The organism is Amycolatopsis sp. cmx-11-32, from assembly GCF_047608695.1.
Taxonomy (GTDB): Bacteria; Actinomycetota; Actinomycetes; order Mycobacteriales; family Pseudonocardiaceae; genus Amycolatopsis.
The window spans coordinates 224865-282535 of the sequence record NZ_JADNQN010000009.1 but is presented as its reverse complement, the minus strand read 5'-3'; the positions used below and the strand labels follow the sequence as shown (position 1 = coordinate 282535).

Genomic DNA, 57671 nt, shown 5'->3' with positions numbered 1-57671 from the left:
GCAAGACCGGCGGCGGACTGCTGGAGCACGAGGGCACCGTGGAGTTCCGGGCCCACTACCGGCAGGATCGCCGAGCCGACAGCATGCAGGAGAACAGCCACTTCGTCCGCGTCGACGGGCAGTGGATCTACGTGGCACCGGTCAGCTGACGGGGCGGCCGCTTTTGCAGATCGCGAGCCGCCGGACCGGGCGGCTCCGAGCGCCGCGGTGACTCGCCGCGCGACGATTCCGAGTTCGCGCTCCGCTGTCCACCAAAGGCGGTTCGCCCTCGTCGCACGCGCCACCGGGGATCTCCCAGGTCTTCTTGCAGGACGGCTCCACGACCGGGAGGCAACCCGGCTCACCGGCCACCGCTGACGAACCCGGCGCAAGGGTCTGTTCCCCGCGCAACGTGGCGGCTACTATCTTCCCCACATTGTTAGGGAACTTTCTTAACGATTTCCGCCCAGGTTCGCCGCCGTGTGCCCAAGGAGGCGCGCTCGTGAGTTTTCGGCAGAAGAAAACCCGGATCCCGTTACTGGCCTTGACCGTCACCGCGCTGGCCGCCGCGGTTTGCGGGGTGACCACCGCTCCCGCCGCCGTCGGCGCGGAAGTGGCCGTTCCGCTGTCCGTCGGCGCCGCCGCGGGCAACGCCACCCCGATCCCCGGCTTCGTGATCCAGTCCTCGGCGCAGGTCGGCGATGACTCGGCGGTGTCGAAGCCGGGCTTCCCCACCGCCGGCTGGTATCCGGTGTCGTCGCGGTCGACGGTGTACGCCGGATTGCTGCGGAACGGCAAATACGCCGACCCGTTCTACTCCACGAACATGAAGAACGTCCCGGCGGCGCAGTTCTCCGTGCCGTGGTGGTACCGCACCGATCTGAACGTCGAGGACACCTCTTCGCGCACCTATCTCGACTTCAGCGGCGTGCTTTCGAAAGCCGACGTCTGGGTCAACGGCACCAAGATCGCGACGAAGGACCAGGTCAACGGCGCCTACACGCGCCACGACCTGGACATCACCGCGCACGTCCGCGCGGGTGTCAACAGTGTCGCGTTCAAGGTCTACCCGAACGACCCCAACAACGACCTCTCGATGGGCTGGATCGACTGGGCGCAGACCCCGCCGGACCAGAACATGGGCATCGTGCGTGACGTGCTCGTCCGGCGCGGCGGGCCGGTCGCGCTGCGCAGCGCCCACGTGGTCCAGAAGCTGAACTCCTCACTCGACCACGCCGACCTCACGGTGAAGGCCGACGTCCGCAACGACACGGCGAACGCGGTGCAGACCACCGTCGCCGGCACGGTGGCGGGCAAGCCGGTCAGCCAGACCGTCTCGCTGGCGGCCAAGGAGCGCAAGACCGTCACCTTCCCCGTGATCGGTCTCGGCAACCCGAACCTCTGGTGGCCCGCCGGGATGGGCTCGCAGCACCGGTACGACCTCGACCTGACCGCGAGCGTCGGCGGCGCGCCGTCCGACTCCTCGAAATCGAAGTTCGGTGTCCGCGACGTCAAGGCACCGCTGAACTCCAGCGGCGGGCGCCAGTACAGCGTCAACGGCAAACCGCTGCTGATCAGGGGTGGCGGCTACACGCCGGACCTGTTCCTGCGCTGGGACAAGACCGCGGCGGCCGACAAGCTCAAGTACGTGCTGAACCTCGGGCTCAACACGGTCCGGCTGGAAGGTCACATCGAACCGGACGAGTTCTTCGACCTCGCCGACGACCTCGGTGTGCTGACCATGCCCGGCTGGGAATGCTGCGACAAGTGGGAAGGCCACGTCAACGGCGAGGAGAAGGGCGAACCCTGGGTCGAATCGGACTACCCGATCGCCAAGGCTTCGATGTTCTCCGAGGCCGAGCGCCTGCGTGACCACCCGAGCGTCATCTCCTTCCACATCGGCAGCGACTTCGCGCCGGACAAGCGGATCGAGCAGGGTTACCTCGACGCGATGAAGGCCGCCGACTTCCAGCTCCCGGTGATCCCGTCGGCGTCGAAGAGGCCGTCCCCGATCACCGGCGCGTCCGGGATGAAGATGAACGGCCCGTACGACTACGTCCCGCCGGTCTACTGGTACGACAAGTCGCAGAAGGACCGTGGCGGCGCGTGGAACTTCAACTCGGAGACCAGCGCCGGGGTCGACATCCCGACGATGGACACGCTGAAGCGGATGATGTCGCCGAGCGAGCTGGAGACGATGTGGAAGAACCCGTCGGCACCGCAGTACCACCGCTCGTCTTCGGCCACGTTCGCGAATCTGAAGCTGTTCGGTGACGCGCTCACCAAACGGTATGGCGCGGCCGCGAACCTGACCGACTTCGTGCGCAAGGCGCAGCTCGCGCAGTACGAGAACGTCCGGGCGGAGTTCGAGTCGCACTCGCGCAACTACACCGACTCGAGCAACCCGTCGACCGGGTTGATCTATTGGATGCTCAACAGCCCGTGGACCTCGTTGCACTGGCAGCTGTTCGACGCCTACCTGGACCAGAACGGCGCCTACTACGGTGCGAAGAAGGCCAACGAGCCACTGCATATCCAGTACTCGCACGACAATCGCTCGGTCGTGGTGATCAACCAGACGTCGAACGCGGTGAACGGGCTGACGGCGACCACGAAGCTGTACAACCTCGACGGCACGGAGAAGTACAGCGACACCAAGACCGGGATGTCCGTCGGCGCGCTGGGCGCCAAGGCCACCGCGGTCACCGTTCCGGCGGTGAGCGGGCTGTCGACGACCTACCTGGCCAAGCTGGTGCTCACCGACTCCTCCGGCAAGGAGGTCAGCCGGAACGTGTACTGGCTCTCCACCAAGGCGGACACGCTCAACTGGGGCGGCAGCGACTGGTACTACACCCCCCAGTCCGCTTTCGCCGACCTGTCCGGGCTGAACAACCTCGGCCATTCTGCCGTCAGCGCGACGGCGAAATCAGTCGCCGGAGCCGACGGGAACACCACCACGACGGTGACGCTGAAGAACACCTCGGGCGGCAAGCTCCCGGCGTTCTACGTCGACACCAAGGTCGTGGATTCCGACGGCAAGCCGGTGCTCCCGGTCGAGTGGAACGACAACGCGATGAGCCTCTGGCCGGGTGAAACGACCACGCTGACCGCGAAGTACCGCACCTCCGACCTCAAGGGCTCCAAGCCTTCGGTGCGGGTCTCGGGCTGGAACACCGGCACGCAGACCGTTCCGGCCGACGGCTCGGGCCCCGGCCCTGGCAATCCGGTCGACTACCAAGCCGAGGACGCCACGGTCGTCAAGGGCGCGGTGGAGGCCAACCACGCCGGGTTCACCGGCACCGGGTTCGTCAACTACGACAACGTGGCCGGAAGCTCGGTCGAGTGGACGGTCACCGCGCCGGCGGCGGGCACTTACGACGTCGTCGTCCGGTACGCCAACGCGACGACGGCGAACCGCCCGCTGGACTTCTCCGTCAACGGCACGGTCAGCGCGTCAGGTGTCGGCTTCGGCGGCACCGGGGCCTGGCCGAACTGGACGACGAAGACCGTGAAGATGACCTTGTCCGCGGGAGTGAACAAGATCAGGGCCGTCGCCACCACGGCGAACGGCGGCCCCAACGTCGACAAGATCACCCTCTAGCTCACGGAGTCGCTCAAGGCCCCCTTCGCCGCCCGGCGAAGGGGGCCTTTCCCGTCTCAGCGTGGGTTACGCTTTCCGGGTGACCGGACAGCGGGACCCAGGCCCGCGCCTGCGCGACCTCGCCATGCTGCGACGCGTCCGCGACCGGATCGACCGTGACTACGCGCAGCCGCTGGACGTCGAGGCGCTGGCGCGCGGCGTCCACGTCTCGGCCGGGCACCTGAGCCGCGAGTTCCGGGCCGCGTACGGCGAATCGCCCTACAGCTACCTGATGACCCGCCGGATCGAGCGGGCCATGATGCTGCTGCGGCGCGGGGGCATGTCGGTCACCGAGGTCTGTTTCGAGGTCGGCTGCTCGTCACTGGGCACGTTCAGCACCCGCTTCTCCGAACTGGTCGGGATGTCTCCGAGCGCCTACCGCGAGCAGGCGGTGGAAGAGGGCCGCGGGATGCCCGGCTGCGTCGTCAAACAGGTCATGCGGCCGGTCAGGAATAGAGAAGCGGCTTCACCGCGCCCAGACCTACCTTGACCGCATGACCCTCTCGATCCACGCGTCCTTCCTCCCCGCCGACGATCTCGAAGCCTCACTTTCCTTCTATCGCGACATCTTGGGCTTCGAAGTGCGCGAGGAAGGCCCGCACCGGGTCACCGTCGGCCCGCCAGGGCAGCCGCGGACGTCGATCGTGCTCCATCCCCCGGCCGCCGATCCGGAGATCACCGACGAGGAACGCGCCACGATCCTCGAACTGATGACCAAAGGCACCTACGGGGCCATCCTGCTGTCCGCCCCGGACCTGACGGAGACCTTCGACCGGGTCCAGGCGACCGGCGCCGACGTCGTCCAGGAGCCGCTCGACCAGCCCTACGGCGTTCGTGACTGCGCTTTCCGCGACCCGGCGGGCAACCTGGTGCGGATCGAACAGCGGTAGCCGGGTCTCGGTGCGCGCGCACCGAGGCTTTCGGGTGATGATGAGCGGCGTGGAGATCGCGGTAGAACTAGTGGCACTGGTGGTGGCCGTCCTCCTGGTCACCACCGCGGCGCGGAAACTCGACTGGTCGGCGCCGCTGTGCCTGATCGCGGTCGGGGTCGTCGCCTCGTACATCCCCGGCGTACCGGAGTACGAACTGGACCCGGAGGTCGTGCTGCTGGGGCTGCTGCCCCCGCTGCTGTACGCGACCGCGATCCGGACCTCGCTGATCGACTTCCGCCGCAACCGCGGGCCGATCCTGCTGTTGTCGGTGGGGCTCGTCATCTTCACCACGGCAGCGGTCGGCGTCGTGGCGTGGCTGGTGATCCCCGGTCTGCCGCTCGCCGCCGGGCTCGCGATCGGCGCGGTGGTCGCCCCGCCCGACGCGGTCGCGGCCACCGCCGTCGCCCGCAAGGTCGGGATGCCGCGCAAACTGACCCGGCTGCTGGAGGGCGAAAGCCTCTTCAACGACGCGGCCGCGCTGGTCGCGCTGCGGACCGCCATCGCGGCCATCGCCGGTTCGGTCAGCCTGCTGCAGGTGGGCGGGGACTTCCTGCTCGCCGCCGGCGGTGGGCTCGTGATCGGGTTCGCCGTCGGCGCGCTCGCCGCGACGATCCGCACCCGGCTCCAGGACCCGGTCAGCGACACCGCGCTTTCGCTGGTGGTCCCGTTCGTCGCCTATCTGGCTGCCGAGGCGATCCACGGTTCCGGGGTGATCGCCGTGGTCGTCGCGGGCCTGATCCTCGGGCACAAGTCGCCCAGCATGCTTTCGGGCCGCTCCCGCCTGGCGAGCAGGCTGAACTGGCAGACCATTCAGTTCCTGCTGGAGAACATCGTCTTCCTGCTGATCGGGCTGCAGGTCCGCCGGATCATGACCGAGGTCGGCGAAAGCGGGCTGAGCGCGCTGGAGCTCGCCCTGATCTGCGCCGCCACGCTCGCCGCGACGATCGCCGCCCGGATCGTCTGGATGATCGGGATCGGGCTCACGCGGCGGGTGTTCCGCCGCCACGCCTGGCCGTGGCGGTACTCGACGGTGATCGCCTGGGCCGGGATGCGCGGGGTCGTCACGCTCGCGGCGGCGTTCGTGCTGCCCGCGGACACCCCGCAGCGGGCCGTGCTGGTACTGGTCGCGTTCGTCATCGTGGCGGGAACGCTGCTGCTGCACGGAACGACGCTGCCGGTGCTGGTGCGCCGCCTGAAACTGCCCCCGCCCGATCCCGCCGAGGACGCGCTGCAGGAGGCGGCCGTCATCAACGACATGACGCGGGCCGCGCTCCAGGAGCTGGAGAAGATCCGGACCCCCGAGGACCCGGACGACATCGTCGAACGGCTTCGCAGCCGGCTCCAGTACCGGTCCGACTCGGCTTGGGAGGAGCTCGGCAGGCAGAGCGCGCTGACCGAGACGCCGAGCGACGTCTACCGCCGCCTCCGGCTGAAGCTGCTCGAAGTCGAACGGGAGAAGTTCCTGGAGGCGCGCGACTCCGGGATGGCCGATGATGATGTCCTGCGCCGGATCCTCGAACGCCTCGACATCGAGGAATCCATGCTCGACAAGGAGGAAGAGGCCGTGCCGGACTCCGATCGGGAACTACGCACCCCCGCCGCGACAGCGGGATCCTGCAAGCATTTGACCAAGGACTGGCCGCAGGTCGAACCCAGCTCCCCGGACGTGTGCGCCGTCTGCGTCGAGAACGGGACCACCTGGGTCCATCTGCGCGAATGCGTCAAATGCGGGAACGTCGCCTGCTGCGACTCGTCGCCGGGCAAACACGCGACCCAGCACTTCCACGACACCCTGCACCCGGTGATGCGCAGCCACGAGCCAGGGGAGACCTGGCGCTGGTGCTTCGTGGACAAACAGCTGGGCTAGCTCGGTATTGTCCGGGTATGAGCACCCCTGAGCAGGAGATCGAATACCGCCAGCACCGGTTCTCGCCCCCGCCGGGATCGACCGAGATCTTCCTTGTCCGCCACGGAGAATCGGCCCCGGCTAAGGGCAGCTCGCCGTTCGACATGGTCGATGGGCAGGCCGACCCCGACCTCGCGCCGGAGGGCAGGGACCACGCCGAGCGGGTCGGGCGCCGTCTGGCGGACGAGCGGATCTCGGCGCTGTACGTGACCACGCTGCGGCGGACGTCGCAGACCGCGGCGCCGCTGGCGGCGAAACTCGGGTTCACGCCGGAGGTCGAGGCGGACCTGCGGGAGATCCACCTCGGCGACTGGGAGAACGGGCTCTTCCGGCGCTACACCCACGAAGGTCACCCGATCGTCGAGAAGCTGTGGCAGGAGCAGCGCTGGGACGTCATCCCCGGCGCGGAGACGATGGAGAGCTTCGGCGGCCGGATCCGGACGGCCATCGGCAGGCTGGCGGCCGCCAACCCGGACCGGAGGATCGCCGTGTTCACTCACGGCGGCGTCATCGGCGAGGTCTTCGCGCAGGCCAGTGCCGCGAAGAACCGGTTCGCGTTCCTCGGGGCGGACAACGGCTCGATCTCACATCTGGTGGTGTCGGGCGACAATTGGACGGTGCGGCGGTTCAACGACACGTCGCATCTTCAGTCGCCTTTCGGCTGATCAGGACGTGCAGGTCACCGGCGCGCCCGCGGCGGGGGCGGTGCGGTCGTTGACGACCTCGCCGTCGACGAGGATCCGGCACCGCAGCGCACCGCTGCCCGCGCCCTGCGCGGAGATGCTGTAGAACTCATCGCGGCCTTCTTGGCTCGCGCGGTCGAAGGTGGTGCTCCACGGCGCCGTCACGTCGGTCTTCTGCATGAGTTCCGAATCCTGTGCGACGTAGGTGACGTTCTGCGCGCCTTTCGCTCCGGACAGCTCGTAGACGACCGAGTGCGTCACGGTGCGGACGGCGGCCGCGGCCTGCTCTACCTGCGGCGCGGGCGGATTCTGCACCGGCAGGGAGGCCTTCGGCAGCACATAGCTGGTCAGGGTGACGGCGACGGCCATCACCCCCAGCACGACCACGACGGTCCCGAGCGGCTTCAGCCTGCCCGGAGCACCCTGTCCCGGCGCCGATGCCGGAGAGGTCGCGGTGGGAACACCCATGGAGAGGTCTTCTCTCGTCCGAGCGCACTTCCATCGAGTGCGTCTCTTATTTTTCGCTCGGAGGTGACTCCGCGTTAGCCGTTATCGGGAAGAAACCCGATATTCACCCTTTTGGGTGCCCTGACTAGGACGGAGTACCTGGTCATAGGGCGATCGGCGCAACCAGGCTAAGCCGGATAGCTCACTTTGAGTGATATCGACCCTTCAGTCGACGAGACCAGCCTCGGCGAGCAACCCCAGCATCCGCCGCCCCGCCGGCGGGCACAGGTGGGCGTCGGTCGAAGACAGCCAGGTGGACTCCGCGATCTCCCGGCCGGGCGCGGGCCTGCCGCGATGTTCGGCGGTGTAACAGGTCATCCGGACACGGCGACCGTCCGCGTAGCCGTCTGCCTTCTCGTTCAGCACCGTGAAGAAACGGAAGCTCAGCGGGTCGAGTTCGACGCCGAGTTCCTCCCTGATCTCCCGGCACAACCCGGCGACGTCGCCCTCCCCCGGCTCACGCTTGCCTCCCGGCAGGTAGAACCTGGCCTTGCCCTCGGTCCGCACCGTCAGCAGACGGCGGTCGCGGACGTGGATCCAGGCCAGTGAATCGATCTCTGCTTCCGACACGGCCCGATTCTGTCGTAGTGCCGGTGCATCATGGCAACCGTGTATCGGGAGACGACGGCACCCGGCGGTTTGAGCGACGTCGTGCGCTGCCGCTGGGAGGACAGCGGCGAGGCGCCGAAGCGGATCGTGCCCGACGGCTGCGTCGACCTGGTCGAGAGCGGCGGCGAGGTCTTCGTAGCCGGGCCGGACACCACGGCCTGGACCTGGGAAACGCCGCCCGGCGTCCGCGCGCGTGGCGTGCGATTCGCCCCTGGCCGGGCGGGTGAGGTCCTGGGACTGGGCGCCGACGAACTGCGTGATCAGCGCGTCCCCCTCGGCGACCTCTGGGGCCGGGAGGGCGGCCTGCTGGCCGAGCGGGTGCTCTGCGGCGCCGCCTCGCTCGCCGACGTCGTCGCGGAACGCCGGGCCGGGCATGGCGACCGGGAGATCTCGGAACTGATCGCCAGGCTCGACGAGGGCGTCCCCCGGGTTTCCGCCGCGCTGGAGCGGTTCACGACCGGGGAACGGCAGCTGCGGCGGCGGTTCACCCTCGCGGTCGGCTACGGACCGGCGACCTATCTGCGCGTCACACGTTTCCAGCGCGCCATCGGGCTCGCCTGGACGGCGCCGGATCTCGCTTCGCTGGCGGCATCGGCCGGATACGCCGATCAAGCGCACCTGAGCCGGGATTGCCGGGAATTCGCCGGAGTTCAGGCGAGGGCGTTCTTCCGCGCCAAGAAGTGCGCGGTGTCCATTGTGGATCCGTACAGCGCGCGGTAGTGCGGGTAGAACTCGTCGTAGACATCGGCGTCCACGCTCGGGCGGACGATTTCGGCGACCGGGTTCCAGGCTTCGATATCCGGTTCGCGTCCCAGCGCGGTCGACGCGAGAACGGCGTTCCCGAACGCGGCGCCGATGGTTTCCCCGGGGATCTCCTGCTCGATCCGCGCGACGTCGCTGACGATCCGCGTCCACACCCCGCCCTGCGTCCCGCCGCCGACGGCGACGAACCGCCGCGCACCGCCACCGGCTTCCCGCATGGCTTCGAGGTTGTGCCGGACCCCGTACGCCGTGCCCTCCAGCGCCGCGCGATACAGCTCCGCACGGCCGTGGGAAGTGGTGAGCCCGGCGATGACGCCACGCGCGTCCGGATCCGGTATCGGCGTCCGCTCTCCGGCGAAGTACGGCAGCATCAGCAATCCGCGGCTGCCCGCGGGGACATCGCCCGCCGCCGCGGCGAGTTCGCCGAACTCGCCGCCGGTGAGATCGCGCAGCCAGTCGGTGATCGCGCCGGAAGTGGCCATGCCGGCCGCGAGCGAATAAGTGCCGGGGAACGCGCCGCGGGTCGTCCACAATCCCCGGCCGGGGCGGGGATGGGCGAGCACCTGGATCAGGAACATCGTGGTGCCGTACATCAGCATCGTGTCCCCCGGCGAGGTGACGCCGACGCTGGTCGCCTCGGCCCAGGCGTCCACCGTTCCCGCCGTCACCGGAATACCTTGGGGCAGGCCGGTTTCCCCGGCGGCCTCGGCGGTGACCGAGCCGACCACCTCGGTCGGCCAAGCGAGCCTTGGCAACTCGATGCCGGGGGCGATCGCGGCCACCCGGTCCGGCGCCCACCGGGCCTCGCGCAGGTCGTACATCGGGTCGCACTGGCTCGCGGAATGGTGGTCGAGGACGTACTCACCGGTCAGCCGCAGCACGAGGAACGAACTCGCCATCAAGAAGAGCCTCGCGCGTTCGAACACTTCCGGCTCGTTTTTGGCCAGCCAGCGCCACTTCGGGCCGACGGCCTGTGAGCCGAGCGCGCTGCCGCCGCGTTCCACAATGGATTCTTCACCGAATTCCCGGTTCAGTTCCCGGATTTCGTCGTGCGCGCGGGTGTCGACGCCGTAAAGGATAGCCGGGCGCAAGGGTTTCCCGGAGAAATCCGCGGGCAGCAGCACCGGGCCGATCCCGCTGACCGACACTCCGATGATGGGATGATCCCCGGCGCCTGCGGAAAGTTCTCTGGCCAGAGCGAGGAAATCTTGCCACCACACGGTTTCGGCGTCGTGTTCGAACCAGCCGGGACGAGGCCGGGAAGTGTCGTGCCGCCGGGATGCTCTTGCCACCACGGTGCCCCGGGAATCGACGAGGACACCTTTGGAACTCGAGGTGCCGATGTCGATGCCGAGCACCAGGCCCGGGTCGCCCACGACACCTCCGATAGCCGAACGGCGAGTACCGCGATCAGCGGATGGTAACGATTGTCGGTCAAGCTATTCTTCCCGTGCGAAGGTGTCAAGACACCTGCAGAAGGGGAGGTCACGGTGGCCACCATCAACGACGTGGCGGCGAAGGCCGGGGTTTCGACGGCGACCGTGTCGAGGACGCTCAACGGGAAGTCCACTGTGGACCCGGTGCTCGCGGCGCGGGTACAGGCCGCCGCCGCGGAATTGGGATACCACCCGAACGGGCTCGCGAGGAACCTGCGCCGCCAGGAGACGGCGGTGCTCGCGCTCATCATCTCCGACGTGGAGAACCCCTTCTTCACCGCGATCGCCCGCGGCGTGGAGGACATCGCGCAGACCGCGGGCTATTCGGTGGTGCTGTGCAACGCCGACGACAACGAGGAGAAGGAGCGGCGCTACATCGACGTCGCCCTCCAGGAACGGGTCGCCGGCGTGGTGCTCTCCCCCACCGGCCGGGCCACCAACGTCGACAGGCTGACCCAGCGCGGCACGCCCGTGGTCGCCGTCGACCGGCCTCTGCTGGAGAACACCGGCGACCAGGTGCTGGTCGACACCCGGCTCGCCGCCCGCGACGCGACACGCCACCTGCTCGATGGCGGATACCGGCGCGTCGCCTGCGTCAGCGGGCCGCCCGGGGTGCGCACGGCCGAAGACCGGCTGGCAGGCTACACCGACGCCGTCGGCGCGGAGAACGCGCTCACCCGCCGCGCCGAGTTCCGCGCCGAAGGCGGCAGGATCGCCGCGCTCAGCCTGCTCGACGAGCCCGAGCCGCCGGACGCGCTGCTGGTCGGCAACAGCACGATGGCGATCGGTGTCCTGGAAGCGCTGGCCTCGCGCGGGCTGCGGTCGGGACAGGACGTGGGGATCGTGTCGTTCGACGACGCGCCGTGGACGACACTGATCGATCCGCCACTGACAGTGGTCGCCCAGCCCGCGAACGAGGTGGGCAAGGTCGCCGCCGGGTTGCTGCTCGCCCGGATCGGCGACAGCACGCGCCAGGCCACGACGACCACGCTGCAGGCGAAGCTGATCGTGCGCCGTAGTTCACGGCGCGCCTGATACCGCGCGATCCCAAGGCGGACGGATCAAGGTGCACGACGTGCCTGGGCGACCGGTTCGCACCGGCCGCCCAGGAACGCCCCACCCCCTTGTTCCCCCAAGCCGGCCCCACACCAGCCGGGTTCTCCGAAGCGGTGGGAAGAAATCGATTACCCTTCGGAAGGTAAGTTCCCTCTACTGGCCTGTCAAGCCGAGATATCTGGACAAGGTCACCCGATACGGGCACACTATTACGATATTGCCTACTGCGCGTGTTTGATTCCGTGCACTCTGTGTTCATCTCTGGTGAATTCACCCACGAAATCGAGATGAGACCGCACGAACCCGCACAGGCGAGTTACCCTAGGCGCATGTCCATAGCGCTCGAGAACGTCCTCGCCAAGGCGGGCCTGAAGGTCGACGCCAACGAGTTCCTGACCCTCGTGGAGGACGCGGCGCGGAGGCTGTCCCCGCCGAACCCCGATCCGTCGCACTACTTCTCGGCGGATCAGCGCGCCGCGCTCACCGACGTCGGCCTGGACATCTCTCCCCGCAGCGAGGACGAACCGGACTTCCGTGCCCGCACAGTCGCCGCGCACGCCGTACTCGCCGATTCCGCGCTGAGTGTGCTGGAAGCGGCGAAAGCACTGGGTGTGGACGACAGCCGCATCCGCCACCGTCTGAAGGAAGGCAGGCTCACCGGCTGGAAGGACCAGGGCTGGCGGCTGCCGGCCTGGCAGTTCACCGGCTCCGGGGTGCTGCCCGGCCTGGAGGTCGTGCTGCGCGCCGCGCCCGAAGACCAGCCCGCGCTGGTCGTGGCCGCTTTCATGAGCACGCCGCAGGCCGATCTGGTGATCAACGAGCATCCCGCCACCCCGCGCCAATGGCTGCTCTCCGGCGGCGACCCCGAGCACGTCGCCAAGCTGGTGGCCACGCTCGGCTCCCCATTCTGACCAAACAGTGCCCTGTCGACGCGATCGCGGACGCGGGTTCACCACAGACGCTAAGGTGTTTTGCCCGACGACGGAAAATTCCAGTCGGGGGTAGGCCGTAGGCTGACCCCACCGAGCAAGATCACCCGACAAGGACGGACGACTCCCGAGGTATGGCCCGGCTCCCCCTGCCGCCCGCACGCTCTGTCCTGGTCAAGGAGCTGCACCGCACCAACGACGTGGTGGCGGTGCACCCCGGCACCAGGCTGGTCAGGATCTTCACCGCGCACGGCAACCACCCCCAGCAGTGGAATTCGTTCCGCTACAGCGGCCCGCTCCCACACGGCCGCTTCGACCCGCAGACCCCCGGTCGCGGCGGTCGTCCGGTGACCGACCCCGGAAACGGTGTCCTGTACTTCGGACTCACCGTGCGCACCAGCATCGCGGAGGTCTTCCAGACCACATCGACGGTCGACCGCAAGTCCCGCGGCCCGCGCCTGGTCGTCGTCCGGCCGACCCGCACGTTGCGACTGCTCGACCTCGCCGGCCTGTGGCCGACCCGCGTCGGCGCCTCGCAGGAGATTTCCAGCGGCCCGAAGAAGATCACCCAGGCCTGGGCTCGCGCCATCCGCGCGGCCTTCGGCGACCTCGACGGTGTCTGGTACCGATCGTCCATGGACTCCGGCGGCCCCGCGCTCGCACTGTGGGACCCACCCGCCGGGAACTCGCTGCCGATCGCGCCGGACGTGCTGCTCCCCCTGGACCACCCTGGACTCGACGTCCCGCTGGGCCGGGTGTGCGAAGAGCTGAACTACACGTTGCTGAGCTGACCTTCAGCGTTGCCGAACGAGCCTTTCATAACACCCCGTTGCCGGACAGCTCCAGCTAAGCCGTCAGGAGAACGCGACCTTGCCGAAGGGGACTTTCCCCGCGTGACATGAGGGGAAAGTCCCCTTCGCCCCAAGCAGGAACCACCAGCGCCGCAACTCCACCCACACCTCGCGTGAGATGAACAGGACTTTCATGGCGAATTTCGCAGTGAAAGCCCCGTTCATCTCATCTGGTGACCCAGCGATCAGAGGTGGCGCCCCCACCACTCCAGCAAGGCGTCGAACCGCTGCACCCGGTGCCGCGGCTGCCCCGAACGCGTGAGTTCGTGTCCCTCGCCCGGGAACAGCAGGAATTCGGCGGGGACCCCGTTGCGCCGCAGCGCCACGTACATCCGCTGCGCCTGCTCCAGCGGGCATCGCCAGTCCTGCTCGGAGTGCACGACCATGAACGGGATGCCGATCTTTCCCGCGTAGGTCAGCGGGCTGCGCTTGCGCTGTTCTTCGACATCGTCGCCGACGTAGCCGTCGGCGAAGAACCAGCCGATGTCCGAGCTGCCGACGAACGAGTCGTGGGTGTTGAGCGCGCGTTCGCTCCACGCCGCCCGGAACCGGCCGCCGTGGTGCGCGGCGAGCCAGCTGGTCATGAAGCCGCCGTACGAACCGCCCATCACACCGACACGGTCACTGTCCAAATTAGACAGTTCAAGTGCTTCGTCCAGCAGTGTCAGCAGATCCAGCGCGTCCACGGTACCGAAGCCGTGGACGATACTGCGCCCGTGGCTCTCGCCGTAGCCCGCGGAACCGCGCGGGTTTCCCAGGACGACCGCGTAGCCCGCCGCGGCGAGCACCTGCGCCTCGTCGTAGACCTTCCATTCGTACGACGCGAACGGCCCGCCGTGGATCATCAGGACCACGGGATGCGGTCCGTCACCCTCGGGCCGGACGATCCAGCCGTGCACCGGATGACCGTCGGACGCGGTCGTGTCCAGTTCTTCCAGCGGCCGGATCCCGATGTCTCGCAACGTCTTCGAGTAGTCCGTGAGCACACGGGGCTTCTCCTCCGACAGCAGCACGACGTCGCCGGAACTCTCGGGCGTCCCGATCACCGCGGCGATCCGCGCGCCGTCGACGACGAACGCCTTCACCGCGGCGAACTCGCCTGCCAGGTACCGCAACGCCTTCAGCTCGGCCAGGTCGGCGTCGAGCGGAACGGCGCGCAGTTCGGCGGCGCCGCGGGTGCGGACCACGACGAGCACCTCGTCACCGAGGACGACGGGCAGGCCGGCCGCGTTGTCGCAGTCCACCGTTTCGATGTCGGTCAGCCGACGCGCGGGCGAAGGCTCGTCACCGGAAGGCCAAGGCGCGTGCCAGAGCCCGGTGTTGCGGGCGATCTCCTCCGTACCGGGAAATTCGGTGCCGTAAAACAGGATCGAACCGTCCGGAATGGAAACCGGGGTGGCCGCGGTGCCCGAGGTGCGGACCAGCAGCCGGGGTTCGCCGCCGCCGGCGGGCACGGCGTAGACGTCCGATCGGACGGTGTCCTCGACGGCCCAGTCACGGGGCCCGACGATCAGGACGAACTCACCGTCGACCGTCCACGAGGGATGCTCGACGTCGGCGCGTTCGTCGGTCAGCGGCGTGAGGTCGGCGGGCGCGGCCTCGTCCAGCGCCGCGACGGCGTCCACAACGAACAGACGCTGTGGACGGTCGTTGAGGAAACCGATGTCGTCGACCCGGTAGAAGAGGTTCGTGATGTGCCGCGGCGCTTCTTCGGCAGGCTCCGGTATTTCGCCGTCCGCGTTCTCCGTGCCGTAGCGACCAGGCTCGGGCACACGGGCGACGAAGGCGATCCGGCGGGAGTCGGGCGCCCAGACCGGGGCGCCCGCGCCGAGGGGCAGGTCGGTGATCCGCTTCGTGTCACCACCGGCCGCGGCGATCACGTGTATCTGCGGCTTGGCCACCCGCCCGGGGCCGTCCTCCGCCCGCAGGAAGGCGACCCACCGGCCGTCCGGGGAGATGACGGGGGCGGAATCCTGGGTCCCGTGGGTCCAGGGCTCTTCCCCGCCACCGCCCAGATCGACCTTGCGCAGGCCACCCCGGTAGCGGTTCGTCTTCAGATCAGGCCTGCTCACCGCGGTGAGCAGCAGGTCGCCGCGCAGTGCGGGGATGCCGGGGGCCGTCAGGGCTTCGATGTCAACGGGACGCACGGCCCCGACGGTACCCGATCCTTAGCAGCTCTAACTACTGATCGAAGACTCCTGCTCAGCGGCTTCCAGCTTCTTCGCCTTCGCGAGACTGGCCACCGTCGTCACCGTCAAGACCACGACGATGACACTGAGGGAGACCCAGTTGTTGATGTCCAGCCAGTCCGGCACGACGTGGTACTCGTGCAACGCGTGGAGGAACAGCTTGGCACCGATGAAGGCGAGGATCACCGCGAGGCCGTAGGACAGGTACACCAGTTTGGTGACCAGGCCACCGAGCAGGAAGTACAGCTGGCGCAGGCCCATCAGCGCGAACGCGTTGGCGGTGAAGACCAGGAAGGCCTCCTGCGTGATCCCGAAGATCGCCGGGATCGAGTCGACGGCGAACAGCAGGTCCGCGCTGCCGATCGCGACGATCACCAGGAACATCGGGGTGATCCAGCGCTTGCCGTCCTTCTTCACGAACGACTTGTGGCCGTGCCACTCGTTGGTGACCGGGAAGAGCTTGCGCACCCCGCGGGTGAGCGCGTTCTCCTCGTACTCCTCGTCCTCGTCCTTGTTGCGGACCATGCTGACCGCGGTCCAGATGAGAACGGCGCCGAAGAGGAAGAAGACCCAGACGAACTGCGCGATCAGCGCGGCGCCCACGGCGATGAACACACTGCGCATGGCGAGCGCGAGCAGGATGCCGATCAGCAGCACCCGGTGCTGGTGGATCGCGGGCACCTTGAACGACGTCATGATGATCATGAAGATGAACAGGTTGTCGACGCTCAGCGAGTACTCGGTGATGTACCCGGTGAAGAACTCGACGCCGGGGTCGTGTCCCCCGAAGACCCAGACACCGATGCCGAACGCGATGGCCACGGCGACGTAGAAGATGACCCACCGAGCGGCTTCACCGGTGGTGACCTCATGCGGCTTGCGATCGACGATGACCAGGTCGAGAGCGATCAGCGCGAGCAGACCGCCGACCGTGGCGATCCATAGCCACAGGGGAACAGACATGTAACCAACCCTCCGGAAAGTGCACAGCAGCGACTAACCGGAGGTCTCTTCCGCCGGTACTGGACCGGCCGACGGTGCCGGGGGCCTGCGAAGACCACCGTGCTGACGACACCGCCGCGAAGGAATACTCCCCTCACAGCTGGTCCAGTTTGACCTGTCTGTACGCGTGACGCCAGCTAAGGTTGCCCTTGTCACCAAGATGATGGCGTAACTCCCGTCACACTCACCGTCCCACCTTGAGGGATACCCGTTTCGACGGAGCGCCTAACGTCCCGCTTGTGTGGTCTGCGTGAGCTCGGTGAGGCGTTCTCAGCTTCGGGCGAATACGGTCGTTCCGTGCCCCGAATCCCGCTCCCTCGCACGCGAGGCGCGAAGCTCACCGCGCTCGCCGCGGTCGTGGTGGTCCTGGCCGCCGCGGCCGTCGTGTGGACGAACAGTGAACCCGCTCCGTCCGCAGTGAAAACCCAGGAAGCGATCCTCGACCTGCCCGAAACACCGGGCTCGTCGGAGGTCGTCAAGATCGACACGACGCTGTACGTCCCCGAGCGGACCCCGGCACCCGCCGTCCTGCTCGCCCACGGTTTCGGGGGCGACAAGAACGGTGTCGCCACCGAAGCCCGCGAACTCGCCGACAAGGGTTTCGTCGTGCTCGCCTGGTCCGCACGCGGTTTCGGCCGGAGCACCGGGAAGATCGCGCTGAACGACCCCGACCGCGAAGTCGCCGACGCCCGGAGGCTGATCGACGACCTGGCCAAGCGGCCCGAGGTACTCAGCGAGAACGGCGACCCGAAGGTAGCCGTGTCCGGCGCTTCGTACGGCGGGGCGCTTTCCCTGCTGCTCGCGGGGACCGACAAGCGGGTCGACGCGATCGCGCCGGTCATCACCTACAACGACCTCGCGCAGGGCCTCTTCCCGAACGCCGCCTCGGCGACGCCGTCGGCCGCCACCACTCCCGCCGCCGGCGCGTTCACCGCGGACGGCGTGTTCAAGAGGTCGTGGGCGGGCATTTTCTTCTCCGCCGGTTCCGGTGCGGCGCAGGGTGGATCGCCTTCGAACGACGCACCCGAAGCGGGTGACGAGACCAGCGAGTCCGGCGCCTCCCAGGGCGCGGCCGCGGCGGGCGCCGCGGCGCAGTCACTTCCGCTCGGCGGCCCGAACGGTCAGCGGCCGACGCCCGGCCCAGCCGACCCTTGTGGACGGTTCACCGCCGACGTCTGCCAGGCCTACACCGAACTCGCGACCACCGGTAAGGCGAGCCGGCGCACCGTCGACCTGCTCCGCCGCGTCTCCCCCGCGTCCGTGACGGACAAGATCACCGTGCCGACCCTGCTGGTGCAGGGCGAAAGCGACACCCTGTTCGGATTGGACCAGTCCGACGCGACCGCCAGGCAGATCGCCGCGGCGGGCGGCAAGGTCCGCACGATCTGGTACACCGGCGGCCACGACGGCGGGAAGCCCGGTCAGAAGCTGCGGGCGCAGATCGCCGACTTCCTCAAGTTCTCGCTGACCGGACAGGGCACGGATCCCGGCACCGGATTCAGCTACGACATCCAGGGCACGTTACGGGCCAACGGCACCCCCTCGGTCCGGACCGTCACGGCACCCGCGTACCCGGGCGCCACCGGGGACGCCACCGAGCGGCGGTCGTTCGCGCTTGAGGGCCCGGCCCAGCCGGTCGTCCGGCCCGCCGGCGGAAATCCCGCCGCGGTGAGCGGGATCCCCGGACTGAACGGAGCGGTGGCGGGTTCCTCCCGGCTGTCCGGACTGTTCAGTGTGGACCCACCCGGTCAGGCCGCGCAGTTCGCGACGCGGCCGCTCGACGCGCAGACGATCGTGGCCGGTTCGTCCACGGTCCGCCTGCGGGTCTCGGCGGATCCGGCCGCGGCGGCACCGCAGAAGGAAGCGGTGCTGTTCGCGAAGCTCTACGACGTCAACTCGGAAGGCGTCCGGACACTCCCGGCCAACGCCGTCGCGCCGTTCCGCGTTTCCGGTCTGCCCGCGGACGGCAGCGCGGTCGAGGTGACGGTGACCCTGCCGGGCGTCGTGCGGCCGCTGGAAGCCGGGCACACGCTCCGGCTCGTCGTCGGCACCACGGACCAGGCATTCGCGACGCCGGTCGAGCCCGCGGTGTTCCGCATCGGACTGGCCGACGGCGGACAGCTCGGCGTCCCGGTCGTGCCCGGCACTTCGGTCGGCGCGGCGGCGCCCACCGCGCAGCTGCTCGGTATCGCCGGCACGCTGCTCGCCGGGATCGCGATCACGGTGATCGCCGCGTTCCGCCGCCGCCGCGCCCACGACGTCGACGAAAGCCTGGCGAAGACGCCGTTGGTGATCGAAGGACTGCACAAGGCCTACGCGGGCGGGTTCGTCGCGGTGAAGGATCTGTCGTTCCGGGTCGAACCCGGCCAGGTCCTCGGCCTGCTCGGGCCGAACGGCGCGGGCAAGACGACGACGCTGCGCATGCTGATGGGGCTGATCACGCCGACCGCCGGGAACATTCGGGTGTTCGGCCACCTGATCGCACCCGGTGCGCCGGTGCTGTCCAGGATCGGGTCCTTTGTGGAGGGTTCGGGCTTCCTGCCGCACCTGTCCGGCAAGGAGAATCTGGAGCTGTACTGGGCGAGCACGGGCCGCCCGATGGCGAGGGCGCATTTCGCCGAGGCGCTGGAGATCGCCGGGCTCGGCGACGCGGTGAACCGGCGGGTCCGCACCTACAGCCAGGGCATGCGGCAACGGCTCGCGATCGCGCAGGCGATGCTCGGCCTGCCGGAGCTCATGGTGCTCGACGAACCGACCAACGGGCTCGACCCGCCACAGATCCACCAGATGCGCGAGGTGCTCCAGCGCTACGCGGCGACGGGACGCACCGTGGTGGTGTCGAGCCACCTGCTGGCCGAGGTCGAGCAGACCTGTACGCACGTGGTCGTGATGCACCGCGGCATGCTGGTGGCCTCGGGTGAGGTCGGCGAACTGGCCGCGTCCAGCGGCGAGGCGACGTTCCGGGTAGACAAGCCCGCCGAAGCGGCCGAAGCGCTGCGGAAGGTCGGCGGCGTTTCCGGCGTCGACGTCGACGGGGAACTGGTCCACGCGGACCTCGACGGTCTCGCGCGCGCCGAGGCGGTCGCCGCCCTCGTGCGGGCCGGGGTCGCGGTCGAGCAGGCCGGGCCGCGGCGCCGTCTGGAAGACGCGTTCCTGCAGCTGGTCGGAGAGGACTCGAAGGGTGAGTAAGACCAATGGTTCTCCCCCGGTGACCCGGGCGGATCACGGCGTGCACACCGATCCGGCGGCACTGCTGGAGCTGACCGAGGTCGCGTCGCACGAACGGACCGAGGTCGGCCCGGACGGGGCGGTGGCGGGTTACCGCGCCGACCGGACGTTGCGGCTCGGCGTCGAACTGAAACGGCAGCTCAAACGGCGCCGGACCCAGCTCATGCTGGGGTTCGTCGCGCTGCTGCCGTTCATCCTGGTGATCGCGTTCGAGATCGGACAGGCCAGCCCGAACCGCCGCAGCGGCGGATTCGTCGACCTCGCCACCGCGAGCGCGCCGAACTTCGTCGTGCTCGCACTGTTCGTCTCCGGGACGTTCCTGCTGCCGATGATCGTGGCGCTGTTCTACGGCGACACGATCGCGAGCGAGGCTTCGTGGTCGAGCCTGAAGTACCTGCTCGCGATGCCGGTCCCCCGGCATCGCGTGCTGCGGCAGAAGGCGATCGTCTCCGGCATCCTCTCGGCGGTCGCACTGATCCTGTTGCCCTTGGTGTCGCTGGTGGTCGGCGTCATCTGGTACGGCGCGGGCGACGCGATCAGCCCGACCGGGGACGCGGTGACGTTCGGCGACAGTCTCATAGCCATGGGGCTGGCGACGATCTACATCATCCTGCAGCTCGCGTGGGTGGCCGGCCTGGCGATGCTGCTCTCGGTCGCCACCGACGCCCCGCTCGGCGCCGTCGGCGGCGCGGTGATCGTCGCGATCGTTTCGCAGATCCTCGACCAGATCACCGCACTGGAAGGACTGCGGGACTACCTGCCGACGCATTTCGCGTTCTCGTGGATGGATTTGATCTCGACCGACGTCGACTGGACGAACATGGCCAACGGCATGCTGTCGGCGGCGTTGTACGGCACAGTTTTCTTCCTACTGGCCGGTCGCCGGTTCGCGACGAAGGACATCACCAGCTGAGAGCCTTTCCGCACCGGAAGACCGCCGGGGTCCACCGGGGAGACGAAATTGTCTTTCCAGGTGGGCCCCGGTTTTCACGGGCCGTGGCGACCTTCACCCATTAGCGCCGGTAACCGGTGTTTCATGCGCATGAGAACATCAATTTTCCGACCATCGACCCATTGGGTGAAAAGTTCCCCGTTAGCTTCGGTGATCCCTGAGAAATCCTTATCTTCAGGGAAAGGTGCCGACGCGAGAAGAAAGCGGGGACTCACGCGATGACCCAGTCACTGGAGATTCCGGTCCAGGAATTCTCTTTCGCTTGGACCATGAGCGCCGACAAGGGTGGCCGGGTCGGGTTCGCCGCTTCGGGTCAGGTGACGCTTCTCGACAACAAGCGGTTCTACAAGATCGACGGGGTCCTCTACATCTCCGAGGGCAGCGCCTACTGCCGCGACATCGGCAACCCGCATCTGTTCGTCCGCCGCAACGGCGTCGAGGAGAGCGGCAGGCAATGGGGCTGGGAGACCATCTGCAACCGCAAATCCTGCAGCAGGCTGTGCGCGATGGACGCGTACTTCGTCCGCACCGGCTACTGGTCGCCCGCCGATCGGGCCATCCAGCTGAGTATCGGCGCCGAGTCCGGCTGGAACCGCAAGCGGTCCTTCAGCCCGACGATCACCGTGCGCCTCAACGACTAGGTGTACAGCCCGGTCCACTGTTGATCCCCGTCGGCTCGGGTACGGTCGGCCCATGGCCACCTCCTCGATCCGCGTGGACGACGAAGCCGGGATCGCCGTCGTCACCCTGCGGCACGGTAAGGCGAACACCCTCGACACGGAGTTCTGCCAGGAACTGGCGGTCCGGCTCGAAGACGTCCAGCTCGGCGGCTGTCGCGGAGTCGTGCTCACCGGCACCGGTGGCGTCTTCTCGGCAGGCGTCGACCTGCGGCGAGTGCACGACGGTGGCGCGAACTACATCAAGGACTTCCTGCCCGCGCTGTCGGACGCTTTCCTGTCGGTGTTCGGCTTCCCCGGTCCGGTGGTCGCGGCCGTCAACGGTCACGCGATCGCCGGTGGGGCGGTGCTCGCCGCCGCCTGCGACCGCCGCGTCCTCGCCGACGGCCCGAGCCGGATCGGGATCACCGAACTGCTCGTCGGCGTCCCGTTCCCGTTGGCCGCGCTGGAGATCCTGCGCTCCGGGTTCGGCGCCGACATCCTCGCCGAACTCGCGTTCCTCGGCGAAACCCACCCGCCCGAGGACGCGCTCCGGCTCGGGTTGGTGAACGAGGTGACCGCGCCCGAAAACGTCGTCGGGCGGGCGGTGGAGGTGGCCAGGAAACTCGCCGAGATCCCCGCGGCCGCGTACGCGCATACGAAGGCGCAGCTGCATCGGCCGTTCCACGAGCGGATCGCCGAACACCGCACCGGCGACGACGCCCACGTCCTCGAACTGTGGAGTTCCCCCGAAGCGCTCGCGGCCGTCAAGGCCTATGTCGACAGGGTGCTGGGCGAGCAGTCCTGACTTCAGGCTCGACCGGATAGGCGATTGCCCACCGGCGCGGACTCTGTGAGTATCCGACCGCTCAACAGGTCCCGATGGGGAGGGCATGAATGCGGAAGCTCACGGCCGCGTGGTCGGTTCTGGCGATCACGGTCCTCGCACTGGCCGGGCTGACCCCGGCCGCGCAGGCGGCACCCGAAGACATCAAGGACGCGCTCGGCCGGGTCCCCGGCCTGACCGTCTTCTCGGAGAATCCGGCGCCGACCGGATACCGGTTCTTCAAACTCGCCTACACCCAGCCCGTCGACCACCGCAGGCCGTCCGCCGGCACCTTCCAGCAGCGATTCACCTTGCTGCACAAGGAATTCCGCTCGCCGACCGTGGTGTACACGAGCGGGTACAACGTAGGGGAATCACCCAACCGCTCGGAACCGACACAGATCGTCGACGGCAACCAGCTGTCGATGGAGTACCGGTTCTTCACCCCGTCGCGGCCGGACACGCCGGACTGGGGCAAGCAGCTGACGATCTGGCAGGCCGCCGCCGACCAGCACCGCGCGGTCGAGGCGTTCAAGCGGATCTACCCTGGCAAATGGCTCGCGACCGGTGGCAGCAAAGGCGGCATGACGGCGACCTACTTCCGTAGGTTCTTCCCGAACGACGTCGACGCGACGATCCCCTACGTCGCGCCCAACGACGTCATCAACTCGCACGACCGCTACAACCGGTTCCTGGCGAACGTCGGCAACGACCCGGCCTGCCGATCGGCGCTGAAGGCGATCCAGCGCGACGTGCTGACGCGGCGCTCGGAGTTCGCGGCACTCGCCGCCGCCGACGCGGCCAAGAACGGCTATACGTTCTCGATCGTCGGCTCGGCCGACGTGTCGCTGGAGATCTCGGTGATCGACTCGTACTTCGCCTTCTGGCAGTACCAGAAGCAGGCGGACTGCGCGACGGTCCCGAAGGCCGGTGCTCCGGCGGCCGAGGTCTACGCCTGGTTCGAGCGTGTCGAAAGCCTCAACACGTACTCCGACCAGAACCTCGGGAGCTACGTCCCCTACTACTTCCAGGCGGCGTACCAACTCGGTGCTCCGGAGTCCTACGAAAGCTATCTCCGGGACCTGCTGCGCTATCCGGGCCGGAACACCGCCCGGTCGTTCGTGCCGAAGTCCGTCGACATCCCGCGGTTCGACCATCTGGCGATGCCGGACGTCGACTTCTGGGTGAAGACGCAGGGCAAGCGGCTGCTGTTCGTCTACGGCGCGAACGACCCGTGGGGCGCCGAGCCGTTCCAGCTCGGCTTCGGCACGAAGGACTCCTACAGCTACACCGTCGCGGGCGGGAACCACGGCGCCCGGATCACGCAGCTTCCGGCCGCCCAGGCCGCTGAAGCGACGAACACCGTGCGGCGGTGGGCGGGGCTGCCTCCGGTCTCGCCCGGGGTGACCACGCGTTCGGCGCCAGCCGGGTTCCCGGACTTCGACGCGGACCTGACCCTGCTGCACCGCCCGCGCCTCTGACACCCCGCGTTTAGTCCTCTAGTTGCGGTAGTTGCACACGCAAGGATCGCAACTAGAGGACTAAACGCGGCTATTTGATGCCGGCCGCGTCCATGCCGCGCAGCTCCTTCTTCAGGTCCGAGACCTCGTCCCGCAGGCGTGCGGCCAGTTCGAACTGCAGGTCCCGCGCGGCCTGCATCATCTGGTCGGTCATCTGCTGGATGAGGTCGGCCAGCTGGGCACGCGGCATCCCGGAGACGTCCTTGTCGACAAGCATTCCGGAGCTGCGCACCCGGTCACCCTGCTCGGGCTTCTTGCCGCGCGACGCGTTCCGGCCCGAACCGCCGACGGCGACGGTCTCCTCCGAGTCCTCGGCCTCGCTGTAGACGCGGTCCAGGATGTCGGCGATCTTCTTCCGCAGCGGCTGCGGGTCGACGCCACGATCCTTGTTGTAGGCGACCTGCTTCTCGCGGCGGCGATCGGTCTCGTCGATGGCGTGCCGCATCGAGTCGGTGATCTTGTCCGCGTACATGTGCACCTCGCCCGACACGTTTCGCGCCGCGCGGCCGATCGTCTGGATCAGTGAGGTGCCGCTCCGGAGGAAGCCTTCCTTGTCCGCGTCGAGGATCGCGACCAGCGAGACCTCGGGCAGGTCGAGACCCTCACGGAGCAGGTTGATGCCGACCAGCACGTCGTAATCGCCCGCGCGCAGCTGCCGCAGCAGCTCGATCCGGCGCAACGTGTCGACCTCGGAGTGCAGGTACCGCACCCGGATACCCAGCTCGAGCAGGTAGTCGGTGAGGTCCTCGGACATCTTCTTGGTGAGCGTGGTCACCAGGACGCGCTCGTCCTTCTCGGCCCGGTCCCGGATCTCGTGCACCAGGTCGTCGATCTGACCCTCGGTGGGCTTCACGACCACCTTCGGGTCGACCAGGCCGGTGGGCCGGATGACCTGCTCGACGAACTCGCCGCCGGCCTGCCCCATCTCGTACGGCCCCGGCGTCGCCGACAGATATACCGTCTGCCCGATCCGGTCGCTGAACTCCTCCCAGGTCAGCGGCCGGTTGTCGACCGCGCTCGGCAACCGGAAACCGAACTCGACCAGGTTCCGCTTCCGCGACATGTCGCCTTCGTACATGCCGCCGATCTGCGGGACGGTCTGGTGCGACTCGTCGATGACCAGCAGGAAGTCGTCCGGGAAGTAGTCGATCAACGTGGCGGGCGCCGTCCCGGACGCGCGGCCGTCGATATGCCGCGAGTAGTTCTCGATACCGGAGCAGAACCCGACCTGGCGCATCATCTCGATGTCGTACGCGGTGCGCATCCGCAGCCGCTGCGCCTCGAGCAGCTTGCCCTGCTTCTCCAGCTCGGCCAGCCGTTGCTCCAGCTCGGCTTCGATGCCGTGGATGGCCTTCTCCATCCGCTCCGGCCCCGCGACGTAGTGCGTGGCCGGGAAGATGCGGACCTCGTCGACCTCTTTCACGATGTCGCCGGTGAGCGGGTGCAGGTAGTACAGCTTCTCGATCTCGTCGCCGAAGAACTCGACGCGGATCGCCAGCTCCTCGTACGCCGGGATGATCTCGACCGTGTCACCGCGGGCGCGGAAGGTGCCGCGCGCGAAGGCGATGTCGTTGCGGGTGTACTGCACGTCCACCAGCGCGCGGAGGAAGACGTCCCGGTCGAGCTGCTCGCCGACCTTCAGCTTCGAGGACCGGTCCAGGTACGACTGCGGTGTGCCGAGGCCGTAGATGCAAGAGACACTCGCGACCACGATGACGTCGCGCCGGGACAGCAGGTTCATCGTCGCCGAGTGCCGCAGCCGCTCGACGTCGTCGTTGATCGACGAGTCCTTCTCGATGTAGGTGTCCGTCTGCGCGATGTACGCCTCGGGCTGGTAGTAGTCGTAGTAACTGACGAAGTATTCGACCGCGTTGTGCGGGAACAGCTCCCTCAGCTCGTTCGCCAGCTGCGCGGCCAGCGTCTTGTTCGGCGCCATCACCAGCGTCGGCCGCTGGACCCGCTCGATCAGCCAGGCCGTCGTCGCCGACTTACCGGTACCTGTGGCGCCCAGCAGCACGACGTCCCGCTCACCAGAGTTGACCCGGCGTTCGAGTTCGTCGATGGCCGCCGGCTGGTCACCGGCGGGCTTGTAGTCACTGACGACCTCGAACCGGCCGCCGGTCCGGGGGATGTCGGTGACGGGCCGGTGGTCCGACTGGGCGAGTACGGGGTGTTCGGTTGCGAAAGCCACGTCCACCAGAGTAGGCGCAAGGTCCGACAGTTTCTCCGATCGCCTGGTCGGAGAACCCCTAGCAGTCGCAGCAGGAGCATTCGCAGCAGGAACAGTCGGCGCCGGCACAGCCGTCGTGCGCTTTCCCGCTCCACGGGCCCGGGAACGGATCGCGGCAGCAGAACTGGCACGAACAGCACATGTAGGTGGCCACGGCGCAGCCGAAGAAGAAGCCACGAGGCTGGGGCGGCACCCGGAACTTCGGCGTCCAGCAGCCGCCGCCCTGACCGTCGACAGGGCCGTGTCCGCCGTGTTTTCCCTTCTTCGGCGGCTCCTGAGGCGGACCTCCGCCACCGGGCACGCCCTGCGGCGGGACCCCGTAGCCGCCCTGGGGGTACTGCTGGGGCTGGTGGGGATGCTGTTGCGGCTGAGGTCCAGGTCCGATCCACCCCGGCGGTGGCTGCCGGGTCCCGTGCCCGAAGGCGCGCCGCACCGCCTGCCGCAGTTCGTGCACCAGCAGCGCGTGTACCAGCTTGGGCTGATCGAACCTCACCTCGCGAAGGGCGAGTTCGACGCCGAGCACGGCGTCGTCGCACAGCCTTCGTACCTCGGCGAGCCCGGTCCCGGTGGCCGTCAGCGGGTTCCACGCGCCGGCGGCCTCGTCCTCGGCGAGGTCCTCGACGGCGTCGAGCAGATGCGCGGCCCTGCCGAACAGGCGTCCGGCCTCGGCCAACGGGGCGGCGTTGTCCGGGCGGCCCGCCAGCACCGCGGTGTGCGCGAACGCGGCCGACGTCGCCAGCTCGGCGGGTTCGGTGGCCAGAACGGCCGAATCACCGAGACGGACGGCGCGTTCGATCTCGCCCTGCCGGTCGACGGCCTCGGTCAGGACCGTCGTGTCGAATCCGATCCGGGTGCCGGTGAGGCTCCCCTGGTCCGCCCAGCGCGTCGCCACCCGCCTCGCGGCGAGAGCGACGGAGCGCCGCGCGAAGGCACCGTCGCGGTCCTCGACGTGATCGCTGATCTTGGCCGATGCCAGCACCAGGGAGACCGCCGCCGCGAGCTGGGCACCCCCGCCCTTCGCGACCGACGTTCCCTTCATCGCCCGAAGCGGGCAAGGTCCGGCGTCACGCCGTCCCTCCGCGCGCGGCGACTGTGCTTCGACGAGCGCCGAGATGATCAAGCCGTCGTAGTTCGTCACTATTCGGGCGAGATGTCCGTGTTCGTCGCGCAACGTGAGACAGAGGCCGCAGAGATGGGCGAGCCAATCCCCGTGCAGACCTGCGGAAAGCCGGTGCCGGCATGGCCTGATGATCCCGAACATGCGTTGTCTCCCACTCACCCCTATGGCGGAACCAGCGCACCCTATCCGGCCCTGGCGCGCTACTCCGCGGAAACCACGAAACCGTGATCGTCCACCCGGTTGGGCGGTGGCCGCGGGCGCCGGGGCCTTCCAAGATGGGCGCATGACCGCGCTGCACCCACCCAAGGTCGAGTACTTCGACACGGCCGCGAAGACCAACACAGATCCCAAGGGCGTCGTGAGAGACGTCGAGGAGTACCGCGAAGAGTCCTTCGGCCTCTACATGGCGCGGCCGACCCCTGGCCGTGTGCAGTTCCACTACCTTGAGTCCTGGCTGCTACCCGACCTCGGCCTGCGGATCACCGACTTCTGGTTCAACCCCGGCCACGAACGCGATCAGGACTTCTACCTCGACGTCGTCGACATCCGCCGCGAAGACGGCGTGTGGGTCGCCACCGACCTCTACCTCGATCTCGTCCTGCGGGACAAGAAAGCCGTCCAGGTGATCGACATCGACGAACTCCTCGCCGCGGTCACCGCCGGGCTGATCTCCCCCGCCGACGGCGAACGCGCGCTCGGCGTCAGTCACGCGACGGTGGACGGCCTGGCCACCCACGGCCACGACCTGCGCGGCTGGCTGGCCACAAAGGACGTCACGCTCGGCTGGCGACGGCACTGACCGGCCGCCATCCACCGATCGGTCGACCCCCTGGTCGTCCGGACGGCCGACCGGATTCTGACCGGCTGAAGGATTCGCCGCGCGCCGCGTCGCGGGACTCTCGATCACGAGCGAAACAGATCGAGAGGGGGCGGATACCCGTGGTCATCGAGGCCGAGGGACTCCGAGAGCGGTCCGGCGAACGAGATCACGCGGGGGTCGCGCAGTTCGCCAGGACGCCGGTGCTCGCGATCGCCGGGGCGATGGGGGCGGTACTCGCGGCGACGGCCGGTCGCTACGGCTACTTCGGCGACGAACTGTACTTCCTGGCCGCCGGCCGTCATCTGAGCTGGGGTTACGCCGACCAGCCGCCGCTGTTGCCGCTCCTGGCGCGCCTGATGGACGCGTTCGGCGCCGATTCGCCCTTCGTCCTGCGGATCCCGGCGATGCTGGCGATGGCCGCCGGAGTGGTGCTGACCGCGTTGATCGCCAGGGAACTGGGCGGCGGCCGCAAGGCGCAGATGATCGCGGCGGCGACCTTCGCGGTGTCCCTCCAGATGCTCGGTGGCGGGCACTACCTGGCGACCAGCACCCTCGATCCGTTCCTGTGGACGCTGCTGATCTGGCTGCTCGTCCGATGGACACGGACCCGTGCGGACAGCCTCCTGCTCTGGAGCGGAGTGGTGACCGGGTTCGCGCTGAACACGAAGTTCCTCATCGGGGCGTTCTGGGTCGTCGCGCTGGCCGCGGCGGTGATCTTCGGGCCTCGCGACCTCCTCCGCCGTCCGGCGCTCTGGCTCGGCTCGCTGATCGCCGTCGCGATGATCACCCCCACCCTCGTCTGGCAGGCCGCGAACGGGTGGCCGCAACTGACCATGGGCGCGGCGATCTCCCAGGAGGTCGCGGCAGGCTGGGGCGGGCGGGCCACCTTCGTGCCGACGCTGGTGATGAGCGCGGGTGTCCCGGTCGGCATGGTCCTCCTCTGCTACGGGCTCTGGCGGCTGCTGCGGTCCGAACGCCTGCGGCCGTACCGGTTCCTCGGCTGGACCGCGCTCGGCGTGCTCGCCGTGTTCCTGCTCGCGAACGGGCGCTACTACTACGCGGCCGGGATGTTCGCCCCGTTGTTCGCCGCCGCCGCGGTGGAGATCGAAACCGGTCAGGCATCGAAGTACTGGCGCTGGATCGCCACCTGGCCGGTGTACCTCGTGGCCGCGGTGATCGCGATCCCGCAGACCCTTCCGATCCTCCCGCGGTCGGCACTGGCGAGCACCCCGGTCTGGGCGCGGCCGGTCTTCGCCGCCGAGGAGATCGGCTGGCGGGAGATCACGGAATCGGTGGCGCGGGCGTACCGCGCCGTTCCCGATCCGCCCCGCACGGGCGTCATCGCGGCGAAGTACTGGCAGGCCAGTGCGATCGACCACTATGGACCGGAACTGGGGCTTCCTTCGCCGTCGAGCCCGAACCGCGGCTACGTGACGTTGCCGAGGCCGCCGGAATCGGCACGGGACGTCCTGTTCGTCGGGAACGACGCTTCGGTGCTCGTGCCGTACTTCACGCAGGTGCGTGAGGTCGGCGCGCTCGACAACCGGGCCGGGGTCCCGAACGTGAGCCAGGGCATGAAGATCTGGCTGGCCACCGGCCGGAACGGGACCTGGGACACGGTATGGCCGAGACTCACGGACTGGGGCTTCTGAGCCGCACCGAGCTGCGAGAATTCCGGATATGAGCAGCTGGATCCGGTGGCAGGAGTCGCTGTGGCCGTCGCCCGGCGACGGCGATTCGCTGTGGCGGCCGTGGGGTGGCCGGGTCGAGCGGTTCCTGCCGTACGCGCTGCTGGCGCTGAGCACGGTGCTCGTTCTCCTCATCTCCGGCCACGCTCCGGCGGTCACCTTGGGGCTGGCGGGGATCGCTGCCGTCTGGCTGCTGGTCTCGGTCACGCTCGTGCCGCCTCGCTGGGCCGAACACCCGGTCGTCATCGCCGTCTCCTTCATCGGGCTGGTCACGATCGCGGCGGTGTTGGAAGCCCACGACACGGTGTTCCTCGTCTTCATGATCACCGGATTCTTCGAAGCCATGCGGCTACGGCCGGCACCGCTGGCGCTGACCGGGGTCTTCGTCGTTTCCGCGCTGATCAACACGATTCCGAACGGCGGCCCGCTGTCCGCGTTCGCCGATCAGCCCGCGCTGTGGACCGTGGTCACGCTGGTGCAGACGGCCGCCGTCGGCGGGGGCGGGCTCGTCTCGGCGGCGATGGCACGGCAGCACGCGGAACGCAAACGGGTGCTCGACGAACTGGCCGCCGCGCAGGAGGAAAACGCGGGGCTGCAGCGGCAACTGCTGAGTCGGGCGCGGGAAACAGGCGTCCTCGACGAGCGTCAGCGGCTGAGCCAGGAAATCCACGACACGCTCGCTCAGGGCTTCACCGGGATCATCACCCAGCTGGAGGCGGCCGTGGTGGCGAAGGGCGACCCTGCCGAGTGGCGGCGGCACGTCGACACCGCGCAGGCGTTGGCGCGGGAGAACCTGACCGCCGCACGGCGTTCGGTGCGCGCGCTCGGCCCGCAGTCACTGGCCGCCGCGACCCTGCCGGACGCGCTCGACGAGGTCTCCCGGCTGTGGAGCGGGCGGACCGGCGTCGAGGTCCGGTTCACCACCACCGGGACCGCGCGGGCCCTGCATCCCGAGATCGAAGCGACGCTGCTCCGGATCACGCAGGAAGCCCTGACCAACGTCGAGAAGCACGCCGCCGCCACGATCGTGGGGCTCACGTTGTCGTACATGGCCGATCAGGTGACCGTCGACGTCCGGGACAACGGCGGCGGGTTCGACCCTGGCGCTGCTGTTTCCCCAGCTGAAGGCGGGTTCGGCGTCCCCGGGATGCGGGCCCGCGTCGCCCGGTTGGCGGGAACACTGAACCTCGAATCGGAGCCGGGCGGCGGAACCGCCGTGTCGGCCAATCTGCCCGCCATCGCGCTGGAGGCCCGTACATGACGATCACGCTGCTGATCACCGACGACCACCCCATCGTCCGTGACGGGCTGCGCGGCATCTTCACCGCGGACCTTGGGTTCGAGGTGCTCGGAGAGGCGTCCTCCGGTGACGAAGCCGTCGCGCTGACGCGAAAACTCCGTCCCGATGTCGTCCTGATGGACCTGCGGATGCCGGGCTCCGGCGGGGTGGCCGCGATCGCGGAACTCGCGAAACTCGGGCATCCCGCGCGGATTCTCGTGCTGACGACCTACGACACCGACACCGATGTCATCCCGGCGATCGAGGCGGGCGCGACCGGCTATCTGCTCAAGGACGCTCCGCGCGACGAGCTCTTCCGCGCCGTTCGCGCGACGGCGCGCGGGGAGGCGGTGCTCTCCCCCGCCGTCGCGGACGTGATCATGGGCAGAATGCGCGCACCGGCACCCGAACCGCTGAGCCGCCGGGAGCTCGAAGTCCTCACGTTGATCTCCCGCGGTTCGACCAACAAAGAGGCCGCGAAACAGCTGTTCATCAGCGAGGCCACCGTGAAGACACACCTCGTCCACACATACGCCAAGCTCGGGGTGAAGGACCGGGCCGCCGCCGTCGCGACCGCTTTCGAACGAGGACTGCTCAGGAGCTGAGGCCTACGGGGTCCAGCCCGCCGACTCGGCCCACGCGTCGGCGCGGGTGAAGGCGGCGTCGACCCAGACCTGCTTCTCGTCGGTGTACTTCTCGACAGTCCCGTCGCTGGCGTGCTTCGCGGCCATGGCGCTCTTGACCGCCGCGTAGGCGTCGCGCTCGTCCGGGTTCCGCCGCAGCCACTCCGGGAACAGCAGCGCGAGCCGCCAGGCAGGTGTCTCCTGAGCGCGGACGTGCAGGTTGACCGGGCGGCGCGGGTCGCCACCGAAGTGGAACCGCTTCGGCCAGGTGCCGTCTTCGCCGTGCGCGTCGTCGAACCATTCGCCTTCCGCGCGCGGGAACCCGGCGCCGGAGAGTGCGTCGGACAGCTCGTCGGCCTTGCCCAGCGTGGACACCGTCAGCTGGAGATCGAGGATGTCTTTGGCGGGCAGCCCTGGCACGGACGTCGAACCGATGTGATCGACCCGCACGGCGTTGTCTCCCACCACCACGCGGATCCGCGCGAGCGCCCGCTCGGCCTGGGCGGGCCACGTCTGGTCGTACCGGGTGATCTTCGGCGACATCGGCGCACGCGGTTTGCGGAGCCGCACGTTCGCCTCGAACGGGGTCAACCTGTCCGCCCACAACGCGTCGACCTCGGCGAGCACGATGTCGGGCGCTCCGCTGTTGTCGAACCAGACGTCGGCCACCGCCCGGCGCTGATCGGTCGTGGCCTGCGCCTTGTTCCTGGCGCGCGCGTCGGCCTCGGGCATCCCCCGCGCCTCGACCAGACGGCGGACCCTGACCTCTTCCGGCGCGTCGACCACGACGACGAGGTGGTACATCGGCGCGAGGCCGCCTTCGACCAGCAGCGGGATGTCGTGGACGACGATCGCGTCCGGCGCCGCCGCGGCCATCAACTCGGCCGTCCGGGCACCGACCCTCGGGTGGACGATCGAGTTCAGCCGTTCGCGGGATTCCTCCCCGGCGAACGCCTTGGCGGCGAGCGCGGCGCGATCGAGCGAACCGTCGGACGCGAGGATGTCGTCACCGAACGCCTCGACGAGCTCGGCGAGACCGGGAGTCCCCGGTTCGACGACCTCCCTGGCGATCTTGTCGGAGTCGATGAGGACGGCGCCGTGCTCGGAAAGCCGGTTCGCCACCGTCGATTTTCCGGCGCCGATCCCGCCGGTCAGGCCCACACGCAGCATGTCGTTCAGCCTAGGACACGGCCTGGGTGTAGTGACCTGGGGTGACCGCGCAGGGTCACCGAGGTGGCACATCCGGCACAGAAGGGTGTAAAAGGCAAGATCATCGTGACGCGCGACTCAGTCATTTCAAGGGACACGCCGAGCGGTTACGCGGATTTGGGAGCTTGAGTGCGTACCGTGCGCGGCGAAGGTAGCCCACACGGAGGAAAGATGGCCGACGGCAAGCACGTAGGAAGGCACCGGCTCGGTACGCCGGGGCTGGTGCACTGTGTCCTCCACCGTCCCGTGGACGAGGCCCTCGCCGAATATCGGCGCACGTGGCTGAGCGCGCTCCTGATCCCCGCCAAGCACAGCTTCGCCGGACTCCGCCGCAAGGCCCGCGACGCGGCGCTCGAACGCGTCTGGGTACCGGCCGTCCGGCCCGCCACTTCCTGACCCACGCCCCGCCGACACCGCAATTAGTCCTCTACTTGCGGTAGTTGCGCGTGCAAGGACCGCAACCAGAGGACTACTCGCGGAAGAAAGACAGCGGCCCCGGTCCATGAAGGACCGGGGCCGCTGTCTGTCAGCTAGTGGCTGAGCGCCTGGATCACGCGCCGCCCGACAGCTTCTCGCGGAGAGCCGCGAGCTGCTCGTCGCTGGCGAGCGTGCCACCGCTCTTGGCCTCGGCCGGAGCGGAGGTGTAGCTCTGCTCGCCCGAGTCACTGCTGCTGCTACTGCTGCTGCTGGTGACACCGGTCGCGGCGTCGGCGGCGGCTTCGGCGTCGGCCTCGGCTGCCTTGACGACCTGCTTCATGTGAGCCTCGTAGCGGGTGTGAGCCTCGGCGTACTGACGCTCCCACTCCTCACGCTGCTTGTCGAAGCCGTCCTGCCACTCCTGGGTGTCCGGGTCGAAGCCTTCGGGGTAGATGTAGTTGCCCTCGGGGTCGTACTCGGCGGCCATGCCGTACTGAGTGGGGTCGAACTCGGTCTCCGGCGTGACGCCCTCGTTCGCCTGCTTCAGCGACAGCGAGATGCGACGACGCTCGAGGTCGATGTCGATGACCTTGACCATCACGTCGCCGTTGACCTGGACGACCTGCTCCGGGATCTCCACGTGGCGCTCGGCCAGCTCGGAGATGTGCACCAGGCCCTCGATGCCCTCTTCGACGCGCACGAACGCACCGAACGGAACGAGCTTGGTGACCTTGCCCGGCACGATCTGGCCGATCGCGTGGGTGCGGGCGAACTGACGCCACGGGTCTTCCTGGGTCGCCTTCAGCGACAGCGAGACGCGCTCGCGGTCCATGTCGACGTCCAGAACCTCGACCGTGACCTCCTGGCCGACCTCGACGACCTCGGAGGGGTGGTCGATGTGCTTCCAGGACAGCTCGGAGACGTGCACCAGGCCGTCGACGCCACCCAGGTCCACGAAGGCACCGAAGTTGACGATGGACGACACGACGCCCTTGCGGACCTGGCCCTTGGCGAGCGCGTTGAGGAACTCGCTGCGCACCTCGGACTGGGTCTGCTCCAGGTAGGCGCGGCGGGACAGGACCACGTTGTTGCGGTTCTTGTCCAGCTCGATGATCTTCGCCTCGAGCTCGCGGCCCACGTACGGCTGCAGGTCGCGCACACGGCGCATCTCGACCAGCGACGCGGGCAGGAAGCCACGGAGGCCGATGTCCAGGATGAGGCCGCCCTTGACGACCTCGATGACGGTGCCCTTGACGGGCTCGTCCTTCTCCTTGAGCTCCTCGATCGTGCCCCAGGCGCGCTCGTACTGCGCACGCTTCTTGGACAAGATCAGACGGCCTTCCTTGTCCTCCTTCTGGAGAACAAGGGCTTCGACCTCATCGCCGACGGTGACAACCTCAGCCGGGTCGACATCGTGCTTGATGGATAGCTCACGCGAGGGGATGACACCCTCGGTCTTGTAGCCGATGTCGAGCAGGACCTCGTCCCGGTCAACCTTGACGATGGTGCCTTCGACGATGTCGCCATCGTTGAAGTACTTGATCGTCTTGTCGATCGCAGCGAGGAAATCTTCCTCCGACCCGATGTCGTTGATAGCGACCTGCGGGGCCCCAGTGGGGGCGGTCGGGGCGGTGGCGGTGTCGGTCGTCATTAGGCGGGTTGCTCCGGTGGATGGGAAGTAGTGGGTTTGCGGTTAGGGCACCATGGGCTCTTCCGGCATGCGGCGACCACATAAGCAAACGTCCACAGGGAACGACCGCGAGCATCACCGCATCCGGTGCGCGACCCCCTGACCCGGACGCTGAGCGAACCGGGGGAAAGAGCAGCGCGAACCCACTGCGCTAACGGATATCCTACGCGGCCCCCTGTACACGGCACAATCAGGGTCGCCCCCACGATCACGGCGGGCGGATAAACTGGCCCACGAAGCCCTGACCTGGGGAAAGGATATCGGTTTGAGTCATCAGCCCGCCACCGAGCACGCAACGGCGGCCGAACGGCACGCGCAGGCCGAGGAGCGGCTCGGCACCGCGGGGGTCGCCTACCGGGCGGTCTCGGCGCCCGAGGCGACGGCCGCGAACCTGGCGTGGTGGGACGCCGACGCCGACGACTACCAAGCGACCCACGGCGGCTTCCTCGGCGACGCGGACTTCGTCTGGTGCCCGGAGGGCGTCCGCGAGGCCGACGTCGCACTTCTGGGTGAAGTCGGCGGCAAGCGGATCCTGGAGGTCGGCTGCGGGCAGGCGGCCTGCTCGCGCTGGCTCGCCGCGCGAGGCGCCGACGCGGTGGCGACCGATCTGTCCGCGGGCATGCTGAGGCACGCGAGGGAGGGCAACGAGCGGATCGGTCCCGCCGTCCCGCTCGTGCAGGCGACGGCGGAGTCGCTCCCGTTCGCCGACGCGAGCTTCGACGCGGCGTGCTCGGCCTTCGGCGCGGTGCCGTTCGTGGCGTCGGTGGACGTCGTGTTCGCCGAAGTGCGCCGGGTGCTCCGGCCGGGTGCCCGCTGGGTGTTCTCGGTGACCCATCCGATGCGCTGGATCTTCCCCGACGATCCAGGGCCGCAGGGCCTCACCGTCACCCAGCCGTATTTCGATCGCACGCCCTACGTCGAGGTCGATGAGGAGGGCGTCGCGACCTACGTCGAGTATCACCGCACCATCGGCGACTACGTCCGCGCGCTCGCCGACGCCGGCTTCACACTGACGGACCTCATCGAGCCCGCCTGGCCGGAGGGCCACTCCCGCACCTGGGGGCAGTGGAGCCCGTTGCGCGGCAAGCTCTTCCCCGGCACCGCGATCTTCTGCACCCGACGGGGATGACCTCGACGGCGGGACAGCAGCGGGCGCGGTTCGCCGCGCTCGACCCGCTGCTTCCGCCGTCGCCGCCGCTCCCGCCCGGCGAGCCCGTCGAGGCGGGCGGCGCCGCCGGGACGATCGCGCACGTGCGGTTCCCCTCGGGTTCGTGGCAGCGGCTCTGGAGCCCGGCGCACCTCCAGATCCTCTCCGCGGTCCTCCCCCTCGACGCCGGCACGGGGATGAGCGCGCTGCTCTCCTCCTGGCGCGAGCGGATCACGCTCGCCGACACCGAACCCGATTCGTCGTGCACGGTCACCTGGCCGAGCCGCGACGTCGTGGTCGCGCGTGCCCTGCTCGACCACGGGTTCGCGCCACAACTGGCGCTGGCCGTCCGCGCGCCCGCCGAGGGGGCGGCGCACATCGTGCCCGGCGTGACCGTCCGGGAGTCGACGCGCGGTGACCTGGAGGAGATCGTCGACCTCCGCTTCGAAGAACTTCGTTACACCTCGTTCGTCGGCCACGGCGTCGTCCGTCCCGGGGCAAAGGCGCTGCTCGCCGAAGAGGTCCGCCGCGGGCTGCAGTTCGGCGGCCGCGTCTGGATCGCCGAAGAAGAAGGCGTGACGATGGGGATGGTGACCGGCGGAAAACGCTCGCCGATCCCCGGTGACGCGCTCGCCGGACGGCTGCCGCCCGGCGAGTGGGGCTACGTCGGCACGCTCGCCGTCACCGCCGCCGCGCGGGGACGCGGGATCGGGCGCGCGCTGACCGCCGTCGCGCACGACGGACTGTTCTCGCCGTCGTTGCGCGGTACCTTCCTCTCGTACAATCCGACCAATCCGCTTTCCCCGGTTTTCTGGCACCGGCAGGGTTACCGTCCGCTGTGGACGACTTGGGCGGTGAGCCCGGCCACGGCCCTGCGGTAGCGGTGATCGGCGCGGTCGACCCTGGGGGCGGGATGGATATCGAGAAGACGTTGTTCGACGCGCACCGGACGCGGTTCGCGGCGATCGACCGGCTGCTGCCCGAAGCCGCCCCGCCGCCGGTGGCGGGCGAACGCGTGGACGCCGCCACCTCCGCCGGGATCCAGGTCACCGGAGTGGTGCAGCGCCAGCTGCACGGCCCGGACGACGTCCCGCTGCTCTGGTCCGCCGCCGACGTCCGCCAGTTGTTCCCGTTCATCGGGAACACCGGCACCGAGGGCATGGACATGCTGCTGCGCGCGTGGCGGACGTGGATGGACGCCGAATCCCCCGGCGAGGATTCGTCCTGCGTGGTCAATTGGCCGAGCCGGGACGCCGAGGCGATCCGTGCCTTCCTCGACCACGGCCTGGTGCCGATGTCGGCGCTCGCCGTGCGCACCGGCAGCCATCGCGAGGAACCCGCCGACGACGGCGTGGCCGTCCGCCGGGCACGGCCGGACGACTTCGAGGACGTGCTCGCGATGGCCGTGTCGACGCACGACTACATCGGCCAGGTCGCCACCCGGCACCGCTCCAACGCCGGCGCCCTGCTCGCCCCCGGCCTGGAACTCGCCCTCGACAAGGACGTCCCGTTGCTGTGGCTGGCGGAGCGGCGCGGCGAGATCGCGGCGTTCGCGCACGCCGCCTGGATCGCGTCGACGCCGGGGTCCGCCGAGGCCGAACTCCTCCCCCACGGCCGCTGGGGTTACGTCAACAACGTCGTCACCGTGCCCGGCCAGCGCGGAAGCGGCCTCGGGCGCACACTGATGTCCGTGGTGCACAAGGAGTTCGACGCCGACGGCGCGGACGGCACGTATCTCTACTACAACCCGACCAACCCGCTCTCTTCGGTGTTCTGGCACCGGCAGGGTTATCGTCCACTGTGGACGTCCTGGGAGGTCCATCCGGCTTCGGCCCTGCGCTAGCCGAACTGTGCTAGCCAAAGGAAGGCGCTGACCCGTCCGGTTTGCGGCGGTTTCGTCACCCTTGCGTGTGACGTGGGCCCCGTGCGGTTGTGTACCTCCCAGGTCAGGACTAGCTTTTGAACTGACCAGTCAGTTCAAAAGTTTCGTGAGTCACCGACCTGGGAGTTCTTCGTGCGGGTTCAAGCCGACAGGGTGTCCGTCACCGGGCCCCACGGCACGTTGCTGTCACCCACCTCCCTCACCGTTTCGCACGGTGAGCTGGCGATCGTGCACGGCGAGCCGGGAGTCGGCGTGACGGCCTTCGGGCTGGCGCTGGCCGGCAGGCTGAAGCCCGCCACCGGGACGGTGACCGTCGAGGGCGGCGACCCGCGGAAGGTCGTGGCGATCGTCGACTCCCCCGGGGTGAGCGAGCCGGACGACGCGCTGTCGCTGCAGGTGGTCGTCGGGGAGGAACTCGAACTGGCGAAGCGCCCGGCGAACAAGGCCGCCGTCGCGAGCTGGCTGGCCGAGCACGACGCCGCCGCCTTCGCCACCACGCGTTTCGAGAACATCGCGGCGGTGACACGCACCCGGCTGCTCACCGAGCTCGCCGCGGGCCGCGAGGGCGTCGGCGTCCTCGTGCTCGACACCCCGGACAGGCACACCAGCGACGTCGACAGCTGGGCGCGGCTCGCCCGCGAGCATGCCGAGCGCGGCCTCGCCGTCATCGTGCTGACCGCCACCACCCCGGTTTCGGCCCTGCCGGCGAGGCCCGCCCTGTGCGGTGCCCTCGAGCAGCCCGATCCCGTGCGCTGCGCGCCGATCGAGCCGCCCGCCGAGCCGGACGACACCGAAGAGACTGAGAAGACTTCAGGAGACCAGGAATGAACCCCGTCCGGATCGCCGGCAACGAACTGCGCCGGCTGAGCAGCGGCACCCTGCCGAAGCTCGCGTTGGTCGCGCTCGTCCTGGTGCCGCTGCTGTACGCGTCCTTCTACCTCTACGCGAACTACGACCCGTACTCGCGCCTGGACAAGCTCCCCGCGGCGATGTTCACCGTCGACGCCGGCTCGAAGGATTCCGCCGGCGCGGTACGCAACATCGGCCGCGAGGTGACCGACGAACTGGTCAAGTCCGGCACTTTCCAGTGGCACGAGGTCTCCCCCGAAGAAGCCGCCGAAGGCGTCCGCGACGACACCTACTCGTTCGCGATCGGCATCCCGCGCGACTTCTCCGCGGCGCTGCTGTCCTCGGGCAACCTGCAGCCGCAGCAGGCGACCATCACGCTGACCACCAACGACGCCAACAACTACCTCTCCGGCACCATCGCGAAACAGGTGGCCGAACAGGTCCGCAAGACGATCGCGGAGAAGGTCGGCAGCGAGGCCGCGGACAAGTTCCTCATCGGCTTCTCCACCATTTACGGCAAGACCCAAGAAGCCTCGACGGGCGCCGCACAGCTCGCCGACGGCGCGGGCAAGCTCAAATCCGGTCAGCAGCAACTGGCCGACGGCGCGTCCCAGCTCGCCTCCGGCAGCTCGCAGCTGGCCACCGGGCTCGGCACCCTGAAGTCCGGCACCGCTCAACTACCCGCCCAGACGAAGAAACTCGCCGACGGGGCCGGTCAGGTCGCCGACGGGAACCAGAAGGTCGCCGTCGCGGCCTCGCTGGCCGCCACGGCGTCCGGCGACATCCAGGCGAAGCTCGACGGCTACCGCACCCGGCTCGCGCAGGACCTGCGCGAAGCCGGTGTCCCCGAGACCGACGTGCAGGAGATCCTGGGCCGCCTGGACCAGCTCAGGTCGCCGGTGGACGAGGCGAACACGAAGATCCAGGGCGCGAACAGCCAGCTCACCCAGCTCGCCTCCGGTGCCCGCCAGGTGTCCGACGGCGCGCACGAGCTGGCCTCGGCGACACCGCAGCTCACCAGCGGCATCGCGCAGGCCGCCGACGCGTCGGCCAAGATCCGCGACGGCGCCGCGAAGCTGAACGACGGGGAGAAGTCCGCGGTCACCGGGACGAACCAGCTCGCCGATGGCGCGGTGCAGCTTCGCGACGGGCTCGCCGCCGGGCTCAAGGAGATCCCGAACCCGGACGACCCCACCCGCGCGGCCACCGCGAACACCATCGCCGATCCGGTGGCGGTCAACTCCTCCGGTGTCGCTTCGGCCGGAACCTACGGCGCGGGCCTCGCCCCGTTCTTCATCTCCCTCGCCACCTGGATCGGCGCGTTCGTGCTGTTCCTGTTGCTGCGCCCGCTCTCGACCCGCGCGCTGACCGCCGGCGCGTCGCCGTTCAAGGTCGCGCTCGGCGGCTGGCTGCCTTCGGCCCTGCTGGGGATCGCGCAGGTGATCGTGCTGTTCGGCGCGGTGACCTGGCTGGTCGGCATCGACGTCGCGCATCCGCTCGGCGCGATCGGGTTCGCCGTACTGGTGTCGCTCACCTTCACCTCCGTGGTGCACGCGCTCAACGCCTTCTTCGGCGCGGTCGGGAAGTTCCTCGGCCTGGTGCTGCTGGTGTTGCAACTGGTCAGCGGGGGTGGGACGTTCCCGTGGCAGACCATCCCGGACGCGCTCTACCCACTGCATATCGTGCTGCCGATGGGTTATGCGATCGACGGGTTCCGGAACCTGCTCTACAGTGGCGCGTCGATGGAGATCCTCGGTGACATCGGTGTCCTGCTCGCCTACCTCGTCGGCGGCATCCTGGTCTCGACGCTGGCCGCGTGGAAACGGCGCACCTGGACGGTTTCGGCGCTGAAACCCGAGCTGGCGTTGTGACCACCCGGGGTGCGGCGACGAAGCAGAAACTGTTCGAGGCGACCTTGCGGCTGTCGGCCAGCCGCGGCCTCGTCGGGCTGACGGTCGACGACATCGCGGCCGAGGCGAAGGTCGCGAAAGGCACCGTCTACTACAACTTCGGCAGCAAAGACGGTCTTGTCGACGCACTGCTCCGGTACGGGGTCGGTGTGCTCGCGGACCGGCTGCGCGCGGCCACCGGCGACGGCGACCCGATGGACGTCATCGAGTCCCAAGTGGACGGTGCGCTGGAGTTCATCGCCGAATACCCCGGTTTCTCACAGATCCTGGTCAGCGAGATGTGGCGCACACCCGGCACGTGGCACGAGACGCTGACCTTGCTGCGCGAGGAGATCATTTCGATCGTGCGCGAACAACTCCACCGGCTGGACGCCGCCGGGCGGCTGCCCGACGGCGTCCAGATCCAGACGGCCGCGGCCGGGTTGTTCGGCACGATGCTGGTGGTCGCGCTGGACTGGCAGGTGTTCCAACCGAAGCGGACCCGCGCCGACGTCCGGGAATCGGTGCTGGTCCTGATCCGGGGTCTCGGCAAGAGCTGAAGGACGCTTTCCCCGCATCACATGCGGGGAAAGCGACCCTCACCGCGTCTTATGCGGGGAAGGGCCCCTTCAGCTCCCCGGGTCCCGGACCCACTTCAGCTTGACCTCGAAGTTCCCCTCCAGCCCCGTTTTCGCGATCACCGCACCCGCCTGCGCGGTCAGCTTGACGCCGAACTTGAGCTCGACCTCGTCCGGTCCTTTGGCCATCGACCGGAAGGTGTCCAGCGCCGCCGCGGCCGCGTCCTTCACGTTCGCCAGCGCCGCCTCGAAGGAGCCCTTGACGTCCTCGACCAGGTCGTCGCGCCGGGAGACCCGGGAGGTGCCGGGGACGGGGTCGATCTCGACGACCACCGAACCGCCGCCTTCGAGCGGGAACCGCGCCAGATCGTTCACCGATGCTCCTTCACTATCCACATTGGATCTTCAACCACTCGCCGGACTGGATGCTCTTCCGGATGTCGTCGAGCTGTCTCAGCAGGATGTCCAGCCGGTCCCGGTTGCTCAGGTACTCCAGGACGGCACGGTAGAACGCGCCGGTCATCGTCGCGGGCATCAGGTCGGAGGCGTCGAAACACAGTGCCGGTGCCGAGGTGAGCGTGTCCGCGACCTTTCGGCGCACCTGGTCGGTGTAGACGTCGAGCCCGAGATCCCGGTTGGCGGAGAACGCGCTCGCACCCGGGATCGACGGCCAGATCCGCTGTGCCTTCTCCGAAGCGAGGTATTCGATCAGCTTCCGGGCCCGCGGGTTGTCCTGGAACATCCCGGCGAGGTCGGCGGTGACCTCGGAGACGTCGCGCCCCGGGAAAGTGAGGAAGTCGAAATCGGCTCCGAGCTTCGGTGCCGTTCCGTCGGCCCGCTTGGCCTTCTCGTAGCGGCTGACGATGAACGACGGCTGGTGTTCGAGAACGCAGCCCGGTGGGCTGGCGAACATCGACTTTCCCGCGTCGCCGAACTCGGTCAGCAGCGCGGCCGCGGTGCCGCCGCGGATCGCGGCGGATTCGAGCAAGGAACCCCAGTCGAGCCAAGCCTGTTTGACCTCCGGTGACGTCCACTCCAGACTGCCGGACGCCCATCGCCAGTATTTCTCGGGCCCCGCCGAGTGCAGCAGGATGTCCTCGATCCAGTCGGTTCCCGGCCAGCCCGAGGTGGGCGGGGCGCCCATCCCGACGCACCACGGCGTACCGCCCGCGGCTGTCAACGCGGCGGAGTACGTGCGGAGGCCGTCGAACGTCGTCGGGCGGATCCCGGTCAGCCTGGCCGGGTTGTACCAGATCACACTTTTGAGATCGGCCTTCACCGCGACCGTGTGCAGTTTCTGGGTGCCGATCTTCTGCAGAGTGACCCATTGCGGGCTGAAGGACCGCGTGACGGCGGCCGAGAGATCGTCGCCGAGCGGCAGCAGATCACCCGACTTCTGGTACTTCGCCAGCACCCCGGCGTTGGGCAGGACGGCCACGTCCGGCGGCGTGCCGCGCTGGACGTCCGAGGCGAGCACCTGGTCGACGGCACGGGTGCCCTGATAGAGATAGGTGATTCCGGTGTCGGCCTTGAAAGCGTTTAGCACCTGCCGGAACGCGTCCCCTTCGGCCCCGGTCCACGACGCGAGCACGACGACCGGCCCGTCGTCGGCAGGCGCCGAGCAGCCTCCCGCGAGCAGCGACAGCGCCATCATCAAGGCCAGCGACCGTTTCACGGGCGGTACCGGTATTCCTCGACCCTGGCGTGCATTCCGAGCAAGATGAGGCCGCCCGCGAGCAGGGTGCCCACCGGGATCAGGATCTCCCGCCCGCCGGATTCGGCCGCTTCGGAGGCGTCGGCCGCCACGGCCTTGGTACCCGCCGTCGCCACCCTCGTGTTGTCCGTCTCCACGTTGCTGGTCTGTCCTGCCCTCATCCGGAATTCGTCGGCGGTCACTCCGCATCCCTGCTCCTCGTCGCAGTAGTCGCTCAGCAGGTCGGCGAGCCGTCGCTGACCCGCGTCGTCGGCTGCCTGGATCTGCGCGTCCCGGGCGGCGGCGACGCCATCGAGCCGCATCGCCACCGAATCCAGCCGGCCGCGGCTGATCATGGTGAACACCAAGGCCATCCCGATCGTGGCGACCAGCAGAGCCGCCGCGAGCAGCGGGAAATTCACCAGGCGGCGGAAGCGTTTCTTCAGATACAGCTGGGTGAGTACCAGCAGCGCCAGAAGGGCCAGGACCGGAAGAAGCCACAACGGGAGCGTCGCGAGACTCACCCCGGTGGACGACAGCTGCTGGTTCAGCGCCTCACGTTGCCTGCCCTGCAACGTCTCCAGCTCGTCCAGGACACCGCCAGGCGCGTGCAGCAACCGCGAGGCATGCCACAGGTCGGCCGCGCCGAGCACGGGGGCGTCCGGCTGGCGGAAGTGCACGTCGGCCTGCCCGATGGAGCCCGAGTAGGCCGCGACCTGGCCTTCCACCACCTGCAACGCGTTGCCGCCGGTCTCACCCGCCTGGTTGGACTCCGCGATCCGCGCGAGACTCTGGCTCGCCAGCGCCAGCTGATTCGAGTATTCCTGCCCAGGGCCGGCGAGTTTCGCCTCACCGGAGGCGAAACTGGTGACCGCGGCGGCGTCCGCGGCCACCAGCGCGGCCCGCGCGGCGGTCACTTCGAGCACCGCATGCGAAGTCCGGTCGCGGACGGTCTCCGCGGTCCTCTGGACACTGTGGAACGCCCACAGCGATAGCACCAGGACCGCGAAGGTGAGCGCCAGCAGGGCCGTACGGAGCCGGACCAGCCGTACCCGGGTCGCCGTCACGAAGCCGCCTCGCCGAACGCTCTTCTGCAGCCGACGCAGAAGTTCACCCCGGCGGGGGACAGCGCGTGGCAGACGGCACAGGTGACCGGTGGCGCGTCGGCGGGCGCGGCTTCGGGCATCGGCCGATCTTCCGGTGCCGGAGCGATTTCCGAAACCCCCGTGGCGATGACGAGGTGCATGAGGGCGGAGCGTGGCACGTTGTCGCGCAGGCGCACGACGCCCTCCTCCTCGAGGACCTCCAAGACGGCTCTGAGGCGATCGAGCATGTTCTCGTCGCGCAGCGCGGTCGCCAAGGAGAACGCCCTACCCAACTCGCGTTCGGCGGTGGCACGATCGCCTGTCGTACAGGCTTCGCTTCCGGCGGCGAGCGCCTCACTGAGAGCGTTTCGTTCGGCGTACCGGGAAACGAGCGCGTTGACCTTCGTCGGCGGGACAGGGTCGTGTGTCCATTGTCCGGCGATGGCCAGCGCGTCCTCCTCCGTCTTGGCACCGGGAACGGACACGAGTTCCGTCCACGCCAGCTGACGGTCCCGTCCGTGGCTGGGTTCGAGGTCGGGATCGAGGTCGAGGATCAGCTGGTAGTCGCGTGTCTCTTCGCTCGCGAACGAACCGAGCGAGAGCTCCACCTCGCGGACGGCGATCTCCTGGCACCTGTCGGTGAGGTCGTACTCGTCCGGGAACACCTGCTTGACCGACCGCAGCCTGCTGAACGGCATGGTGCCGATACGCAGCCGGACCTCGGGCAGCACCTTCGTCATCGCGCTCTCGACGAGCTGCCGGAAGTCCTCGGCGAGCTTGTCGTCGTCGACGACGGAGTCGACGTTCCCGCGCAGCACCCGGCCGATCAGGGTGAGCTCAGCCGGCTCCCATCCGTCGCCGATTCCCCTGATGTCGCAGACGAACCGGCCCTCGCAGCCGTTCAGCACGCTCAGCAGGTCGGCTCTGGTCTGCGAATCGTTGCGGCCGTCGGTGAGGAGGATCGCGTGGCGGACGGCGTCGGGCACGCCTTCGAAGAGGTCGCGTGCCTTGGCGAGCCAGGCGCCCATGGCGGTGCCGCCGACCGCGGCGAGATGTTCGACCGCGGCACGCGCCTCCGCCCGCGTCCGCTCGGAAGCGGTCACCAGGCCGTTCTCGGCCGGGTAGATCACCTTCGCGATGTCGGTGCCCTGGATGACGGCGAAACGCACACCGTCGGGAAGGACGTCGATGGCCACCGCGGCCGCTCGCCGGGCCTCACCGATCTTGGTGCTGGGGAAGCGCATCGAACTGGAGCAGTCGATCATCAGGACCTCGGCGGCCATCCTGGCGACGGGCGCTTCGCCGCCGCGTGAAACGACACGGACGATCGCGGTCATCGCCCGGTCCCCTTCGGCCAGGAACTTGTTCTGGTGCACTTCGAGGCCAAGACTCGGCTCCCCGCGCATCGTTCCCCCTTTCTTCCCAGCGCTACCGGTCACACCAGGGTTACCGGTCTCACCGAATTGGCGAGGTCGATCAGGACGTCGTGCGTTCCGGGCGTGGGCGCGTGATGGGCGAGCCGCCGGTACGACTTGTCCAGCACCGTGCGAGCGCCCGGCTCAGTGGAACGCAGGATCTCGCCGTCGGTGATCCCGTCCTGCCCGGTGAGCACCCCCGCCAGCGCGGTCTCACGCACGGCCGTCACCAGTCTGTCGAAGGCGTCGCCGTCGAGGTCCAAAGCGGACAGCCGGACCACGGCGTCGTCGAGTTCGGCCGACGACGGGAGATCCCCGGTCCCCGGCATCGGTGCGGACAGCACCCGCACCCCGGCGATCCGGGCGGCCTCGTCGTAGCGCGAGAATTCCGGGACCTGGTCGAGGATCTCGACGGCGGCGGCGCGGTTGCCCCGCAGCAGCCGGACCCGCGCGAGCCCGAACGCCGCGCTGACCTGGGACCGGTCCCGTGCCCACAACGCGTCGTAGTACCGCTCGGCGGCGGCCGCGCCGTTCAGGTGCTCCTCACAGAGGCCGAGCGCGAGTTTCGGCGGCTCCTCACCGGGAATGTCGCGGTACACGGCGTCGAAACTCTCTTTGGCCGCGGCGAAATCGCCGACGCCGAGCGCGAGGAGACCGCGATGCCAGGCCACCCGCCAGTCGTGGGCGGCGCGCTCACCGAGCAGCCGTTCGGCCGCCGCCACCGCCAACGCCGCTTCGACGGTCGCCCCGAGTTCCAACCGCGCCCGGCACCGGCGGAACTCGACCTCGGCCGAACCGGGCACCTTGTCGAGTTTCTTCAGCAGCCGCGCCGCGTCGGGGGCACGGACCGCGCGGAGGAAATTCGTCTGAGCGTCTTCCGGATCTTCACGCGGCAGAGGCAGGCCGACGGCGATCTCCGCGGCGCTCGGCCGGTCGCCGAGCGAGACAGATGTCCCCCGCGTCCAGTGCTCCAGCGGCGGCGCCTGGCCGAGTCCCGCGTCGAGCAGTACCGATCCTTCGGTGAACAACGTCGATCCGACCGGCCGGGATTGCCTGTCCCGCAGGGAAAGAATCTCGCCCAGCACGCCGTCGAGCTGGACCAGCATCTCGCGGGCGGTCGCGAACCGCTGCGCGAACGGAGCGACCGCGCGGTCGAGGACACGGATGAACGATTCGATGCCGAACCGGACCCCGCGCGCGTCGAGTGTGACCGACCAGCCGTCACTGGCCTGGAAGAGTTCCCGCAACGTCACGCCGACGGTGTGGATGTCGGACCGGACGGTGAGCCCGTGTTTCTTCCGTTCTCGCTGGGACACCTGGTAGTGCTCGGTTCCGACGACCGGACTTTCGTCGTCGGCGATCTTCCTGATGGCGCCGAAATCGATGACCTTGATCCGCTTCTCACCGTGGATCACGTTGTCCGGCTTCATGTCGCAGTACAGCAAGCCCTCACCGTGCAGGTAGTCGAGCGCGGTCAGGATCTCGCGGCCGTACGCCACGACATGCTCGACCAGCAACCGTCCCTCGCTGGAATCCAGCCCGGCCCGGCCGCGGTTCTTGATCTCCCTCAGCGAAAGGCCGTCGATGAACTCCATGACGATGTAGCGGGCGCCCTCGTGCTCGACCACGTTGAGGATCCGGACGATGTTCGGATGCTCGAGCGCGATGAGCACCTGGCTTTCGTTCCTCGCGAGCTTGTCGGCGGCGGTGTCGTTCGTGTTGATCAGGCCCTTGAGCGCGACGTGCCTGCCGTCGAGACCGGAATCCGTTGCCAGGTAGACGAAACCCAGGCCACCGCGGGCGACACAGCCGAGCACGTGATAGCGGCCGTCGACCACGTCGTCCGCCGCGAGCTTCGGCGAGAACGAGAAGGGCGTACCGCAGACCGGGCAGAAGCCCTCGACCGGTGCGGGCCTGCCGCCGATCGAGCGGCCGACCGGGGTGCGGGTGCAACCGTGCTTACCGCAGAACCGTTCCTCCTCCGGCACGTGCGGCACGGTCAGCAGACGGCCGGCGACAGCGGGGAGTTCGACGATCGGCAGCGGGACACGGTCGTCCGCGGTCGCGTGGCCCGCCATCTGCTGGGAGCGGGTGAGCAGCGTGCCGGTGGTCCTGGTCGGCGCCTCGTCCGGGCCGAGGATCACCAAGGTCGGCTCGACCGGCCGCACGGGCTCCTCCGGCTCTCCGGGCGCCAGCCCACAGACTTTGCAGAAACCGGTCTTGCCGAGCACACCCGGGCAGCCGGCCCGTCCGCAGGCCATCATCCGTCGATCCGTTTCCGTACGGTGTCCGCGTACTGCTCGACGGCGGCCGCCGCGGCCCCGAGGTCGCACGGTCCTTCGAAGAGCATCCGCCAGGCGGGTGCGTAGGCGGCATCGAGTTCGACGTCTTCGACGAGGCCGCTGTTACGGGCCATCTCGCCGTACGCGTCGAGCCGGGCGCGAAGTTCCGCGCGCCGGGCGAGGTTCTCGTCGAGGAGACGGCGGAGGTCGAGGGCGCGTTCCCCCGCCCTCGCCACGGTCCGCTCACAGGCGGGCAAGTGCCGTTTCACCCACTCGGGTTCGCCGTCCTGCGCCGCCGACCGCAGTTGCGTCAACGCGCCTTTCAGCCGCCGGGCCTTGGCTTCGGTCTCCGGGGCGCCGGTGAATCGGGACGTGTCTCGACGGTTGACCTTCTCCAGCCGGGCGAGTTCGTCCAGCCGGGTCTCCACCAGGGCGAGGCGGCCCTCGATGTCGTCCTCGTCGGCGGTCAGGACATCGGTGCTCGACCGGACCACACTCACCCCCGGTGAGGTCTCCTCACGGAAGGCCAGTGCGAGCCGAAGCCCGAGTTCGTGCGCGCGCTGGGCCAGCGGCACCAGCACCTCGCCGACGAGCTTGTCCGGTTCGGCCGACTCGTCGATCCCGTAGACGACGACGGTCCGGCCGGTGCCGTGACGGCCTGCGGGCGAATCCGTGGCGACGTCGAGCCGTTCGGAGATGCGGCGGCGGACCTCGTCGGCGGTCTTGCCGACCGCGTCGACGGCGAGGACGACGCTGCCCACCGGCGGCACCGTCGGCCCGGACGCGCTCCGCCCCGCGCCGTGTTCCCGGTCGGCGAGGACGATCGCGCGGCGCAACGAGGCCGCGACGGCGGAATCGTCCGCACCCATGATGATCACCCAGACGTCCGACCGGCCGTGCCCGCCGAGCCAGCGGGCGAGTTCGCGGGCGAACAGCACGTCGATCGCGGGCGGTTCCGGGTACTGGAAGAAACTGGGGTCGATCGCCGGGCTTCCCTCGGCCCAGCGGCGCAGTTCCGGCAGGTAACCGAGCATGGTCTCGACCGGGATCATCCAGGAAACGCGGGCGGCCTCGGTCGCGTACCGGGTCGCGACCATGCCGACGACGTGCCCGGTCCTGTCCGAGATCACCGCGGCACCGCTGAACCCGTGGGTGATCGGCTCGGCATCCGGAGTCCGGTGCAACTGGACACGCTCGAGACCGTGCCCGCCGTCGCCGACGACGGTCGCCAGCGACCACATGCCGTCCGAACCGTGCGGGAAGCCGTACGCGCGCACGCGCTGGTTGTCTTCGAGAGCTGTGCGATGGAGCGGGGCACCGATGAGCTGTTCCTCGGGGTCACGCAATCGGAGCAGCGCGATGTCCCCGCCGTCGTCTCCGATGGGCGCCGCCTGCGTGACGACCGTGGCGATTCCGCACTCCACGCCGGGGAGCGCCACGAAATCCACGCTGATTTCGTCTTCGCCTTCGATCACGTGAGCGCAGGTGAGGAGGTGTTCACCGTCGAGCATGGTCCCGGCACCCAGGATCCGCCCACGATGATCACGCAGCCGCACCCGCCAGCGTCTGCGCTCGGAAGTCACCCGGAAGACCCTACCGATCGTGAGTGGTAATGACGGTTCCAACCGTCATTACCACTCACGAGGCCTAATGCGCGGCGTCGTTCCAGGACCGCCCGTATCCGACAGAGACCTCCAGCGGGACGGCCAGCTCGTAGGCCGAGCCCATTCCCTGGCGCACCAAGGCTTCCAGCTGCTCACGCTCGCCGTCGGCGACCTCGAGGACGAGTTCGTCGTGGACCTGCAGCAGCACGCGGCTCTTCAATTTCGCCTCGGTCAGCGCGCGGTGCACATTGAGCATGGCGACCTTGATGATGTCGGCCGCGCTGCCCTGAATGGGAGCGTTGAGCGCCATCCGCTCGGCCATTTCGCGGCGCTGACGATTATCGCTGTTGAGGTCCGGCAGATACCGGCGGCGACCGAAGATCGTTTCGGTGTAACCGACCTTCGCCGCGTCTCCCACGACCGAATGGAGGTAGTCGCGCACGCCGCCGAAACGGGAGAAGTACGCCTCCATCTGTTCCTTGGCGTCTTCGGTCGAGATCCGCAGCTGCTGCGAAAGCCCGTACGCCGAAAGCCCGTACGCCAGGCCGTACGACATCGCCTTGACCCGGAACCGCAGTTCCGGCGTGATCTCCTCCGGCGGCAGTGAGAACGCGCGCGACGCCACGAACGTGTGCAGATCTTCGCCGCTGTTGAAGGCCTGGATAAGCCCCTCGTCCTGCGACAGGTGCGCCATGATCCGCATTTCGATCTGGCTGTAGTCCGCCGTCATCAGCTCGGCGTACCCGTCCCCGACGACGAACGCGTCGCGGATGCGGCGGCCTTCCTCGGTGCGGATCGGGATGTTCTGGAGGTTCGGGTCGACCGAGGAGAGCCGTCCGGTGGCGGCGATCGTCTGCAGCAGCGTGGTGTGGATGCGGCCGTCGTCGGCGATCGACTTGATCAGGCCCTCGACCGTGGTGCGCAGCCGGGTCGCGTCCCGGTGCTCCAGCAGGTGTTGCAGGAACGGGTGCTCGGTCTTCTCGAACAGGCTCTGCAGCGCCTCGGCGTCGGTGGTGTAGCCGGTCTTGGTGCGCTTGGTCTTCGGCATGCCGAGCTCGTCGAACAGGATCACCTGCAGTTGCTTCGGCGAACCGAGGTTGACCTGCTTGCCGATGACCGCGTACGCCTCGTCGGCGGCCTGGGTGACCCGGCTGAGGTAATGCGATTCCAGATCCGTCAGGTGCTCGATGTCGACCGCGATACCCGCCGCTTCGAGGCCGGTGATCACCTGCAGCAGCGGCAGTTCCAGCTCGACGAGCAGCTGGGCGCCGCCGAGTTCCCCGAGCTCCTTGGTCAGCGCGCCCGCCAGTTCGGCGACCGCGCGGGCCCTGACCAGCTCGGCCTGGATCTCCTTCTGCTCCATGTCCTCGGCGCCGCCGCCGTCGAGCAGCGACAGCTGGCCATCGCCGGTGTCGGCCTCCGAGCGCAGCTCGCGGTGCAGATACCGCAGGGCGAGGTCGTCGAGTTCGAAGGTGCGCTGCCCAGGGCGGACCAGGTACGCCGCGAGCGCGGTGTCCATGACGAGCCCGGCGAACGTCCATCCGCGAGCGCGGACGGCGTGCAGCGACACCTTGAGCTCGTGGCCGATTTTCTGGATCTTCTCGTCCGCCAGCCAGGCGGTGAGCGCCTTGTCGTCCTCAACGTCCATCGCGGTGACGTCGACGTACGCGCCTTCGCCGTCCGACGCCGCGAAGGAGATGGCCTTCAGGTCGGAGCGGACCGAGGCACCGGTGGTGCGGAACGCCAGGCCGACCGGCTTGTCCTGCCCGGTGTGCGCCGACAGCCAGGCCGGAAGCGCGCCCGGAGCGAGCTTCGCGCCCTTGACCTCGAAGCCCTCTTCCGCCTCCGGCTCAGCACTCTGCAGGGTCGCGAAGAGACGGTCACGCAGGACACGGAACTCGAGCTCGTCGAACAGCGCGTGCACGGCTTCGCGATCCCAGGGGCGCAACTCGAGGCCGGTCGGGCCTACCTCCAGCTCGACGTCGCGGATCAGCTCGGTGAGCTGGCGGTTCAGCATCACGGCGCCGAGGTGCTCGCGCAGCGCGTCGCCGACCTTGCCCTTGACCTCGTCGACCCTGTCGATCAGCTCGTTGAAGGACCCGAACTGCCTGATCCACTTCGCGGCAGTCTTCTCGCCGACGCCCGGGATGCTGGGCAGGTTGTCCGAGGGGTCGCCACGCAGCGCGGCGAAGTCCGGGTACTGCGCCGGGGTGAGGCCGTACTTCTCCTCGACCGCCTCCGGGGTGAACCGGGTCATCTCGGACACGCCGCGCTTCGGGTACAGCACGGTGACCTGGTCGGTCACCAGCTGGAGCGCGTCACGATCACCCGTACAGATGAGGACGTCGAAACCTTCGGCGGTCGCCTGTGTCGTGAGCGTGGCGATGATGTCGTCGGCTTCGTAGTTCTCCTTGGTCAGCGCGGGGATGCCGAGGACCTTCAGCACGTCCTCGACCAGCCCGACCTGGCCCTTGAACTCGTCCGGTGTGGCACTGCGGTTGGCCTTGTACTCCGCGAAAGTCTCCGAGCGGAACGTCTTACGGGAGAGGTCGAACGCCACGGCGAGGTGACTCGGCGCTTCGTCGCGCAGCAGGTTGATGAGCATCGAGGTGAACCCGAATACCGCGTTCGTCGTCTGCCCGGTCTTCGTCTTGAAGTTCTCCGCGGGCAGCGCGTAGAACGCGCGATACGCCATCGAATGGCCGTCGATCAGCAGCAGTTTGGGCCGCTCGGCCGGTGCGGTGGCAGGTGTGGCGTTGGCAATGGTCGTGTTCTCACTCGGGCTCACGGGAGCGAGTCTAGGGTGAGGGTCTGACAGTTCTACCTGTCGTGTCGTTTGCGGCCTGTCGGCGGAGCTGCTCGGCTCCTCAGCGCAGGAACCCGCCTGGCCGAAGGCCCCGCGATCAGGGGCGGCAGGGCGCCGGTCGGCAGGACGTGAGAAAAACTCGATAACGTGCGCCCTGGCGACGCGAGCGCGGTCGCGGGTTCACGATGTTAAGGAGCTCTGTGTGACCGAACAAGCCCTCGAATCCTTCGCCGGGATCGACCCGGCCTTCGCCGGCCAGCAGCTCAACGACAAACTCGGGCTCGAGATCAGCGAATTCAGTCCCGAACGCGTCGTGGGCAGCATCCCGGTAGAGGGCAACCTCCAGCCCTACGGCCTCCTCCACGGCGGAGCGAACGCCGTCATCGCCGAAGCGCTCGGCTCGATGGTCTGCGCGCTCAACGCCGGCACCGACAAAGCGACGATGGGGCTCGAACTCTCGTGCACCCACCACCGGGCGGTCCGCTCCGGACGGGTGACCGGGGTCGCGACCGCGGTGCACGTCGGACGCGGGACCGTCACCGCGGAGATCGTGCTGACCGACGACCAGGGGCGCCGGTCCTGCACGGCGCGGCTGACCTGCGTGGTGCGGGAACGGCCGCCGGGTACCTGAGCCGCTTCGGCAGTCCGTGAAGGTCTCTTTCGCTACCTCGAGGGTAGGGGTTCCGGCAAAGTCACATTCCTCCGTCGTCGGCGGTAATCCGGACTTGACATCGCTGCCGGCAAGGGCCGAGGGGGGGACACTCAACGTCCCCATTCCTCCGTCGTCGGCCTCGCACAGCGACGAACAACCACCTGACCTGTGAAACCTCGACTTTGCCGAGACCCTGACCTCGAGGGTAGGGAAGGAAGCCTTCACGGCGTCTGGACCGGGCCCCTGGCGTGAACCGAACGGGACTTTCAGGGCAAAATCGCACCGGAAGTCCCGTTCGTCTCGTCCGGGCAGGGAAGGACGGTGCCGCGTGGATCTCGACACGGCTCAGGTGCGGGCGTTCGTCGCGACCGCCGACCACGGTCATTTCGGCCGCGCGGCGGACTCCCTGTTCCTGACGCAACAAGCACTGTCGAAGCGGATCCGGAAACTCGAGGACGCCCTGTCGGTCCAGCTCTTCCGGCGCACCAACCGCCTCGTCGAGCTGACCCCCGACGGTGACCGCTTCCTTCCGCACGCGCGCGAGCTGATCCGCGCAGCGGACGCCGCCGTCGCCGCGATGGGCCTGCGGGACCGCCCGCCCCGGCTCGACGTCGTCGACCCGCGCCTCTCCCCCATGTACATGCTGCGGCGCATCGCCCGGCGCGACCCCGCACTCGCCGTCGAACGCGTCGCCGGGCGCGGGCTGGCCAACGCCCTCGACCCGCTGGTCCGCGGCGAGATCGACCTCGCGTTCGGCCGCGTCGCGGACCTCGGCCGCGAGGTGCCCGCGGAGCTCGAACACCGGCTCGTCCGGCTCGAACCACTGGTCGCTCTGCTCGCCCCCGAACATCCGCTGGCGGGCAACGACGTGCTCGCGCTGTCCGACCTCAGGAACGAAGGTATCTGGATCCCGCAATTGGGCGGCCCGGTTGAATGGCTTTCTTATTTGCAACGCCTATGCAAAGAATTCGACGTTCCGATCGACGATTCCGGCGTCAGCTACGACCTCCGGCATACGCTGGAACAAACCCGTTACGGGAAACAGCGGGTCACCCTCGCCGGCGCCGATATGGACCTCGCCGCCGATCTCAACCTGCGAGTCCTGCCCTTCGAGCCCTCGCCGCTGTTCCCGTGGTCCGTGGTGTGGCGGCGCGGCGAAGGCCCGGCCCTGCGGCGCCTGCTGGCACTCGCGGGCCGGACCAGCCACGAAGAAGGTTGGTGCTCCTACGATCCCGAGCGATCCTGGCTGCCGGACGACGACCTCAGACAGCTAGGTGCCGGGCGAACCAGCGCGTGAGTTCGGCGTCGACCAGCTTCGCGTGTTCCGTCTGCGGAGCCGGTTCGAGACCCGGCGCCTCGGCGAATTCGTGCGCCATCCCCGGAATGGTGACGAGTTCGGATCGCTGCTCCCCCAGCACCTTGTGCAACGCTTCGGCGGGCTCGGTGATCGAGACGTCGTCCTCCCCGCCGATGACGAGCAGCACCGGCGCGGTCAACTCCGCCGCCCGCCGCACGTAGTCGTACTCGTTCGCGACCGCGCGGGACCGGTTCGACCAGTGGTAGGTGACGTCGTAGACCCGCTCGTTCGCGGCGATCACCGGCGCCAGCTGGGTCACCGGGTTCACCAGCGCGGCCGCCGCCACCGGGATCTCGGCGTGGGTCAGCATCTGCAGCGCGACCCCGCCGCCCTGCGAACCGCCGACCAGTCCGATCGGACCGTCCTCAATGGACAGCCGCGAGCGCAGCTCCGCCACGGCCGCCGGGAACTCCGCCTCGACCTGCCTGGTGAGCGGCTCGACGACGTTGAGCACGTTGTCCTCGCTCGCGAGGCGGAAGAAGCCCTCGAAACCGCCTTCCGGGAAGCGCTTCCCGGTCAGCGGCAACCCGAGGTGCACCCGCCACGCGTGCAGCTCCCGCATCGGCAGCGCCGCCGCCATGGCCGCCTCGCTGAACGGCGCGCCCAGCAGATGCCAGGTGAGCACCAGCGGCGCCGGGCGCTCCTTGTCCGAAGGCGGCAATGCCACGAACGGGACCCCCGCCGCCACGCCTTCGATCGCTCCGCTCAGTTCGACACTCATCGTCATTTTCTCCCAGTTCTTACTCGGTGTTTCCTGCTCTGGGAACAGCTAACCGTGAGGTCGGGGCAGTGATCCAACAGCCGTTCGGGCCTCGACGACAACCATCGGTTGTCAAGGCGGAAGAGAAGAGCGGGCAAGCTTGACGCCCTTTGGGGCAACATCGCTACGGCGAACGGACGCCCTCGAAGGTAGTGACAAAGCGCGAGATACGCGGCCGAAACATGATTCTAACCCACGAGCATGATCGACGTGGTAACGGTGAATCCCCAGCGTGACCAGCGAAGACCTGTCAATCGGCAACATTCGCCTTTTCGTGCAATTCGTGCTGGTTTCGACCGTCACGATGTGGACACAGAGTGATGGGCGTCTGTGCAGATCATGGCGTATGGGGATATCTTCCTGCCCTAACCTAGCCCCTGTGTCGGGGGCAACGCCTACCGGCGGCTGGTTGGTCATGGGAGGTAGTCGGTGTCAGGAGTGCGTTTTGGACGGGTATTCGCCGTCGCGGCGGCTGCGTCGCTTGCGCTGGCAGGCTGCGCTGGCGGCAGCAACTCGTCCGGCAGCGGTGACAGCAGCACGCTGAAGATCGGGTTCATGGGTGACCTCACCGGTGAGAACTCCGGGATCGTCATCCCGCCCCGCAACGGCGCGAAGCTCGCTATCGACGAGTACAACAAGACGAATCCGGCGACGAAGCTGGAGCTCAAGGAGTATGACAGCCAGGGCAAGCCCGAGCAGGCGACGTCGCTGATCGCGACCGCCGTCGGCCAGGACAAGATCACCGCGCTGATCGGCCCGGCCTTCTCCGGTGAGTCGAAGGCCATCGGCGGTCAGCTGGAACAGAGCAAGATCCCCAGTGTCTCGCCGTCGGCCACCAACGCGGGCCTCGCCTCGAACGGCTGGAAGTACTGGCACCGCGTCGTCGCGAGCGACGCCAGCCAGGGCCCGGCGATCGCCAACTTCCTCATCACGGCGAAGTCGCCCAAGAAGGCCTACGTCATCTCGGACGACCAGGAATACAGTGTCGGCCTGGCTGACAATTTCGAGAAGACCCTGAAGGAAAAGAACGTCCCGACCGAGCGCGACAAGTTCGCCAAGGACGCGTCGGACTATTCCTCGACCGTGCAGAAGGTCAAGGCGGCGAACCCGGACATCATCCTCTTCGGTGGCTACTACGCCCAGGGTGGCCGTCTGCTCAAGCAGCTGCGTGACGGCAGTGTGACCGCCACCTTCGCCACCGGTGACGGTTCGCTCGACGCTCAGCTGGTCAGCGGTGCGGGTGCCACGGCCGCCGAGAAGGCCGTCGTCGGCTGCCCCTGCAACATCCCGGACCCCGGCTCCAGCGACGAGTTCAGCACCAAGTACAAGGCCGCGTACAACACCGACCCGGCGATCTACTCGAGCGAGGGCTACGACGCCGCGACCGCCATCATCAACGCGGTCAAGGCGGGCAACACCACCTCGGAGAAGATCAATGAGGCCCTCAAGACGATCGACTTCAAGGGTGCCTCGAAGCAGGTCAAGTTCAAGGAGAACGGCGAACCGTCGACGGACGCGATCAACATCTACCAGGTCACCGGTGGCGTCCTCAAGAACCTCGGCATCTCGACCGAAGCCAAGCTCAACGGCTGACGGAGCAGGTAGGAACACCTAACGGAAGCGGGGGCGCTGTGCGTGCACAGCACCCCCGCTTCCCGCAAATGTGGCGAAAGAATCCTCGCCCCGTCCCGTAAGGCATCCACGTCATGCTTCAAGATCTGCAAGCCCAGTTCCTCGGTAGCACCATCGGCGGACTGGTCGCCGGAAGCATCTACGCCCTCATCGCCCTCGGCTACACAATGGTCTACGGCGTGCTCCGGCTCATCAACTTCGCACATTCCGAGATTTTCATGATCGGGACGGTCACGTCCCTGTTCGTCCTGATCACCATCGCGGGCGGCACCGCCCCGATCACGCTCGGCGTGTTCGGGATGATCGCCGTGCTGCTGCTGATCATCATCGCTTCGGCCGCCGTATCCGGCGGTGCGGCGGTCGTGCTGGAGCAAGTCGCCTACCGGCCGCTCCGCAAGAAGGGCGCGACCCGCCTGGCCGCCCTGATCTCCGCCATCGGCGCCTCGCTGTTCCTGCAGGAACTGTTCGGCCTCGAGATCATCGAGTGGATCACCGGGAAATCCGGTCGGGTGCAACAGAACGCGCCGCGGTTCATCCCGCACGAGGAGCTGTTCCACATCGGCAACGGGGTCGTGCGCACGGACCACGTGTTCGTCGTCGTCGGCGCCGTGATCATGATGGTCGTCCTCGACCAGCTGGTCAGCCGCACCCGCCTCGGTCGCGGTATCCGTGCCACGGCACAGGATCCCGAAGCCGCCGTGCTGATGGGTGTCAGCATCGACAAGATCGTCCGGCTCACCTTCCTGCTCGGTGGCGCGATGGCGGGCGTCGCCGCGGCGTTGTACGTCATGGAGTACGAGAACACCGATTACCGCATCGGCTTCCTTCTCGGCATCAAGGCGTTCACCGCGGCCGTGCTCGGCGGCATCGGCAACCTGCGCGGTGCCCTACTCGGCGGCCTCGTACTCGGTCTGGTGGAGAACTGGAGTTCGATCTTCTTCGGTTCACAATGGAAGGACGTCACCGCCTTCGTGGTACTGGTGCTGGTCCTGATGTTCCGGCCCACCGGCATCCTCGGTGAATCGCTGCAGCGGGCACGCGCATGAAGGGCGACGAAGAAGTGTCTACAGAAAACGGAAAGCCCGCGCGCGCCGGGTTTCACCCCGTCGACGGTCTGCGGGACTGGTGGGCTCGCGCTCCGCATTGGCAGCGTTATGGCGTTTACCTCGCCCTGATCATCGGCGCGCTGATCCTGCCCGCACCGGCGATCGGCTCCATCATGTCGCCGGACTCGGACTGGACGACCGTCCTGATCTTCCCGGTCGGGATCTACATCCTGCTGGCGATCGGCCTGAACATCG

48 protein-coding genes (2 of these 48 cut by a window edge) are annotated in these 57671 nt (G+C 68.5%); 31 read left to right on the top strand and 17 right to left on the bottom strand.

From position 1 onward, the window contains the following. The 6 genes from ACM6LR_RS26670 to ACM6LR_RS26645 form a co-directional block, all read left to right on the top strand. Positions 1-149, top strand: partial view of a YchJ family protein gene (locus ACM6LR_RS26670; protein ID WP_414944749.1) — the end only. 238 nt of this gene lie to the left of the window's left edge; the window shows 149 of its 387 coding nt (coding positions 239-387); its start codon lies beyond the left edge, outside the window; its stop codon occupies positions 147-149. 332 nt (positions 150-481) lie between these two features. Next, entirely contained in the window at positions 482-3580 is a 3099-nt protein-coding gene (locus ACM6LR_RS26665; protein WP_414944738.1) for a glycosyl hydrolase 2 galactose-binding domain-containing protein, read from the top strand. Positions 3581-3641: 61 nt separating this feature from the next. Beyond that, positions 3642-4109 (top strand): helix-turn-helix transcriptional regulator, encoded by a 468-nt coding sequence (locus tag ACM6LR_RS26660; protein ID WP_414944737.1) that lies wholly within the window; start codon positions 3642-3644, stop codon positions 4107-4109. A gap of 4 nt (positions 4110-4113) precedes the next feature. Continuing rightward, positions 4114-4509, top strand: a complete 396-nt coding sequence (locus ACM6LR_RS26655; RefSeq protein WP_414938534.1) for a VOC family protein — start codon at positions 4114-4116, stop codon at positions 4507-4509. Positions 4510-4549: 40 nt separating this feature from the next. Continuing rightward, complete coding sequence (locus ACM6LR_RS26650; protein ID WP_414938588.1) at positions 4550-6418, top strand: Na+/H+ antiporter; 1869 nt, start codon at positions 4550-4552, stop codon at positions 6416-6418. Positions 6419-6435: 17 nt separating this feature from the next. Next, the gene (locus tag ACM6LR_RS26645) at positions 6436-7122 is read left to right on the top strand and encodes a histidine phosphatase family protein (RefSeq protein ID WP_414938533.1); all 687 of its coding nucleotides are present in this window, start codon (positions 6436-6438) and stop codon (positions 7120-7122) included. Here ACM6LR_RS26645 and ACM6LR_RS26640 read toward each other — a convergent pair whose 3' ends face one another. Further along, complete coding sequence (locus ACM6LR_RS26640) at positions 7123-7608, bottom strand: MmpS family transport accessory protein (RefSeq protein WP_414938532.1); 486 nt, start codon at positions 7606-7608, stop codon at positions 7123-7125. 204 nt (positions 7609-7812) lie between these two features. Then, positions 7813-8217 carry an NUDIX hydrolase gene (locus tag ACM6LR_RS26635; protein ID WP_414938531.1) on the bottom strand — a complete coding sequence of 135 codons (405 nt, stop codon included), beginning with the start codon at positions 8215-8217 and terminating at the stop codon, positions 7813-7815. A 39-nt stretch (positions 8218-8256) separates the two neighbouring features. Here ACM6LR_RS26635 and ACM6LR_RS26630 point away from each other — a divergent pair, with 39 nt between their 5' ends. After that, complete coding sequence (locus tag ACM6LR_RS26630; RefSeq protein WP_414944736.1) at positions 8257-8976, top strand: DUF6597 domain-containing transcriptional factor; 720 nt, start codon at positions 8257-8259, stop codon at positions 8974-8976. Here ACM6LR_RS26630 and ACM6LR_RS26625 read toward each other — a convergent pair. Next, positions 8907-10394, bottom strand: coding sequence for an FGGY-family carbohydrate kinase (locus ACM6LR_RS26625; protein WP_414938529.1), 1488 nt, complete (start codon positions 10392-10394; stop codon positions 8907-8909). The two genes, ACM6LR_RS26630 and ACM6LR_RS26625, sit on opposite strands and share 70 nt — an antisense overlap. A 114-nt stretch (positions 10395-10508) precedes the next feature. Here ACM6LR_RS26625 and ACM6LR_RS26620 point away from each other — a divergent pair, with 114 nt between their 5' ends. The 3 genes from ACM6LR_RS26620 (at position 10509) to ACM6LR_RS26610 (ending at position 13230) form a co-directional block, all read left to right on the top strand. After that, positions 10509-11489 carry a LacI family DNA-binding transcriptional regulator gene (locus tag ACM6LR_RS26620; RefSeq protein ID WP_414938528.1) on the top strand — a complete coding sequence of 327 codons (981 nt, stop codon included), beginning with the start codon at positions 10509-10511 and terminating at the stop codon, positions 11487-11489. Positions 11490-11839: 350 nt separating this feature from the next. Continuing rightward, positions 11840-12421, top strand: a complete 582-nt coding sequence (locus ACM6LR_RS26615; protein WP_414938527.1) for a DNA-binding protein — start codon at positions 11840-11842, stop codon at positions 12419-12421. A gap of 152 nt (positions 12422-12573) precedes the next feature. Next, the gene (locus ACM6LR_RS26610) at positions 12574-13230 is read left to right on the top strand and encodes an RES family NAD+ phosphorylase (protein WP_414938526.1); all 657 of its coding nucleotides are present in this window, start codon (positions 12574-12576) and stop codon (positions 13228-13230) included. 245 nt (positions 13231-13475) lie between these two features. On the opposite strand, the gene ACM6LR_RS26605 is transcribed toward ACM6LR_RS26610, so the two are convergent. Both ACM6LR_RS26605 and ACM6LR_RS26600 read right to left on the bottom strand, forming a co-directional pair. Beyond that, the gene (locus ACM6LR_RS26605; RefSeq protein WP_414944735.1) at positions 13476-15437 is read right to left on the bottom strand and encodes a S9 family peptidase; all 1962 of its coding nucleotides are present in this window, start codon (positions 15435-15437) and stop codon (positions 13476-13478) included. Positions 15438-15467: 30 nt separating this feature from the next. Beyond that, on the bottom strand, positions 15468-16442 hold the full coding sequence (locus ACM6LR_RS26600) for a TerC family protein (protein WP_414938524.1): 975 nt from the start codon (positions 16440-16442) through the stop codon (positions 15468-15470). A 336-nt stretch (positions 16443-16778) separates the two neighbouring features. On the opposite strand from ACM6LR_RS26600, the gene ACM6LR_RS26595 reads away from it, so the two are divergent. The 5 genes from ACM6LR_RS26595 to ACM6LR_RS26575 all read left to right on the top strand — a co-directional run bounded on the left by ACM6LR_RS26595 (position 16779) and on the right by ACM6LR_RS26575 (position 23624). Further along, entirely contained in the window at positions 16779-19670 is a 2892-nt protein-coding gene (locus ACM6LR_RS26595) for an alpha/beta fold hydrolase (protein WP_414944734.1), read from the top strand. Further along, positions 19663-20622: an ABC transporter permease gene (locus ACM6LR_RS26590; protein WP_414938522.1), complete on the top strand. Its 960-nt coding sequence runs from the start codon at positions 19663-19665 to the stop codon at positions 20620-20622. The genes ACM6LR_RS26595 and ACM6LR_RS26590 overlap by 8 nt, the downstream gene beginning before the upstream one ends. Positions 20623-20879: 257 nt before the next feature. Beyond that, complete coding sequence (locus ACM6LR_RS26585; protein WP_414938521.1) at positions 20880-21302, top strand: hypothetical protein; 423 nt, start codon at positions 20880-20882, stop codon at positions 21300-21302. Positions 21303-21354: 52 nt separating this feature from the next. Then, complete coding sequence (locus ACM6LR_RS26580) at positions 21355-22125, top strand: enoyl-CoA hydratase/isomerase family protein (RefSeq protein WP_414944733.1); 771 nt, start codon at positions 21355-21357, stop codon at positions 22123-22125. An 89-nt stretch (positions 22126-22214) separates the two neighbouring features. Continuing rightward, positions 22215-23624: a S28 family serine protease gene (locus tag ACM6LR_RS26575; RefSeq protein WP_414944732.1), complete on the top strand. Its 1410-nt coding sequence runs from the start codon at positions 22215-22217 to the stop codon at positions 23622-23624. A 70-nt stretch (positions 23625-23694) separates the two neighbouring features. Here the strand turns inward: ACM6LR_RS26575 and uvrB are convergent, their stop codons facing one another. Both uvrB and ACM6LR_RS26565 read right to left on the bottom strand, forming a co-directional pair. Further along, positions 23695-25854 (bottom strand): excinuclease ABC subunit UvrB, encoded by a 2160-nt coding sequence (uvrB, locus tag ACM6LR_RS26570; protein ID WP_414944731.1) that lies wholly within the window; start codon positions 25852-25854, stop codon positions 23695-23697. A 58-nt stretch (positions 25855-25912) separates the two neighbouring features. After that, positions 25913-27154: a DUF5685 family protein gene (locus ACM6LR_RS26565; RefSeq protein ID WP_414944730.1), complete on the bottom strand. Its 1242-nt coding sequence runs from the start codon at positions 27152-27154 to the stop codon at positions 25913-25915. 142 nt (positions 27155-27296) lie between these two features. On the opposite strand from ACM6LR_RS26565, the gene ACM6LR_RS26560 reads away from it, so the two are divergent. The 4 genes from ACM6LR_RS26560 (at position 27297) to ACM6LR_RS26545 (ending at position 31405) form a co-directional block, all read left to right on the top strand. Then, the gene (locus ACM6LR_RS26560; RefSeq protein ID WP_414938515.1) at positions 27297-27812 is read left to right on the top strand and encodes a DUF402 domain-containing protein; all 516 of its coding nucleotides are present in this window, start codon (positions 27297-27299) and stop codon (positions 27810-27812) included. A gap of 140 nt (positions 27813-27952) precedes the next feature. Further along, positions 27953-29485: a glycosyltransferase family 39 protein gene (locus ACM6LR_RS26555; protein WP_414938514.1), complete on the top strand. Its 1533-nt coding sequence runs from the start codon at positions 27953-27955 to the stop codon at positions 29483-29485. Positions 29486-29513: 28 nt separating this feature from the next. Continuing rightward, positions 29514-30782, top strand: a complete 1269-nt coding sequence (locus ACM6LR_RS26550) for a sensor histidine kinase (protein WP_414944729.1) — start codon at positions 29514-29516, stop codon at positions 30780-30782. Further along, positions 30779-31405 carry a response regulator gene (locus tag ACM6LR_RS26545; protein ID WP_414938512.1) on the top strand — a complete coding sequence of 209 codons (627 nt, stop codon included), beginning with the start codon at positions 30779-30781 and terminating at the stop codon, positions 31403-31405. Before ACM6LR_RS26550 ends, ACM6LR_RS26545 begins: the two co-directional genes overlap by 4 nt. A gap of 3 nt (positions 31406-31408) precedes the next feature. Here ACM6LR_RS26545 and coaE read toward each other — a convergent pair whose 3' ends face one another. Beyond that, the gene (gene coaE, locus ACM6LR_RS26540; RefSeq protein WP_414944728.1) at positions 31409-32593 is read right to left on the bottom strand and encodes a dephospho-CoA kinase; all 1185 of its coding nucleotides are present in this window, start codon (positions 32591-32593) and stop codon (positions 31409-31411) included. 210 nt (positions 32594-32803) lie between these two features. On the opposite strand from coaE, the gene ACM6LR_RS26535 reads away from it, so the two are divergent. Further along, positions 32804-33028, top strand: a complete 225-nt coding sequence (locus ACM6LR_RS26535) for a hypothetical protein (protein WP_414938510.1) — start codon at positions 32804-32806, stop codon at positions 33026-33028. Between the two features lie 154 nt (positions 33029-33182). Here the strand turns inward: ACM6LR_RS26535 and rpsA are convergent, their stop codons facing one another. Beyond that, positions 33183-34700 (bottom strand): 30S ribosomal protein S1, encoded by a 1518-nt coding sequence (gene rpsA / locus ACM6LR_RS26530; RefSeq protein WP_414938509.1) that lies wholly within the window; start codon positions 34698-34700, stop codon positions 33183-33185. Positions 34701-35004: 304 nt separating this feature from the next. Between rpsA and ACM6LR_RS26525 the strand changes: the two genes are divergently transcribed. The 6 genes from ACM6LR_RS26525 to ACM6LR_RS26500 all read left to right on the top strand — a co-directional run bounded on the left by ACM6LR_RS26525 (position 35005) and on the right by ACM6LR_RS26500 (position 41066). Continuing rightward, on the top strand, positions 35005-35868 hold the full coding sequence (locus ACM6LR_RS26525) for a class I SAM-dependent methyltransferase (RefSeq protein ID WP_414938508.1): 864 nt from the start codon (positions 35005-35007) through the stop codon (positions 35866-35868). Then, positions 35865-36767, top strand: coding sequence for a GNAT family N-acetyltransferase (locus tag ACM6LR_RS26520; protein ID WP_414944727.1), 903 nt, complete (start codon positions 35865-35867; stop codon positions 36765-36767). Before ACM6LR_RS26525 ends, ACM6LR_RS26520 begins: the two co-directional genes overlap by 4 nt. Before the next feature lie 32 nt (positions 36768-36799). Next, positions 36800-37729, top strand: coding sequence for a GNAT family N-acetyltransferase (locus ACM6LR_RS26515; RefSeq protein ID WP_414944748.1), 930 nt, complete (start codon positions 36800-36802; stop codon positions 37727-37729). A gap of 171 nt (positions 37730-37900) precedes the next feature. Further along, positions 37901-38596, top strand: coding sequence for an ABC transporter ATP-binding protein (locus ACM6LR_RS26510; protein ID WP_414944726.1), 696 nt, complete (start codon positions 37901-37903; stop codon positions 38594-38596). Further along, a complete protein-coding gene (locus ACM6LR_RS26505; protein WP_414938504.1) occupies positions 38593-40488 on the top strand; it encodes a YhgE/Pip family protein in 1896 nt (631 codons plus the stop codon). Before ACM6LR_RS26510 ends, ACM6LR_RS26505 begins: the two co-directional genes overlap by 4 nt. Next, positions 40485-41066 carry a TetR/AcrR family transcriptional regulator gene (locus tag ACM6LR_RS26500; RefSeq protein WP_414938503.1) on the top strand — a complete coding sequence of 194 codons (582 nt, stop codon included), beginning with the start codon at positions 40485-40487 and terminating at the stop codon, positions 41064-41066. Before ACM6LR_RS26505 ends, ACM6LR_RS26500 begins: the two co-directional genes overlap by 4 nt. Positions 41067-41135: 69 nt before the next feature. On the opposite strand, the gene ACM6LR_RS26495 is transcribed toward ACM6LR_RS26500, so the two are convergent. The 7 genes from ACM6LR_RS26495 to polA all read right to left on the bottom strand — a co-directional run bounded on the left by ACM6LR_RS26495 (position 41136) and on the right by polA (position 51951). Continuing rightward, positions 41136-41459, bottom strand: coding sequence for a CU044_2847 family protein (locus ACM6LR_RS26495; protein ID WP_414938502.1), 324 nt, complete (start codon positions 41457-41459; stop codon positions 41136-41138). A 13-nt stretch (positions 41460-41472) separates the two neighbouring features. Next, the gene (locus ACM6LR_RS26490) at positions 41473-42759 is read right to left on the bottom strand and encodes an ABC transporter substrate-binding protein (protein ID WP_414944725.1); all 1287 of its coding nucleotides are present in this window, start codon (positions 42757-42759) and stop codon (positions 41473-41475) included. After that, the gene (locus ACM6LR_RS26485; RefSeq protein WP_414944724.1) at positions 42756-43844 is read right to left on the bottom strand and encodes a hypothetical protein; all 1089 of its coding nucleotides are present in this window, start codon (positions 43842-43844) and stop codon (positions 42756-42758) included. The genes ACM6LR_RS26490 and ACM6LR_RS26485 overlap by 4 nt, the downstream gene beginning before the upstream one ends. Then, positions 43841-45268 (bottom strand): VWA domain-containing protein, encoded by a 1428-nt coding sequence (locus ACM6LR_RS26480; RefSeq protein WP_414944723.1) that lies wholly within the window; start codon positions 45266-45268, stop codon positions 43841-43843. Before ACM6LR_RS26480 ends, ACM6LR_RS26485 begins: the two co-directional genes overlap by 4 nt. Positions 45269-45297: 29 nt before the next feature. Continuing rightward, positions 45298-47541, bottom strand: coding sequence for a tetratricopeptide repeat protein (locus tag ACM6LR_RS26475; protein WP_414944722.1), 2244 nt, complete (start codon positions 47539-47541; stop codon positions 45298-45300). Further along, the gene (locus ACM6LR_RS26470) at positions 47538-49142 is read right to left on the bottom strand and encodes a S1 family peptidase (RefSeq protein WP_414938497.1); all 1605 of its coding nucleotides are present in this window, start codon (positions 49140-49142) and stop codon (positions 47538-47540) included. The genes ACM6LR_RS26475 and ACM6LR_RS26470 overlap by 4 nt, the downstream gene beginning before the upstream one ends. Positions 49143-49206: 64 nt before the next feature. Then, complete coding sequence (polA, locus tag ACM6LR_RS26465; RefSeq protein ID WP_414938496.1) at positions 49207-51951, bottom strand: DNA polymerase I; 2745 nt, start codon at positions 51949-51951, stop codon at positions 49207-49209. 220 nt (positions 51952-52171) lie between these two features. Here polA and ACM6LR_RS26460 point away from each other — a divergent pair, with 220 nt between their 5' ends. Beyond that, positions 52172-52600, top strand: coding sequence for a PaaI family thioesterase (locus ACM6LR_RS26460; RefSeq protein WP_414938495.1), 429 nt, complete (start codon positions 52172-52174; stop codon positions 52598-52600). A gap of 349 nt (positions 52601-52949) precedes the next feature. Beyond that, positions 52950-53918 carry a LysR family transcriptional regulator gene (locus ACM6LR_RS26455; protein WP_414938494.1) on the top strand — a complete coding sequence of 323 codons (969 nt, stop codon included), beginning with the start codon at positions 52950-52952 and terminating at the stop codon, positions 53916-53918. Here the strand turns inward: ACM6LR_RS26455 and ACM6LR_RS26450 are convergent. Beyond that, positions 53884-54705, bottom strand: coding sequence for an alpha/beta fold hydrolase (locus ACM6LR_RS26450; protein WP_414944720.1), 822 nt, complete (start codon positions 54703-54705; stop codon positions 53884-53886). The genes ACM6LR_RS26455 and ACM6LR_RS26450 overlap by 35 nt on opposite strands. Positions 54706-55176: 471 nt before the next feature. Here ACM6LR_RS26450 and ACM6LR_RS26445 point away from each other — a divergent pair, with 471 nt between their 5' ends. The 3 genes from ACM6LR_RS26445 to ACM6LR_RS26435 form a co-directional block, all read left to right on the top strand. Next, the gene (locus tag ACM6LR_RS26445) at positions 55177-56331 is read left to right on the top strand and encodes a branched-chain amino acid ABC transporter substrate-binding protein (RefSeq protein ID WP_414938586.1); all 1155 of its coding nucleotides are present in this window, start codon (positions 55177-55179) and stop codon (positions 56329-56331) included. 113 nt (positions 56332-56444) lie between these two features. Beyond that, positions 56445-57416, top strand: a complete 972-nt coding sequence (locus ACM6LR_RS26440) for a branched-chain amino acid ABC transporter permease (protein WP_414944719.1) — start codon at positions 56445-56447, stop codon at positions 57414-57416. Continuing rightward, on the top strand, positions 57413-57671 hold the start of the coding sequence (locus ACM6LR_RS26435) for a branched-chain amino acid ABC transporter permease (RefSeq protein ID WP_414938491.1). 872 nt of this gene lie beyond the right edge of the window; only the first 259 of its 1131 coding nucleotides appear in the window; the start codon lies at positions 57413-57415; its stop codon lies beyond the right edge, outside the window. The genes ACM6LR_RS26440 and ACM6LR_RS26435 overlap by 4 nt, the downstream gene beginning before the upstream one ends.

Excerpts from the sequence above, each read along its gene's own strand:
- ACM6LR_RS26655 (WP_414938534.1), top strand. The coding sequence starts at position 4,114 with ATGACCCTCTCGATCCACGCGTCCTTCCTCCCCGCCGACGATCTCGAA.
- ACM6LR_RS26575 (WP_414944732.1), top strand. The coding sequence starts at position 22,215 with ATGCGGAAGCTCACGGCCGCGTGGTCGGTTCTGGCGATCACGGTCCTC.
- ACM6LR_RS26505 (WP_414938504.1), top strand. The coding sequence starts at position 38,593 with ATGAACCCCGTCCGGATCGCCGGCAACGAACTGCGCCGGCTGAGCAGC.
- rpsA (WP_414938509.1), bottom strand. The coding sequence starts at position 34,700 with ATGACGACCGACACCGCCACCGCCCCGACCGCCCCCACTGGGGCCCCG.
- ACM6LR_RS26565 (WP_414944730.1), bottom strand. The coding sequence starts at position 27,154 with ATGTTCGGGATCATCAGGCCATGCCGGCACCGGCTTTCCGCAGGTCTG.
- ACM6LR_RS26535 (WP_414938510.1), top strand. The coding sequence starts at position 32,804 with ATGGCCGACGGCAAGCACGTAGGAAGGCACCGGCTCGGTACGCCGGGG.
- ACM6LR_RS26440 (WP_414944719.1), top strand. The coding sequence starts at position 56,445 with ATGCTTCAAGATCTGCAAGCCCAGTTCCTCGGTAGCACCATCGGCGGA.
- ACM6LR_RS26545 (WP_414938512.1), top strand. The coding sequence starts at position 30,779 with ATGACGATCACGCTGCTGATCACCGACGACCACCCCATCGTCCGTGAC.
- ACM6LR_RS26515 (WP_414944748.1), top strand. The coding sequence starts at position 36,800 with ATGGATATCGAGAAGACGTTGTTCGACGCGCACCGGACGCGGTTCGCG.
- ACM6LR_RS26475 (WP_414944722.1), bottom strand. The coding sequence starts at position 47,541 with ATGATGGCCTGCGGACGGGCCGGCTGCCCGGGTGTGCTCGGCAAGACC.
- ACM6LR_RS26550 (WP_414944729.1), top strand. The coding sequence starts at position 29,514 with ATGAGCAGCTGGATCCGGTGGCAGGAGTCGCTGTGGCCGTCGCCCGGC.
- ACM6LR_RS26480 (WP_414944723.1), bottom strand. The coding sequence starts at position 45,268 with ATGCGCGGGGAGCCGAGTCTTGGCCTCGAAGTGCACCAGAACAAGTTC.
- ACM6LR_RS26600 (WP_414938524.1), bottom strand. The coding sequence starts at position 16,442 with ATGTCTGTTCCCCTGTGGCTATGGATCGCCACGGTCGGCGGTCTGCTC.
- ACM6LR_RS26650 (WP_414938588.1), top strand. The coding sequence starts at position 4,550 with ATGAGCGGCGTGGAGATCGCGGTAGAACTAGTGGCACTGGTGGTGGCC.
- ACM6LR_RS26560 (WP_414938515.1), top strand. The coding sequence starts at position 27,297 with ATGACCGCGCTGCACCCACCCAAGGTCGAGTACTTCGACACGGCCGCG.
- ACM6LR_RS26450 (WP_414944720.1), bottom strand. The coding sequence starts at position 54,705 with ATGACGATGAGTGTCGAACTGAGCGGAGCGATCGAAGGCGTGGCGGCG.
- coaE (WP_414944728.1), bottom strand. The coding sequence starts at position 32,593 with ATGCTGCGTGTGGGCCTGACCGGCGGGATCGGCGCCGGAAAATCGACG.
- ACM6LR_RS26580 (WP_414944733.1), top strand. The coding sequence starts at position 21,355 with ATGGCCACCTCCTCGATCCGCGTGGACGACGAAGCCGGGATCGCCGTC.
- ACM6LR_RS26610 (WP_414938526.1), top strand. The coding sequence starts at position 12,574 with ATGGCCCGGCTCCCCCTGCCGCCCGCACGCTCTGTCCTGGTCAAGGAG.
- ACM6LR_RS26615 (WP_414938527.1), top strand. The coding sequence starts at position 11,840 with ATGTCCATAGCGCTCGAGAACGTCCTCGCCAAGGCGGGCCTGAAGGTC.
- ACM6LR_RS26640 (WP_414938532.1), bottom strand. The coding sequence starts at position 7,608 with ATGGGTGTTCCCACCGCGACCTCTCCGGCATCGGCGCCGGGACAGGGT.
- ACM6LR_RS26645 (WP_414938533.1), top strand. The coding sequence starts at position 6,436 with ATGAGCACCCCTGAGCAGGAGATCGAATACCGCCAGCACCGGTTCTCG.
- ACM6LR_RS26585 (WP_414938521.1), top strand. The coding sequence starts at position 20,880 with ATGACCCAGTCACTGGAGATTCCGGTCCAGGAATTCTCTTTCGCTTGG.
- ACM6LR_RS26520 (WP_414944727.1), top strand. The coding sequence starts at position 35,865 with ATGACCTCGACGGCGGGACAGCAGCGGGCGCGGTTCGCCGCGCTCGAC.